Consider the following 50252-nt stretch of genomic DNA (forward strand, 5'->3'; position numbering starts at 1 on the left):
GGAGAAAGGGAAAAGAGGGTCCTTTGTTCTTTTTATTTCCAATCTGAGCAAATAAAAGCAGCCTTACACAAAACACTAATTTTATCAAAATAGATGATCAGGATCTTTGTTAAGGATAAGTTAAGGAATGGAAAAGATAATAGGCTCATCAAATAAAATATTCCTGTTGTTGTAGACCGTAATTACAACGGGGGAGCAGAGGAGTCGAGATAGTTGAAGAAGTGGATTTGGATCATAATAAGTGTTTTGGTTATCGGGTTTGTCGGGTTTCAATACTATAAATCGAAAACGGTGAGTACGGAAGCAGTGGCTCAAACTCGAACAGCTGTTGTTCAACAAGGGAAATTAGAAGTGAAAATTAGTGGTTCAGGTACGGTGGAACCTGTAACCAGTGAGGATATTAAATCGACGATTGATAATGACGAAATTGATGAAGTGTTGGTTTCGGCGGGTGACAAAGTTAGTGAGGGGGATGAATTAATTACCTTCACGGATGACACGGATCCAATTACAGCACCTGCTGATGGAACAATTACGACGGTTTCTGTTTTAGAAGGCGAACGGGTCAGCAATGGACAGGTTGTCGCTCATTTGACCGATTACAAGGATTTACAAACCGTGGTTCAGGTGGATGAGTTAGACATTACGAAAATCAAGAAGAAACAAACTGTCAGCATCACCGTAAGTGCCTATCCTAATACTACGTTTACAGGGAAAGTGACCGCAATTGCAGCAGAGGGAACATCTGCGAACGGAACATCGACTTTCGATGTCACGATCCATATAGACAAGCCAAAAAACTTAAAAGTTGGGATGAGCACGGAAGCGAGTATCTTAACCCAAAGCAAGGAAAATGCGCTCTATGTTCCAGTAGATGGGGTTTATACCAATAATAATGAGAAATACGTGATTGTGACATCTGCTTCAACTGACGCGAGTTCCAATGCCACCACCGGCACAAGCCAGCAAAAGACTGTGAAAACAGGCATTTCTACTGATGAATATGTGGAACTGACAGAAGGAGTTAAGGTCGGTGAAACGATCCAATTGCCTGAACTGGCAACAAGCAGCTCTTTTAACAGTCAAGGCGGTATGATGAGAGGCAGCATGGGCGGCATGAGCGGTATGGGAGCCATGACTGGCGGTGGTATGCCTCCGGGTGGAAATGGTCAAGGATTCCAAAGTGGAAAGGGTGGCAATTAATGAGTACCCCAATCATTCAAATTCAAAGTATGATGAAAACCTATAAACTGGGCGGTGAAACGGTCCATGCCCTCAATGATGTATCCTTAGAAATTCAAAAAGGTGAATTTTTGGCAATCATTGGTCCATCGGGGTCCGGGAAGTCTACCTTAATGAATATGCTGGGCTGCCTTGATCGTCCTAATAAAGGCACGTATCACCTTGATGGCAGGGATACTGGCCAAATGGATGACAACAGCTTAGCGACGATTCGTAATCGGAAAATTGGGTTTATTTTTCAAAATTTTAACTTATTAAATAAACTCTCGGCACTCGAAAATGTGGAATTGCCCTTGCTATACGCTGGAGTACCAACACGTGAAAGGCGTGAGCGGGCATTAGCCGGATTGGACCAGGTCGGTTTGATGGATCGAGCTGGGCACCTGCCGACCCAGCTTTCTGGGGGACAGCAGCAAAGGGTAGCAATTGCGAGAGCCCTGATTGGCCAGCCGGCCATTCTTCTAGCTGATGAACCAACAGGAGCGCTTGATAGTAAATCCAGCAAGGAGATTCTTTTATTAATGAAGGAATTAAATGAATTAGGCCATACGATTATTTTAATTACACATGATCTGGAAATCGCAAAACAAACCAAAAGAATGGTTAGTATTCAAGACGGCCGGCTCTTTGAGAATGGGGGTGTCCTGCTTGGGAATATTGCAGTCCATTAAAATGGCGCTTCGGAGTATTCGAAGCAATAAACTCCGCGCTGTCCTGACGATGCTCGGCATCATCATTGGGGTCTCGTCGGTAATCGTCCTCGTGTCAATTGCACAAGGTTCAGCCAAAAACGTTACGAGTCAAATTAATCAATTAGGAACCAACCTCTTAACCGTAAATACCTACAGTACTGATATTGAATTAACCGAGGATAAAATTAATGAATTAAGTGAGTTGGATGGGGTAAAAGCTGTCGCTCCGGTAGTTTCAGGGCGTGTTTATGTGAAAAAAGAGCGGACGTCCTCGCAGATTACCTTAACAGGTACGAATGCCGCTTATTCGAGTGTTCGCGATGCGAAGGTCAGCCAAGGCCGCTTCATTACTGATCTCGATGTCGAGTACCGCCAAAAGATCGCTGTACTTGGTTCTGAAACAGCATCGACGTTTTTCGGCACGGAGAACCCAGTCGGACAATATATTCAGGTGTCAGGTACATCGTTTAAAGTCGTCGGGGTCCTCGCTTCGAAAGGGAGTTCCCTTGGGCAAAGTGGCGATAATGTCGTTCTTGTCCCATTGAGTACGGGGCAGCGTTTGGTTGGCAGCACAACGATTAGTACCGTTTATATACAAGGTCAAAATGAGGATCAAATGGATTATGTAATGAATGAAGTGAAAATGTCGCTCGCCAGTATGTATCCAGGTAAAAGTGACTATTATGGCGTGACAAACCAGCAGGACGTGATGGACACAATGAGTTCCGTGTCAGACACGATGACGATGATGCTAGGTGGAATCGCGAGTATTTCCTTGCTGGTCGGCGGGATTGGGATAATGAATATCATGCTCGTTTCTGTGTCCGAACGGACGAAGGAAATCGGGATTAGGAAAGCGATTGGTGCGAAGCGGCGTGATGTGCTCCTCCAGTTTTTAATTGAAGCGGTGGTATTAAGCTCGATGGGTGGCGTGATAGGAATTCTATTTGGACTAGGGTTAGGAAAAATAGTTTCTTCATTGATGAGTTTAAGCATCAGTTACTCACCGTCAGTGATCGTATCATCATTCCTATTCTCACTCGTGGTCGGTGTCGTCTTCGGCGTCTTCCCAGCCAACAAGGCATCTAAATTGAACCCGATTCAAGCACTTCGCTATCAGTAGGTTTCATCTATTGATGACGCACATATGTAGTTTATGAATGAGGTCCGGACAGCAAATTGGGGTTTCGCAAACAAACTAGGTAGTTTCGCAAATAAAAGCCAGAGTTTCGCAAACAAACCAAGTAGTTTCGCAAACAAACCCAGAAGTTTCGCAAACAAATTAATTTATTTATAAAAAAACAGTTGGAATGCGGCAAATCTACTTGAAAAGAGGAGAATGTATATGAGAAAAACAAGAAAAGCACACTTATGGATTGGATTAATTTGCTCTATTTTTATCTTAATCGAGTCAATTACTGGTTTATTGATGAACGAACCGTGGTTAATCGGTCAAACACAAATGGAAGGAAATCGCGGGAATTTCCAGCCAGGTCAGTTTAATCCGGGCCAAATGCAACAAGGAGCAGGAACAACAACTGACCCAAGCCAAGCCCAAGGCCAAACTGGCGCGAACGCGAACACTAACGCAAATGCGAACGGACAAACAGGATTCAATGGAAACGGTCAATTCCAAGGCCGAACTGGAATGAGAGGTCCTGGCGGAGAAGGTGGTACCGGTTCGATTACAGGCATCATTAAAGGTCTTCATGCAGGGAGAATTGGCACAACCGATGTGAAATGGCTGGTTGACCTAGTCGCAATCGCGATGATTTTCTTAACTATTTCAGGCATTTATTTATCTTTGAAAGTTCTTAATGCGGATAAAAAAAGAAAAAATCGTAAAGCTGATGGGCAAGTCGCCTAAAGCTTATAATACAAATTAAGAGGTGTCATGCACTATTCCTTATATGGATCGTGCTTGATGCCTCTTTTTTACATAAAAATCCCCATTCATTATGATAGTGGGACTAACCCTATTTTAAAAAAAGTGTAGATATTGCCAAATCCTTAGGATAAGTAGCTATTTTACGATTATGCTATAATGGTACAGATAATTGAAATTCTAGCTAAGGGGAAATGAATATGATTCTCGTCGTTGGCGGAGCAGGGTACATAGGTAGCCATCTTGTAAAGGAATTAGTTGAAAAAGAAGAAGTCGTTGTCCTCGACAACTTATCGACTGGTCACCGTAAGGCTGTGGACAGCCGTGCTGTCTTTGTTGAGGGTGATCTTGGCAATGAAGAAGATTTACAAATGATTTTCAAAAGTTATCCGATTAAAGCTGTGATGCACTTTGCTGCCTTTAGTTTAGTAGGGGAGTCTGTTGTCGATCCATTGAAATATTATCAAAATAATGTGGCGGCCACGCTTACCTTGTTAAAGGTTATGATCAAAAACAATGTAAAAAACTTTATCTTCTCATCTACGGCAGCAACCTACGGAATTCCTGAGGTGGAATTGATTGATGAAACCACTCCAACCAGGCCGATTAATCCGTATGGGCATTCCAAACTAATGATCGAACAAATCCTGTCCGATTTCTCAAAATCCTATGGCTTGGACTATGTGATTCTTCGCTACTTTAATGCAGCTGGAGCACATGAATCAGCTGTGATTGGCGAAAGTCATAACCCAGAAACCCATTTAATCCCGATTGTCCTTCAACAGCTGTTAGGTCAGCGTGAAAAGGTAGCGGTTTTCGGAACCGATTATGATACGGCTGATGGTACGTGCATTCGTGATTATATCCATGTCACTGATCTAGCTAGCGCCCATATCCTTGCCCTTGATGCCTTATTAACCGGGAAGAAATCAACAGAAATATATAATCTTGGCAATGGGCTGGGCTATTCCGTGAAGGAAGTCATCGAGACCTGCGAAAAGGTAACCGGCAGAGAGGCAAATGTTGAAAATGCAGAACGTCGTGCAGGAGACCCGGCCATGCTTGTTGCTTCCTCCCAAAAAATCCTAACCGAATTAGGCTGGAAGGCCGAACGGAACCTAGAACGAATCATTGCCGATGCCTGGAAATGGCACCAGCAACAACAATATTAACATTGGTACCTGACACCATCATCATACTTTTAAAAGAGCTGGCCCCACAATAACTTAGGGCCAGTTTTGCTATTTATCGACCCGTCCATTCACAGTAAAAAGAGAACTTCCGACATTTCGTTTTGAAATGTAGAACAATTCTGAATCTAAAGCCATTCCCCATTGCTTGTACATATCCCCAACGGTTATAATCTAGTAAGATAGTAAAAAAAGTTAACAAGAGTGCGGGGTTCTTATTCTTGTTAATTTGTGCAGGAGGCAAAATTGTGAAGGTATCAGGTAAGTTATTTTTCGTGCTGATGCTATCTTTAGCATTAGTTGGATTAAGCGGTTGTGCTGAAAAGGAAAAAGCAACGAATGAAGTAGAGAAAAAGACTGTTGAGACAAAGGCACCAGCGAAAACGGAAGAACCAAAAGCACAAGCTGCAGCACCTAAGACTCAAGAAAAACAAGGGAAACAGGAAAATCAAGAAAAAGAGATTCATGACTTTGTATTAAAAAATACAAAAATTGTTCAGGTTTCAAACATTAGTCGACGCGTCCATGAAAAACACCCGGATTTAGGTCCGTTCTATGTCGTCAGAGGGATTGATGTCCGCGGACAAAAAAGCGAAGTCTGGATTAAAGATATGAAAATTTTTGAAATGAGCAACACCAAATAATTACCAACCAAAAAGGGAAACGACAGACCCAACAGGTCCAGTCGTTTCCCTTTTTTTAGATAAGAAATATAAGCACTTGTACTTAGCTTAGAATATGAAGATTCTTTAATGGTGAACTCAAGTAAGATATTAAGTACTCTAACGAAAAAAGAGGCAAATCCTGCAGATTTCTACTTCTCTTAATTTGCCTCTTTTATTGTATTCTTTGTAGCCTGGTTGATGATTATGGTACATAATCCTAGGTAGAACCAGAGGTATCTCCAATGAAGGGTATCTAAAAAGAAACTGTTGATAATCATGCCTATAAACACTGATAAAAATAAATAAACTGGCAAATTCCAAACTTCTTTTTTGCGATGATGAACAAGTAGAGTAAAAAAATAAAGAATTACCCCTAGAAAGGTTAAGAATGCAATCCAGCCATTTTCAGCTATGATTCGGACAAATAAGTTATGCGTAGCATAGCCAAAGTAATATTCAAATTGACCTGGTCCAATGCCAAATAAGTGAGTAGACCCGACGATAATCCCTTGGCGCTGATAATAAAACCGATCCAAATCATAAGTTTGTAATAATTCATTAGAACCTGAGAATCTGATCGACATATAGTGCGTGATCGAATCACCTGCTGCGATTATAAACACGACTACAACAATTATCGTTGTCAATAATAGTATTACATTATGTCCATACTTTTTTTTATAAAATATAGAACAAAAGAAGTAAATGAGTAAAACAATCGCTAAATTCAGGAGAGCGGCCCTTGACATCGATGCCATTAATATCAGAGTCACTGTTCCAGATAGGAAACAAAAAGCAAAATACTTGATTGAAAAATAATGATAAGAAAAAGCCTTGTCTATTAGAAAGGCGATTGCCAAGATTAGAAAGGGGGAGAAATCATTCGGATCTATAAAGAATCCTTGAGCCCGAACCCCTTGAAACCAAGTTCCAAGATCACCAACAAGGCCTGCTTTCTGGAAAATTACTGCTAAGGAAGAAATAAGGACAGTGGTTATATACCCCCATATGATTGAACTAAATTCCTTTTTCGTTTTTATCGTAAGTGTCAGAAAATAAAAGATCATCATCATAAAAAATGTATGAATAAAGTAACTGAACCCCAAGCTTAAATCTTTACTACTTAGGACAGAAATCAAGGAAATAACAATAAAGAGAAGTAATCCATAATTTACGAAACGTATTTCCATCGCTGCTTTTAGTTTTTGTTTTTTCCAAATAAAAAAAGTTCCTGCAACAATAACAAAAAGGAGATCAAATAGTTTTATGGATGTATTCATGAATCCAAAACTACAAAAGAGTAAAAATAAAGATAATGCCCCTCCGTGCACAAAACTATAATAGATGATAATAGGTAAAAGGATGAGACCAACAAGTAGTTGTCCTGCATGAATATTGAAAGGATACATGAAAAGGGAGAGCAAAACACCGATACAAGAACTAAAAAACGCAGTAAAGAATAAATACATCCTGCCTTTGCTCATTTATCTCACCCCCCTCCCTAATACTGTTTATGAAATCATTTGCTTCAATGTACTCTTCCAGAAGATCAACACCATTCCGAAATAAATAAGAAAAAAAGGTAAACCTATGATCATACTAATCAGCGGTGAAGTACCATTTAGCAGTTTCATTTTAATCATTAGAAACGGGATTGCTAGAATAATAGCCCCAAGAGAAACATTAATTAATGTACGCCAAGGAATTTTCCATTTAATAAACGGTATGGAAAAATAATAAAGTAATCCACAATAAATGACAAATCCAATCGATGTAGAGATTGCTGCCCCAATAAAGCCCCACTTAGGAATAAAATAGAGGTTTAGTAAGAAATTTGAAATTGCCGCCAGGACTACGAAATAAAACATTTCTTTCGTTCTTTTAGATATTTGATATGTAAGCTGTCCGTAAAGTCCCATATTCCAAGCAAAGAAACCAAAGATAAGGATTGGAATAATAATTGACCCTTTTGTAAACTGAACGCCTAGCAAAATTTGACTAACCTCATGGCTATAGATTGAAAAATATACACCAAAAGGTATGGAAATAATGATAAATAGACGAGTATAGCCAGATATTCTCCCTTCGATTTGTTCCTTATGGTAGTTTTCTTGAATTTCATTCATAATCATTGGTTGAATAGCAAAGAACAATGGATTACAAATTAAAGCAATCGCTTGAACAGCAATAGTAAAATTTGCAGAGTAAATTCCTACTTCATTGGCGGTGCGAAAGTACTCAATCATAAAACGATCTGTGAGGTTCATGATTGTAGTGCCTATATACCAGCCGATTAGTGGAAAGCCATATTTCAAAAATTTCAATGTAAACTCCTTAAATGATTGTTTAGAATTACTTAAAGGAATAAACATTTTTTGTGATTCCACATAACGGCCCATCGGTATTGTTACTAAGAACTGTGCAAAAAAAGCGCCCCAAATAAAGGAATTAGGGTCGGACGAGATAGAGAGGACAAGGATCAGAATTAAAACTAACTTTAAAATCGATTGAAGTACATTCAAGTTACGAAAAGGCTTTGCCCGTAAATCTGCTTGATATACCCCCCCTAAAACCATAAAGTAAATGGAACTTATGATTAGGAGGGAAGATGACCAATAGTAAGATTGATAGCGTACTAAAATTGAAGGTATGAAAAAATATAGAATACTTACCACCAGTAGAAAACCCATTGAAATATAGAACAAGAGGTGGTTAAGGTGGCGATTAAACTCTGGAATCGTCCTATTTTTACTATATTCCGGACGATATCGCTGTACTGATAATAAAATCCACTGCCCAAGTAGAGAGGAAAGGATTATGGTTGTATTTACAACGATAGTATAATCACCATATTCCTTGGGTGAAAAAAGACGAGTAAAAGCCATCAATAAGACAATATTTATCAGAGCAGGTGCCAGAAAAACAGGAATATAGATAATCGTATCCCGGCTAATCCGGCTATTTTTTATGATTGAAGACATACAGACTTCTTCCCCTTAATGATAGCTTTTATAAATCTCAATTGTTTCTGCACACATTTGTTCCACAGTTACCGTGGACGCGAGGTTTAAGAAGTATCTGCCTAATTCCACGCGGAGACTATCGTTTGATAGAATAGACTCTAACTGTTGATACATACCGTTATCATCATTAATTGCGACAAGGATGTCCTTGTTGCCCTTTGGGTCCACTACTTCTTTTACACCGCCAACATCGGTGCTAATCACAGGAAGGCCACGTCCACAAGCTTCGAGTAATACGTACGGGAGCCCTTCTTTATGGGATGTAATAATCATTGCATGCATGTGGTCCATCCAATTATAAATAGAGGTCTGCATCCCTTTTAACTGGATAATTGACTGTAAATTTCGTTTGTTTATTTCATATTGATAATAATTAAACAAGGGACCATCGCCAAGTAACCAGAACTCAACTTGGTCATTTTTATGTTCCTTAAAGAGTGATGCAACACGCAATAGCATATCAATATTTTTTTCAGGTGAAAAGCGACCAACAAATCCAACCACTTTTTTATCGGTCACACGAAGTCTTTTCTGCTTTTTCTCCCACTCAGCTATCGGGAGGATTGTGCTTTCAGGGATGCCATTATGGATGACAGCCATTTTTTCAGCGTGAATCCCGTGGGCCTTTCCTTGCTGAAAGTCATAATTAGAAACCGTAATAATATTGGTAGACATCCATCCAAAAATTTTCTCAAGCAGAAGGTAAAAGTACTTTTTTTTAGCTGATAGGGTGGGGTCAGTGAAAACAAAGCCGTGTGCGGTATAGATATTTTTATTGACCCGATTTAGATAGCCAGCAAATCTAGCTATAATTCCTGCCTTAGAACTGTGAGAATGGACCACATCATAATTTCCTTTTTTTATGAAATGAAAAACCTTCCATAACGCCTGAAAATCCTTAGATAATTGAATTGTCCTCGGAATCGGGATGATGGTTGTTCCAATTTTTAGCTTAGTTAGTTCTTCTTTAAGAGGACCATCCTCTCCCAAAACAACATGGACATCATGTCCATGTTTGGAAAACCAATCAGACAGATATAGTAAGTGATTTTGTGCTCCGCCAATATCTGCACCTGTAATAACATAGAGGATTTTCATTTATGAAACGGTGTGGACCACACCTACAACTCCTTTTATAAATGATTCTTTTGTAAAATGTTCTTCATAGCGCTTTCGGGCCTCCTGACCCATTCGTTGACAAATAAACGGATTGTCTAACAGAACCTTTAGTCTATTAACCAGTTCCTCCACACTATCTGGATTAATAATAAACCCTGTTTTTCCATCAACGATTAACTCTGGTATCCCACCGACGTTGGTGGCAATCGTTGGCAGTCCTAAGGCCATTGCTTCAATGATCGAAAGGGGCATTCCCTCAGTGTCTGAAGGTAAAATAAAAACATCGGAAGCAAGTAAAGGTTTCCACGGATTTTCCACCCATCCTAAAAAAGAAACCGCATTTGAAATCTGAGCGTGATTCACTAGTCCAAGTAAGCTATTTTTATATTCATCGGAATGCCAAGGGGGTTTCTCTCCTATGATATTTAACTGAATATTAAGTCCTTGTTTAATCAACTCTGCACAAGCTTTTATGGCGAGGTCCTGTCTTTTTCCTTCTATTAAAGTACCTACCATACTAACGGTAAAAACTGGATTTGTTTTTTTTCGGTTAGTTGCTGCCAGTTCAACCCCATTGTGCACGACATTGAACTTTATCTTCTGTTTAGGAAAAATTGCTCCATACTTATCTGATAAGGCATGGGAAACTACTATTATTTTATCTGCAACAGTTACTGCCACTTTTCCTAAAAGATTATTCACTTGTTCTTCCCCATGGATATGCCAAATGACCTTTCGTCCTAACAGTTTTGCTATCCATCCAATGAGTAACTGGGAGCGAAATTGGCTAGTATAAACGATATCAATTCGATTACGTAGAATAAAGAAAAAAACCTTAAAGAGATGAGGAAGTGTATTGAACAATTGAGATAGTAAAAAGAGGATTCCAGTATTCAAATTTCCTCTTCTTACCTTGTTTACGGTACTATTTATTGGAATCAGTGTAACATCTTTACCAATTGTCCTTATACGACTGTTCATAGGTCCGTCTGTTGAAGTTAAAAAATAAGTTTCCATTGAGTCATGATCATCAAGGGAGACTAGAAGCTCTAATTCACATTTTTGTGCACCGCCCCATTCGGGACGACTTTCGTAAAAAAGAATGCGTTTCATTTTATCGCCATCCTTTTGCGAACAATATTACAGGGATAGATTTAATAAGAATTTTAAAATCTAGCAATAATGAAATATTGCCAATATAGAATAAATCTAGAGCTAATTTCTCTTTTGGACCCAAGTCGTAGCCTCCGTTAATTTGGGCCCAGCCTGTTATTCCAGGTTTCACTTGAAGACGCTGACGAAATTCAGGGAGATCCTTCTCAAAAGCATGAATGAAAACTTTGCGTTCTGGCCGGGGACCAATTAACGACATTTCTCCTCGTAAAATATTAATAAATTGTGGGATTTCATCAATTCGGTATTTTCGTAAATAGTAGCCGATTGGAGTGACTCGTGCATCATTTTCATAGGCCCATTGGGGACCATCCTTTTCGGCATCTTCTCTCATCGTCCTAAATTTTAAGATGTAAAAAGGTTTTCCATAGAGGCCAATCCGTTCCTGTTTGTAAAAAATAGAACCACGGGAATCAGCTTTAATGAGCCCCGCGGCTATCAACAGGAGAGGGGAGAGAATGATAAGAGCGCAAAGACTAAAGACTATATCTATCACTTGTTTTGCATAGTAATAAAGTGACTTATTCTTTACTTCGATGAGGATTAAGTGTTTTTCGTCTATCAATTTCATCCATTCACCCCCTGTTATTCATTGATATAGCCTTATTTCAATATGTAAAATATTTGGTATTCTATCAATATATGGGACTAAAAGCTATTATTCGTCAAAATTCGGAATTATTTATTATTATTCCAAATTATATTACAAATGGACTATTGTTTCTATAATATCTTTCCAAATAGGTTAAATAGAAATGGTTTAGAGTTAGTAGAAAAATCGAGTGCTTTACATAATGGCTGTGAGGTACTTGTCGGTTGATATCTGCTCCATTTGTTTTTATATTATTAATTGAAATTTCACTATTTCGACTTATTTGCAATTAAGATAGTCATTTACCTGGCCGGTGAACTTGGGTATGCTTTTCATAATTACATATGAAAGGCTGTGGACGGATTGAAAGTATTCTTTAAAAACTATCGTTTTACACTAGTCCTGCTTACTGCCATTTTGATAGGCGGGGCTGCAGGCTTGATTTTTGAAACGAAAGCGGCAGTTGTTAAGCCTTTTGGAGATTTGTTTCTGAACTTAATGTTCATGATTATCGTCCCATTGGTGTTTTTCAGCATCGCGTCGGCGATTGCGAATATGAATGGGATGAAACGGCTCGGAAAAATCATGGGCAGTATCCTGGTAGTGTTCTTGGCAACAGCCTCCGTGGCTGCAATTCTTGGCTTAACCGGGGCCTCAATCATTCACCCCATCGAGAATGCAGATATTGCCTCAATTAAAGAAGTGATGAATAACTCAAGCGTGGAGACAGATGCTGACAAATTGTCGTTTCTTGACCATCTCGTTGCTACCTTCACGGTACCTGACTTTAATTTACTGCTGTCAAGAAGTAACATGCTGCAATTGATTGTATTCGCGTTGCTGTTTGGAATTTCAACCGCGATGGTCGGGGAAAAGGCGAAACCAGTCGCAGACTTTTTATCCGCTGCCACGGCGGTGATGATGAAAATGGTTAACGTCATCATGTACTATGCTCCGATTGGACTTGGCTGTTATTTTGCCGCCGTGATTGGCGAGCTAGGTCCGCAGATTTTAGAGGGGTATGCCCGCTCGTTTGCGTTATATCTGATTCTAGCAGTAATTTATTATTTCGGATTCTTCACTCTCTATGCTTTTCTTGCAGGAGGCAAGGGAGGAGTGAAGATTTTTTGGAGAAATGCCATCACCCCATCGGTTACAGCCCTTGCTACCTGTTCAAGTGCTGCTTGTATACCGGTCAACTTAGCTACTGTTCGAAAAATGGGTGTGCCAAAGGATATCGCCGAAACGATTATTCCGCTCGGGGCCAATACCCATAAAGATGGATCCGTGTTTGGCGGTGTGCTGAAAATCGTCTTCTTATTTGCATTATTCGGCAAGGATTTAACGAGTATCTCCAATATTTTAAGCATTTTGGCAGTCGCCTTTTTAGTCGGAGCCGTGATGGGAGCTATTCCAGGCGGAGGAATGATCGGTGAGATGTTAATCATCAGCGTGTACGGATTCCCACCAGAAACCCTGCCAATTATTGCTGTAATCAGCACAATCATTGATGCACCCGCAACCTTGCTCAACTCCACCGGAAACACCGTATGCGCCATGCTCGTCACACGCCTCGTTGAAGGAAAAAACTGGCTGAACAAAGCCATGAGTGCCTGACACCATTCGTGGACAAATTCAATGGTTTGTCCATGTGGAGTGGACGATGGATGATACTGGTACCTGACACCCTATAATATTAAAACAAAAGCTGTAAGAACCTGTAAGTTCTGACGGCTTTTTGTTTCTTTTAAAGGCGAAATTTGTAATTTGAAGGATAGGATGTTGTGGGGTAAGATTAGGATATTAAAAGTTTGATTCGGTAAGGGGTTCTTTTTCATGGATGATATAAGCACGGAATGGGAAGATCAATCTGCTAAGGTTTCGAGTGGCCAACTACTCAATGAGCGCCTCCACTTAACTTTGGCTTTTAGTAAACGATATCAAATGTCAACAGCGGTTTGCTACCTGCGGTTATTTTTGCCTCCAGAACTTTCCCTACATAAGGACCATGAAATAGAGTCCGTCCTCCTTCATAAAATCTCCACTAGATTACAAGGAACGCTTAGGGATATTGACACAGTCATCAGAATCAATAAAACAGATTTTATTCTGTTAATTGCTGATATTACCGAGTTTGAATGCCAAGTAATTTGTGAGCGGATTATCGGTTCGATTTCCGATACGTATACGGTAGATTTTCATTACTTTTCGATAACAAGCAGGATAGGGATATGTATGTACCCATACGGATCCAAGGACCCGAAGGCGCTTAAAGCTCTGGCGAAGGCGCAAATGTATCAGGCGGAAGAGGCCGGAGAAAAGGGTTTTTCTTTTTATAAGGGTGAGTTAAATACTGCAGCCTACCGCAAAATGCTAATTGAAAATGACCTTCCCTATGCAATTAAGAAAGAGCAGTTGTATGTTGAATTCCAGCCGCAGTATTGTTTGAAACAGCAGGCTATCAAAGGTGCAGAAGCGTTAATCCGTTGGAACCATCCTAGTTTGGGGGCCATTCCCCCAGGGGAATTTATCACCTATGCCGAGGAAGCAGGCATGCTCAACGGGCTGTTTTTCTGGGTGTTTGAAGAGGTTTGTAAAAAGATAGCCATCAAGAAGGAGCAAAGGCTGAAATATTCAGTGAACTTGTCTGTTAATCAACTGTTGCTTGACTCTCTTATTGTAGATCTCTCTAATATACTAGAGCATTACTCGGTCACCGCTGCACAAATTACCTTAGAGATTACCGAGAATATTGAAATTTATACGGTAAAAAAGGTGAATGAGAAGCTCCATTTACTAAAAAAAATGGGATTTACTATTGCTTTAGATGATTTCGGTAATGGATATTTCTCCATCTCAGATTTTATCAAGCTGCCGATAGACTTTATTAAGCTGGACCGGGATTTTGTGTTTAGTCTGTTGAAAAATAAAAAGCACAAGGGCGTGATTACGCCGATTTTGAATATCGCCCATAACCTCGACCTTCAGGTGATTGTCGAAGGGGTTGAGGATCCCCTTCAGTTTTCTGAATGGGTGAATCTCGAGTGTGATATTATTCAGGGCTTTTTTATCAGTAAACCGATTTCGTTTGAAGAACTAAGCGCTTCAATGGATGAAATCGAGAAGCGAGTAGTGGGAAGTTTGAACGGGGACTCGGAGCATTAAAGGGTGGATGATGATGAAGAAAACGTTGCAGGATATTTTTTATATTTTATTAGGAGCATTGATTTTTGCATTGGGGGTCAATTATTTCACAATCCCCAACCATCTTTCCGAAGGCGGTATTCTAGGGATTACCATCATTGCTCACTATTTGTTTGACTGGTCGCCAGGTGTCGTTAATTTCGTCTTGAATGTCGTGTTGCTTACGGTTGGGTATAAGTTTTTTGAAAAAAGAACCTTTGTTTATACACTCATTTCGATAGGGGCATGCTCGGGGTTTTTATTTTTGACAGAGGATGTCGGCCGCCGGATTACCGAGGATACCTTTTTGGCCTCGATATTTGCCGGTTTGTTGGTCGGTGTCGGGTTAGGATTAATTTTTCGGACAGGCGGAACCTCAGGCGGGTCCACAATCTTAGCCAGATTGACTCACCAATGGTTAGGCTGGAGCATGGGGAAAGGGATGCTCGTTTTTGATTTGGTAGTCGTAGTCGGGTCGATGTTCATCATTGGTTTAGAAAAAACGATGTACACCTTGTTGATTATTTTTATTGGTGCGAAGGCGATTGATTTCATTGTCGAGGGATTGGATGAAAAGGTAGCCGTAATGATTATTTCGAATGCTCCTGAGCAGGTCTTGGCGAGCATCACCAAGCGGATGTCACGCGGGTTAACAGTTCTCGATGGACGCGGCGGCTATACCGGACAGAACAGAGAAGTCCTGTACATCGTCATTAATAAGCAAGAACTCGTCCAGCTAAAAGATATCATCAAAGAAACAGATGAACACGCATACGTCACCGTCCATAACGTCCATGAAATGCTTGGGCATGGCTATAAAGCTAGTAAAAAGAGTGCCTGACTGGGCGACATCCTTTTGGCGTCACTTTGGTGTCACTTTGGTGTCAGGTACTCTTCGTGGACATTTCCTTATTTTTGTCTACGTGCAGTGGACAGTTATTGTTGGTTCAGTCTCTAGTTATATTTTTTCCACACTCACTCTTCCTGAGAAGAAGGTGGCACCTCCGCCCATGTCGGCGATGCGGGCAGGGGTGAGTGCATTAACTAGTTGTTTTGTGGCGGCTTGTGGTTGAGGAGGGGCAGAGTCTGCTTCAGCGGAATCCGCCCACAGCCCTTGCGTGACAACTACTCCAGGGAGAACTTGCTCCCCTACGGAAACCTTCAGCTCGCATTCCCCGCGCTCATTCCATATTCGAACCATATCTCCATCTTCAATTCCCACCGAAAATGCATCCTGATGATTCATAAACACTCTTGGTTCTTTCTCTAACGTGATGTGTTTACGATTGTTGGAAAAAGTAGAGTTTAAGAAATTATGAGTTGGGGCTGGCACAAATTGAAAAGGGTGATCCCCGTCATCTTTTAAGGGAATATAGGTTGGCAATGGGGCATACCCATCCTCTTTCATTTTTTCAGAATACAATTCGATTTTTCCACTCGGAGTTGGCAGGGCTCCAGGGAACATTGGCTTTACATTGGCTTTCATATATGGCTGCACAGTTAGGGATGGATAACTAATTCCATCTAAAAAGGGATTGTGTGGATTATTCAAGGCATCCGTAATCATTTCCGCCTCTGTTTCTAAGAAAGCAGGATCGTCATAGTCCATCCCTTGGGCAAGCAACTTGAACACATCTACATTGGATTTCGACTCACCAACTGGTGCAATTACTGGTTGCTGCAGTTGAATGTAATGATGCCAGTACGATGTGTACATGTCCGTGTTTTCGAAGGAAGATGTCGCTGGTAACACAATATCCGCGTATTTTGCGGTTTCGGTTAAAAATAAGTCATGTACCACCGTAAATAAATCCTCGCGGGCGAGTCCCGTTCTAACCTTATTCGACTCCGGTGCGACGACGGCGGGGTTCGTGCCGTACACATAGAGCGATTTCACGGGCGGGTCTAGGTCCGGAGCAAGCAGGGTATCGCCGAGTAGGTTCATGTTAATCACACGAGTTTGTTTATTTTTTAATAGATTCGGTTGTTGCAGGCTGGCAGTATTCAGTGCAAGATAGGCGGAATTTCCCTTGATTGCGCCGCCGCCTTTAACTAGCCATTGACCGGTGAGAGCAGGGAGGCAGGCGACGGTCCGGACGAACATCCCACCATTGTCATGATGCTGAGGTCCATTGCCAATGCGAATAAAGGAAGGCGATGTTTGACCATACATCCGAGCAAGCTTATAAATATCTTCTACCGGCACACCCGTAATTGCCGACACTGTATTCGGGTCGTATTGGATAACATGCTCACGCAGCTCCTCGTGTCCAACGGTAAACTCTTGTAAAAATTCATCATTAACCAGGTTTTCAGCAAATAGGATGTGCATCATTCCCAATGCGAGAGCGCTGTCGGTGCCTGGTAAAATAGGAATAAACCAATCTGCTAATCTACCCGTTTGATTTTTGTGAACATCAATAACGACGATTTTGGACCCATTTTCTTTGCGGGCTTTTTGGGCGAGCGCGACTTGGTGCATATTGGTGCTCACCGCATTTATTCCCCAAAAAACAAATAGCTTGGAATGAACCGTTTCCTCAGGATCGGTCCCGATGCTGCCGCCCATTGTATATTTATAGCCCACAGAACCAGCCGCGGAACAGATGGTTTGGTCGAGTAGGGAAGCGCCAAGGCGATGGAAGAACCGGCGGTCCATGCCTTCAGCACTAAGCCTGCCCATATTCCCGTAAAAACTGTAAGGAAGAATGCTTTCTGGGCCGTCCGTTTCGATTAGTCCTTTCCAGTTAGAGGTAATCGTCTGAATTGCTTCATCCCAGCTAATTCGTTCAAATCTCCCTTCGCCTTTGGGACCAATTCGCTTTAACGGGAATTTCAAGCGGTTTTCATCATAGATCCGATCCGTTATATGCCGCACTTTGTTACAAATATGTCCCTTTGTGACCGGATGCTCGGGGTCGCCATCCACCTTGATAATTTTTCCATCTTTCTTGTGCAACAGTAATCCACATTGATCCGGGCAATCAAGCGGGCAAACCGCATGAAAAACACCATCTCGTATATCTATATAAGAAACCATAGCCTCGTAAACTCCCTTCGCATTTGGTGTTATTTTCTAGGTGTCTTTTTGGGTGTCAGGTACCTTCTGTGGACACCTATCCTCCTTGGGTGGACAGCACCTAACTCAAGGTTTTTAACCAAAAGTTCGTAATATTGCTACTATCATAACATCATATTCTTTGTTCCTGAACAAATATGATATATGCTATTTTTATAGGTGTTTGAGAGGCAGGGACTTTTTTATGAAGAAATGGAGTATGTTAGGATGGTGGATTTTGGTCGTTTTGTTCTTGAATGCTTGTGCTAGAGAAATTCCTAACACCAATACGGAAAAATACAATGTGGTCGTTTTAAATAAAGAAACAGTTAAAGGCTTGGAAAAAGGAATTTTGAAAGGAACTCCGCTGCGATTGGATCAAAAAATCCACTTAGCAGATGTTGAAAAAGTTTGGGGAAAGTATGAAGAAATGCAGGATCATGAGGATATCCACACCTATATCTATACGAAAAAAAACCGGAGAGTTGTGATTGATGAAGAGGAATTAAAAACTCTTTATTTGTTTCAAGTCGAGGTCGGAATTACCCGAGAAGAAATATTACAAAAGATGGGGAACCCAACGGAGGGAAAGCAGACCGGAGAAAAGCTTGTCTATCAAAAAAGGGATTACCGAATTACCTTTCGAAACATCGATGAAAAAACTTGGAATTTGATAATGTATAAGGTCCCACAAGATCACTAGTATTTTAAAAAGGCGCTCATGTAGAGAATTCTGTATGAACGCCTTTACGTTTATTTAAATGTGAGAATCCGAACAATTACTTACTAAGTTGTTTTATTTGATCAAGGATGTTGGTGATTTCTTGGACACTTTCAAAAATTTGTGTATTTTTAAGGACTGCTGCGTCTAGTAATCCATTTTTAATATTTTTTAAATATAGGTCAATTCCATCCAATAGTTTGTTGTTTTGGTCGACGATTTGCTGGTGCAAGTCTGCTGCAATGTCTGGGGCTTGAAGTTTATTGAATGCATTAATTTCTTGTTTCATTTCTTGGAGCATCGATCTAAGCTCAGCTGTAGCGTGCTTGTCACGAACCGCTTGTTGTGCGATAGAGGGAGCTTCGTTAGCAAAAACAGTCGCCTTATCGATGTAGTCCTTTGCATTATTCACATACGTGAGCGTATCTTTCGCATCATATAACAAGGAACAACCGCTCAGGACCAATGCGATCATCAACACAGATAAAACTACTAATTTTCTTTTCATGTGAGAACCTCCGATATTATTTATTTCAGCTCTTAACCATTCTTTCTGATAGTGGCAAATCATAAACTGGGTGTCAGTTACCATTGTTGATATTTTCATATCGTGATTAGGAAAAAGTAGAAAAAGTAAGCACCCAGATATCTCATCATACGTAGGATATTCATGAGAAAAGCTGGGAGGTTTTATGATGTATCCGTACACTAATTACTATGATGCCTTCTATAGACAGAATAATAAATTGATAAAAGAAGTTGAAAAAGCAATCCATTGTGAGTATAATGCTATCCATTGTTATGCTAAATTAGCCAATTTGGCCTCCGATGAAAAAGAGAAAAACCGGATTCTTGAAATTCGTAAAGATGAAATTAAGCACCATCACCAATTTGAACAAATCTATACCAAGTTAACGGGCAGAAAACCGCTGCAGCCAAAGCTTAGTGAGGAATGCCCAGACGGTTATTTAGAGGGATAGAGATTGCCTTACAGGATGAGCAAATAACAGTGGATTTTTATCATGAAGTCGCTGATGGTTCATCTGATTCATTGATAAAAGAGGCATTTCGAAGAGCGGCAGCAGATGAGCAGAATCACGCGGTATGGTTTTTGTACTTTTTTGCCAAGCATAAGTAAGGATTGTAGGTTACCATAAAAAGTGACACCCTTGTCTCTAAGAGGCAAGGGTGTTTTCAACGTGTCTTTTTCTGTGTTCATTAATCCCCGCCGCTATCTCCGCCCCCGGAGTCGCCGCCCGAGTCTCCACCACCATCGGAATTCCCACTGTCATTAGAACTGTCTGAATCAACCTGGTAATCATCAATATATTCATTACTATAAGAACTTTTTGGTCCTTTCCCAAGACTAGGAAAGATAAAAAAGGCAGCGATTATTGCTAAGGTTCCAAAGAACTCCTGCACTCCAAAAATAAGGTAAATACCATAGACAAGAAGCAGTACACCCAATAGCCATTGAATTACTCTTACCACGTTCAGAGATCCCCCCCAAATAGAAAGTAAGAAAATTAAAGCCATACAAAATAAATATTAGCACCTAGGACTTTTTATACATATTTTTCACGTGTGGTGTCAGGTACCGTCCGTGGACATTTGTCCTCTTCAAAAGGACAAATAGAGAGATGTAGAGAATTTGAGAGAGGTGAGTAGAATTTTGACCTTTTGTGCAGGATTTTGAGAGTGGATGTCGAATGGTTTTAGTGGTTACTATTTTTCCCTGTTCTTTTGGGTCAACAGTCTTCAAGATAACTCCCATTTCTCTCCGCGTACCGTACCTGAAAAATCCCCAACTATCCTTTAAGGAGTGATAACATTGGTTCGAAAAGTTCTCCCTGTGTATAAGGGGGCCAAATATCATATCACAAGCAGAGGTGTTAGACGTTCTACACTTTTCTTCAACGATGATGATTTTGAAAAATACCTTGCTATTCTAAAAGAAACAAAAGAGCGATACCCCTTTATCCTTCACACCTACTGCTTGATGACCAATCATACCCACCTACAGCTAGAAATGCTTGAAATTCCACCTAGTATAATCATGAAAAATCTCAATACTAAATTTGCCAAGTATATAAATAGAAAGTACGAATTCTCTGGTCATGTCTTTGAAAAGCGCTACGGTGCTGAGCACCTTAGTTCACCAGAATATGAGATTGATGTTAGTAAGTATATTCATTTGAATCCGGTATCAGCAGGGATGGTAGCAATGCCTGAGGATTACCGATGGAGCAGTTGCCGTTCCTATATTTTTGGTGAAAGTATCCCCTTGATTGACCCCAACCTAATTCTCTCCTATTTTCCTGACCCGCCAATCTCAAACTACGAAAGATATCTACATACACCATACACAGACAAGTTTTTTTGGGAAAATGGAAAAATTCATATACTAGATGAGGAGGGATATTCATGTGGGCAAAGGTAACAAGTATTGGATTAAAAGGTATGGCAGGATATCGGATGCATGTCGAGGCAGGCTCATATGTAGGGAACGATTCCTTCAAAATTGTCGGTCTGCCAGATGCGACTGTGAAGGAATCCAAGGAACGAATTATTGCCGCGCTTAGAACTCTGGGTTATCACCTTTCAGGACAAAAAATCACTATCAATCTATCACCATCGGATCAAAAAAAGTTTGGTTCCTTGTTTGATTTACCAATGGCGGTTGCAATCCTGAAAAGTCTGCATGAACTAGAGGTAACCGTCCCTGAAGATACTGGTTTTCTGGGCTCTTTATCGTTGGACGGTTCGATTCAGCCGGTTAAAGGGATGCTGCCTGCGGTTCTTGCAGCCAAAAGACTTGGGATTCAAAAGCTTTATATGCCTTATGATCAAGACCTGCCCGATTTAAAACTTGAACCGATGAAAATCATTTATGTTACCAGCCTACAGGAGACAATCTTGCATCTCTCTGGTCAATGGGTTCCTCCTTTTACAAAAAAGCAAGATGGTGAAAAATTTCACAGAAGTATTGATTACTTAGATATGGAGCAGATCATCGGCCATAAAAGTGCCAAACACGCACTTGAGGTTGCGGCAGCTGGGGAACATCATGTCTTGCTAACCGGACCGCCGGGTTGTGGGAAAAGCATGCTAGCTGAAAGCTTTCCGTCAATATTACCGGCACTGTCGAAAGAATCGCTTCTTGAGGTAATTAGCCTATATCAACTCAGTCAAAATTCCTATCCACGTTCCCAAATGCCTCCTTTCCGAAATCCGCACCATTCAGCTTCTGGAGTATCCATTATTGGTGGCGGTCAATACCCAAAGCCAGGTGAAATATCATTAGCCCATCGGGGCGTTTTGTTTCTCGATGAAATTGGGGAGTTTTCAAAAAAGACATTAGATATGCTGCGCCAGCCTCTAGAGAATGGATTAATCATGATTAGTCGAACAAATGCCACGATTACCTATCCTGCCTCGTTTCTATTGATAGCGGCTATGAATCCGTGCCCATGTGGATACGCAGGATCAAATACACATTACTGCACATGTACGAATAAGCAGATCCTCGCCTACCAAAATAAACTTTCTGGTCCGCTCAGGGACCGATTTGATATAAATCTCTGCTTAAAACCCATTCATTTTAATACCTTTACGATTGAAAAAGGAGGCGAGTCCTCAAAAATAATACGGGAGAGGGTGGAGAATGCAAGAAAGCGGCAATTTGACCGTTATGGAGGAGAGGTCTGTAACGGCAGGATTCCCTATGAAGTACTGATAAGAAAGAGTCCTCTTACAAATGCGCAACAATCGACATTGCAGCGCCTAGCAATAAAAAGGAATTGGAGCAACCGCACACAAGTCAAAATCATCCGGCTCGCGCGCACCATCTCAGACCTCCAAGCAAGCGACACCATAACCGATCAAAGCATTTTGGACGCTATAAAGCTGAATGAAGTGTGACCAAGAGAAGGTGACAGGTACCGTCCGTGGACAAAACCACCATAGTGTCCTTGAGCTGTAGACACTATGGTGTATTTTAAGTAAAAATATTATTTATGTTTTATTATTAAAAGTATCTTGTCATCATTCCTAAGCAGTGATATTATCAAATTATATAAATCTAAACGTTTACATTTTTAAAATCGATAGTAAAACTCTCCTTTTTCTTAAAAGTTGAGATTTTGGAATCGAAAAATCTAAACGTTTACATTTAGGATTTCATATTTTAGGAGTTTACATATTATGGAGTACAAACCGACGATTGAGGATGTAGCAAAGCTTGCAAATGTTTCGATAGCAACGGTATCAAGGGTAATAAACAACCAAGGCGGCGTTCGGAAGGTAACTGAGGATCGGATTGTAAACGCTATCAATGAGCTTGGTTATATTCGTAGTGCTGTGGCGAGGAGCATGAAGCGAAAGGAAACAAACACTATTGGTATTATTGTACCGGACATTACGAACCCATTTTTTCCACATGTTGTCGCTGGAATCGAACAAAAGGCAAGAGAAAAAGGCTATTATACAATCCTTAGCAGTACAAATGAATCCCCAATTATTGAAGAAGAGATTGTGAAAATCTTTATTGAAAGAGGGGTAGATGGCGTCATTATAACAACTGCAAATGAATCAGGGGACCATATCAAGTTGTTACAGGATCAAGGAATCCCTATTGTTGCCGTCGACCGGGCAATTAAAAATTTTGAAGTAGATACGGTGTTGGTTGATAACGTCAATGGCGCCTATCAGGCTGTCCGCCAATTAATTTTGCAAGGACATGAAAAAATTGCCATTATTTGCGGACCTCAAAGCACAACACCAGGACGAGAACGTTACTTAGGTTATAAGAAGGCGCTCGAGGAATATAACATTCCCTTGGACGAAAGCTTGGTGTACCAAGGTGATTTTATGGAAAACAGTGGTTATAGGGGTGCGTTGCACTTGTTTTATTCAAAAGTTAGGCCCACTGCGATATTTTCATCGAATAACCAGATGACGATTGGCTGCGTTAAGGCACTGACCGAACTTGATTGGAAGTTGGGTGAAGAGGTTTCTTTTATAGGCTTTGATGATGTCGAAATTGCGACCTTCATTAAACCAAAGCTATCTGTTGTTTCACGACCGATGACGACGATAGGAGAAATTGCCTTTCAATTAGTCTATGATCGCATTCATTTTAAAGAAAACCTTCCAAAACGGGAGTATTTATTAACACCTGAATTAAAAATTCGCGAGTCATGTCATAAAATCTAAACGTTTACATTTTTATTTTAGGAGGAAAAAACAATGAAAAAAGGCGGAATTTTAAATCCGAAAATTAACCAATTAATCTCCGAAACTGGTCACACTGACTACATCGTCGTAACAGATGCTGGCCTACCGATTCCTGAAAATGTGACCCATCGCATTGATTTAGCGTTGAAAGAAGGTGTACCAGGCTTTTTAGAAACACTTGACACTGTGTTAACTGAGCTTGAAGTGGAGAAAGTGATCCTAGCAGAAGAAGTAAAAACGGTTAGTCCGGAGATGCATGACCAAATCGTTAGCAGATTCCCAAATCTTCCAATTGAATATGTTCCACATGTGGAATTTAAGCAGCAAACAAAACAAGCAAGAGGATTAATTCGGACAGGTGAATTTACCGGTTATGCGAATGTTATCTTAGTTGCGGGTGTCGTTTATTAATCATTGGGCCTCATACAAAGGGGGGAATGGCAATTGAGTACAGCTTTGCTTGAAATGAAAGAAATATCGAAGGAATTTCCTGGAGTGAAGGCACTTGATCATGTATCCATTCGCGTCAACCAGTCCGAGATTCTTGCCTTGCTTGGTGAGAATGGTGCTGGAAAATCTACCTTAATGAAAGTGCTAGCAGGTGTTCATCAGCCAAACAACGGGGAAATCTACATAAATGGAAATCAAGTAACAATCCAAGGTCCCAAGCATTCACAAAACCTTGGTATTAGTATCATCTATCAAGAATTTAACCTAATCCCGCATATGAGCGTTGCTGAAAATATCTTTATCGGGCGGGAGCCGCGGAAAACAAAAGGAATCTTAGACCGTAAACAAATTAAGCAGGAAACAAGGAAATGGCTGAATCGAGTTGGGTTGAATAAGGTTTCTCCTGACACATTAATCGCTAATCTATCCGTTGCTGAGCAGCAGCTGGTTGAAATTGCAAAAACGCTGTCATTTAATTCGAAAATTATTATTATGGATGAGCCGACGGCTGCTTTAAATGATGAAGAAACAAATAAGCTGTTAACCATTATGAAAGAGTTAAAACAACAGGGAATGGGAGTTATTTTTATTACCCATCGCTTGGAAGAAGTACTCGTCGTTGCAGATTCAATCGCAGTTTTAAGGGATGGAAAGTATATTGGAAGTGCTTTGGTGAAGGATGTTACAAAGGATGATATGGTAACCATGATGGTCGGCCGTGAGCTGACGGAACTCTTCCCTGAAAAAGGTAAGCCATCTGCGCAGGTTTGCCTAGAAGTAAAAGATGTATCGGTACCAGGTATCCTTAAAAACATTAACCTGACAACAAAAAAGGGTGAAATCCTTGGCATTGCAGGTTTAATGGGATCCGGACGAACGGAGCTTTCGAAGGCGATTTTCGGAATGTATAGTAATATGACTGGAACTGTGAAGGTTGATTCGAAACTAGTCAAAAGTCCTAGAGGGGCGATTGATGCAGGAATTGCCTTAGTTACTGATGATCGAAAGCAAGAAGGTCTTGTTCTTGGTTTGTCAGTCTATGAGAATTTGTTGTTACCCACTTATCGAAAAATCTTCAGGTTTGGTATTCAGCAAAAGCGCAAGAAGGATGAGATTGTCAACCGTTGGGTGAATGATTTAAAAATAAAGGTCCATGACCCAAAGGTAGAGGTAAGAACCCTGAGCGGCGGTAACCAGCAGAAAGTAGTGCTCGGGAAATGGCTGCAAATGAATCCAAAGGTACTCATTTTGAATGAACCAACACGGGGGATTGATGTGGGGGCAAAGGCGGAAATCTATCAAATTATGAAAAGGCTTACGGAAGATGGGATTTCAATTATTATGATGTCATCCGAAATGCCAGAATTGCTTGGATTAAGTAACCGCATTATCGTTATGAATGAAGGGCAGATTACTGCTGAACTTAGCCAAAATGAAGCTACTCAGGAAAAAATCTTTTATTACGCATCCGGGGGTGTAATGAATGCCTAGTACAACACCAGTTCAAAAGCATGTAGAGAATAAAGCGGGGTTCAATTGGCTCTCCCTCATTGAAAAATACCGCGTATTACTTATTTTTATCGTATTATGTGTGGTTGCAGGATTTCTGTCTGATGTATTCTTCACGATGAGTAACGTCATGAATGTGCTCAGGCAGGTTTCTATTATTGCAATTATCGCGAGTGGAATGACACTTGTTATTTTACTTGCTGGAATTGACCTCTCCGTCGGTGCCGTTATGGCATTTTCCGGTGCCATTTTAGCTGGTGCCTTAACCGCTGGCTGGCCGCTCCCGCTTGCATTATTAGCTGCTCTCGGAGTTGGTCTATTATTTGGTCTTTGTAATGGTTTTTTTGTCGCAAGATTTGGCATCCCATCATTCATTGTCACACTGGCGATTATGGTAATCGCACGCGGAATGACGCTCGTTTATACAAAGGGTTATCCGCTGGTTGTAAGTAATGAGGCTTACCGTTTTATCGGAAGCGGAAGAATTTTTGGTATTCCAGTTCCAATTATCCTCATGTTTGTCATCTTTGGATTCATGTATTGGATGTTAAAATACACCAGCTTTGGCCGTTATATTTATGCCATCGGTGGGAATGAAGAAACGGCGATTCTAGCAGGGATCAACGTTAAGGCTATTAAAATAGTTGTCTTCGGAATTGCAGGGTTGCTATCAGCCCTATCCGCAATTATTTACACCTCAAGATTAATGTCAGCACAGCCAACTGCGGGAAATGGTATTGAGCTCGATGCTATTGCAGCCGTTATTATTGGTGGGACGAGTTTAGCAGGAGGAAAAGGAGCCGTTACCGGAACGCTGATTGGTGCTTTGATTATGGGCGTTCTTGATAATGTATTGAATTTAATGAACGTGTCTCCTTTTTACCAAAGTATTGCGAAGGGTCTCGTTATATTAGTTGCTGTTTTAGTAGATAGTAAGTTTTCAAAAATTAAAAAATAAGAAAATGGGGGTTTTGGAATGAAAAAGATTATTTCGTTGTTGGCAATGTTTGTGGTTATTATCGGTCTTGTAGGTTGTAGCATGGATAAAGAGACTAGCACAAAAACAGATTCAAAGGCAAAGGATAACGGTAAGTTAAAAGTTGGTTTATCCATGAATACGTTAAACAATCCTTTCTTCGTTGCTGTGAAAGAAGGGGCAGAAGCGCAAGCCAAGGAAGATAAGGTTGACCTCGTAATTACAGATGCACAAAACGATCCTGGTAAACAATTATCTGACGTGGAAAATCTTTTACAACAAAATATTGATGTGTTAATCATCGACCCAACTGATAGTGATGCGATTGTTCAAGCAGTTAAAAAGGCAAACGATTCAGATATCCCAGTTTTTACAATCGACCGTTCATCTAATGGTGGAGAAGTAATTACTCATATCGGTTTTGATGCACTTAAGTCTGGTAATATTGCAGGTACCTATTTAAAGGATGCACTTGGTGGTAAAGGAAATATTGTTGAAATTCAAGGGATTTTGGGTACAAACGTAGGACAATTAAGAAGCAAAGGCTTTAATGAAATTATCGATGCCAACCCAGGCTTTAAAGTAGTAGCTAGACAAGCAGCAAACTTTGACCGCGGTGAGGCAATGAAGGTAATGGAAGATATTTTACAAGCAAATCCTAAAATTGATGGAGTATACGCAGCTAACGATGAGATGGCACTTGGTGCATTAGCAGCCATTGAGGCGGCAGGTCGTTTAGATGAAATCACATTAATTGGTTGTGATGCCATTGATCCATCGATCGAAGCGATTAAGGCAGGGAAACTAGAGGCAACAATTGCAGAACCACCGTTTTTCCTTGGAAAAGAAGCAGTCACTACGGCTTTAAAAATTTCTAAAAAAGAAACTGTTGAAAAAGAGGTAATTCTTGATTCTACACTTGTTACTAAAGAAAATGTAAATGAAGTAAAAACGAAATAGTCATAGGTTGATAAGGTAAAAACGCAATCGCATTGCGTTTTTACTTTTATCCCGCTTTAACTGGCTGTAAGACCCCCACCTCAAGATTCTAAGTTTACAAAGTCGAAGAAGATAGTGAGGGATCAACTGCCAGTAAAAGCCCGATAGGTTCAACTAACCTTCAGTGGGGGATGGAAGTTTCACTTTATCATCTTGAAAATTATGTAGAGGCGGGGAAGGATTATGTCGAAAGTTGTTGTCGTCGGAAGTTATGTTGTGGATTTAATGAGTCGTACACCACATCTTCCAAAGCCAGGAGAAACCGTGCTTGGAGGGCCATTTCAAATGGGTCCTGGTGGGAAAGGTGGAAACCAGGCAACTGCTGCTGCTCGGAGCGGTTCTGATGTAACGTTTTTAACCAAATTGGGTGATGATGTTTTTGGCAGAGAAGCATTAAAGCACTTTACGAATGAGAATGTAAATATCGACTATATTAAAGTCGACCCCGATCAAGCTACAGGTGCGGCTTTAATTGAAGTAGATGATAAGGGTGAAAATAGTATCGTCGTAGCTTTGGGGGCATGTGGAACCATAACAGAGGCAGAGGTCATTGAGGCTGAAGACAAAATTAAGGAAGCAGATATTGTACTAATTCAATTAGAAACTAGCATTGAAGCAATTGTGACCACAGTGAAAGTAGCCAAGAATCATGGTGTACCTGTTATTTTGAATCCGGCCCCATATCAGGAGTTCCCGAGGGAAATTCTGCTGGATGTTGCTTATATCACCCCAAATGAAACTGAGGCCTTCGAGTTGACGGGGATTGAAGTAACCGATGAAAGGACAGCCCTAACTGCGGCAAAGGTCATTTATGAACAAGGTGTCCATACAGTTATCATCACGTTGGGAAGTAAAGGAGCATACCTATACACCGGTGGAGACAGCGGTGAATTGATTCCAAGCTTTACGGTTGAAGCGGTCGATACCACTGGAGCAGGAGATGCCTTTAACGGAGGATTTGCCCATGCGATTAGCAATGGATCTTCGGTGAAGGATGCGATGAAGTTTGCTAACGCTGTAGCTGCCCTGTCTGTCACAAAAATAGGCACCGCACCAGCCATGCCATATAAGCATGAAGTAGAAGCCTTGCTGGCAAAAGCGGTAAAATAACGAAGGTTAAGGTCCAATCATTTAATCAAAGAAAAATGGGACGTAGCATAATCTACATCCCATTTTTCTTTATATTTTTTCATGGTGTCATTTTCATGGTGTCAGGTACCACAAAAAGACAACCTTTCTATTCATCGTCTTTTTTCTGCTTTTTCTGGGCCTCTTGGAGGGCGAGGAGGATATCTTGAACGTCGATTTTTCCATCATTATTTAAGTCAGTAAGTGTGTTTTCAGGCGCCGTTGGTGTTGGTGTTACTGGTGTTGGGTTTGGAGCAGCCGTTGCCGCGGCTACTGTTTGTTGTTTCGGTCTAAACGCAAACGTGAACAGTAGGAGAATAATAATCAGTACTCCGGAAACGCCATCGACAATATAGAAGGTCGTAGCATAATCGGACCAGAGCGTTTTACTGCTGCCTATCCTTTTCTCGGAGTTTGCGATATATTGTTTGATTTCCGAATGATTTGGATAGATTCGCTGAACAGCCTCGAATTTTTCTAATGCATGTTTATAGTAACCGCCCCAATAAAGGTTCAATCCTTCTTGATAAAGCTTATCTGTATCGCTCTTCGCATTTTTTGCGCCCGCTTGGTTGACAAATTCCTTCACCGTGTTGACTGGCACAGCAAAGTTAAAGCCTTGGACTTCTTGGCCGTTGACTGTGTCGCCTCTAAACGTGAGTAAGCCAATGATTTCACCTTTTGAGTTGATGACCGGTCCACCGCTATTTCCATGAGTGGCAGCCGCGTTAATTTGAATAACAGGGCTACCTTGTTCTGTCTTTTTAGAGGTAGCAGAGATTTGCCCTGCATTCATCGAGGAAACTAATGATGAATCGGGAGATAATAGGTCCGAATCGGCAGCAGCTGGATATCCGCTGACCCAGATATTATCTTGGTTCTGAATATTATCAGAATCTCCAAGTGGTAAAGTTGGCAGGTTTTTGCCCTCAATTTTTAGAACAGCTACATCTTTTCCTTCATTTATAGGGGCACCATAGCTTTTCACTTCACCATCAAGTACATCCCCGCCTGGTAAAATTACTTTCAAAACCTTTTCGATTCCCGTGTATTGCGTATATTGGACCATATACTTGTAGGCTGTTTGATAGTCTACTTTAAAATAGTCCGCAATGATCGTTACTAGTTGTTTAAACGCCTCATTGGCGATATCCTCGTCTTTCTTTTGAGTCGCTTCAACTACATGAGCATTGGTGACGATATAGCCGTTCGCACTAATGATCGCACCTGAACCTGAACCGCCCACGATGGATTGGTTCTTTAGCTGCTCCAATATGGCGATGACTTCAGGATCATTGGGATTATTAAACTGCCATTGCACAACAGCATAATCAACGATTCGGACAACGGCTGGTTTCGAGTATTCTGCAAGTTTTTGAGCTTGTGCTATTTTCCCAGCGGCTGGTTTGAGATTAATGAGGAAAATGGAAGCTACCATGACTGCAATGAGAAGCAAGCAGATAGGTATGGTAATGAGGGCTCTTTTTTTCAAAATGTAATTCACTCCTAGGTCGGATATTTTAAAAATTTTCTCTGCAATATATTCGCCCCACCTAGAAATGTAATATTGTACAAATAAATTTTTAGAAAATTACAAGGTGTCAGTGGATATTGAGGAATTTTCATGACAAATGAGGTGGATAGCTTTTTCATAAATGAGGATTATTTGGTATCATGTGAGGTGAATGGAATTAGATAGTTAGTGGGAGGCCCCTATGAAGAATCAATTGAAGGTAATGACTGTGTTTGGAACGAGACCAGAAGCAATTAAAATGGCTCCCCTGGTAAAAGAATTAGGGAAGTACCCTGATAAAATTATACCGATTGTTACAGTAACGGCCCAGCACCGCCAGATGCTTGACCAAGTGCTGGAGATATTTGAGATTACGCCCGATTACGACTTAAATATAATGAAGGAACGGCAAACCTTACTGGAAGTGACAACGCGGAGTTTAGAGGGACTAAATCAAGTTCTGGCGGATGTTAAGCCAGATATTGTCCTTGTCCATGGTGATACAACGACCACGTTTGTTGCAAGCTTGGCTGCGTTCTATCACTCGACCCCGATTGGACATGTGGAGGCTGGACTTCGGACGCATAACAAATATTCCCCGTATCCGGAGGAAATGAACCGTCAATTGACTGGGGTGTTGGCTGACCTTCACTTTTCGCCAACGGTCCAGGCAAAGCGAAACCTTTTGGTAGAAAATAAGCGAGAAGAGGCTATTTATATCACGGGAAATACAGCGATTGATGCCTTGAAAACAACGGTGCGAGCCAATTATTCTCATCCTGTATTGGAACGGATCGGAAACGACAGGTTACTTCTTATGACGGCGCATCGCCGGGAAAACACCGGCGAACCGATGGAAAATATGTTCCGCGCCATTTGCCGTTTGGTCGAAAAGCATGAGGATGTGCAGGTGGTTTACCCAGTTCACATGAATCCTGTCGTTCGCGAAATTGCCAATCGTGTCCTTGGAAACAACGATAGAATTCATCTAATCGAGCCTTTGGATGTGATCGATTTCCATAATTTCGCCTCAAGGGCCTATTTGATTTTGACAGATTCAGGCGGTGTTCAAGAGGAAGCACCATCCTTGGGTGTTCCAGTCCTTGTGTTACGTGATACCACGGAACGTCCAGAGGGAATTGAGGCAGGCACCCTTAAACTGGCGGGAACAGATGAGGAAACCATCTTTAGACTTGCAGATGAACTATTATCAAACCTTGCTGCCCATGACAAAATGGCACATGCCTCCAACCCATACGGAGATGGACATGCCTCCGAGCGCATAGTCAAAGCCATCCTCCACCACTTCGAAAACGAAGAACGGCCAGAGGACTTTGGTGAATAGATGGGTGTTAAATTGGTGTCATTAAATTGGTGTCAGGTACCATCTGTGGACACTTTGATGATTTTGTCCATATGGTGTGGACATTTGGAGCGAGTTTGAACCTCTTGTCTAGGCGGACAAGGGGTGTTTTCTTGCTATGGATTAATAAAAGGAGTTGTTGGTAGATGAAGTTGAACAAAATTCATCATGTTGCGGTAATTTGTTCGGATTTTGAAGTATCAAAGGATTTTTATGTTCGCATCCTTGGTCTTAGCCCTGTTAATGAAGTGTATCGGGAGGAGCGGGATTCCTATAAGCTTGATTTAGAGGTGAACGGTCAATATCAAATTGAGCTGTTTTCATTTCCCGCCCCACCTGTAAGGCCAAGCTATCCTGAGGCAGCAGGATTAAGACACCTTGCTTTCGAAGTAGATGATATCGAAGAAGCAGTACACTATCTGAAAACCCATCAAGTGAAAGTTGAAGACATCCGTGTGGACCCTCTTACAAATAAGAAATTCACCTTCTTTACAGATCCTGATGGGTTGCCAATTGAACTTTATGCGAGTTAGGTAAAAATAGTTTTCTTATCGTAAAAAAGGGAGCTCAGCTCCCTTTTAATATATCCCCATTCTCTGCATAGGACTAGGTAACCCATATTCGCTTGGATTCCAAGAGCCATAGCTGCTGCTAAGACCTGGGGCAGGTTGGAGTTGCTGTCCGAACATGTTCATATTTGGATTAAATCCTTGGTAACCAGTAATTCCAGCAGGAGGATAGCCTAATCCGCCCCCAATTCCAGGGCCATAAGGGTTGTAGCCTTGAATAGGTCCACCTGGGTATCCGCCAAGTCCTCCAAATCCAGGTGCAGCGCCATAACCACCGCTAAATCCATATCCACCTGGATATGGTCCTTTTACCTGTCCAGCACCACCTAAAAAGCCTAAGCCAAACCCAAGTAAAGAACCTAATGACCCAAGATTAAAACCTGAACCCGAATGTCCACCATGACCGCCATGCTGCTGTCCGCCATAATGCGGTTGCCCGCCATGATGTGGTTGTCCGCCATAATGCGGTTGCCCGCCATGATGTGGTTGCCCGCCATGATGTGGTTGCCCGTTATGATGATACTGTCCACCATTATATTGTCTATTAAGATGTTGATATTCAATAGGCATCTGATAAGGATTATACATAATATTCTTCTCTCTCCTCACGATTGTATCTATCCTATGCTCCTTTTTATATAACTCTTGGGCAGTAGCCCACATAATGAGATTCAACGCCATCCCAACAGCTGAAAAATACGTCTCAAGACCTAGAATTCTTTCCGTTTGAGGTCTATGGCAGGCAGGAGTTTTTTCGTGTATTGTTGAAGTAGTAATTTGGAAATAATTTTCTTTTGGTATATATTTTTGAGGAAAATGAAACATTCCATTCCATTCATTCGTAGGAATATAAAGAGTCTTAAGTCAGGAGTCGATTTATTATGAACCCGATTTTGTCGTTTCTTATCCGCTCATTTGTGGCTGTCCCGATAACTCTGTTAACGTGGCTCATCAGCTTTTTTCCTTTTGATCAAACTTTTTGGGTATCAACAGGAATTGCGATAACGGGAGGGATCCTTACCCATTTCATCCTAGCGATTGTGATGAACGCCCGCTTTTTAAATAAGCAACAGATATCGAGAAAAGAGTATCGATACATTAGGAAAAATCTTATAGAAGCCAAACAGAAAATTAATCGCTTGAATAAAAATCTGTTCAACGTACGTGACATATCTTCTGTAAAACAAAGAATTGACCTTCTAAGAATTACAAAAAAAATACACAAAATGACTACCAAGGAACCAAAACGATTTTACCAGGCAGAACAGTTTTATTTCTCTCATTTAGATTCAATTGTTGAATTAACTGAGAAATATAGTTTCCTATCCTCTCAGCCAAAAAAGAACACGGAAATGGGCCAATCACTTATTGAAACCCGCCATACACTTAATGAACTAACAAAGGTATTGGAAGAGGATTTATACAAAGTCATTTCCGATGACATCGATCACTTAAATTTTGAAATTGACGTCGCAAAGCATACCCTTAATAAGCAAAAGGACGCTAAATTCCCAGAAGAAAATAGGTGGCTAAAGTGAACGAAAACAACCCAATTCAACCCAACAAAACCAGTAATTTATTAGATGATATTCTGGCTGACCCGTTTGGGGATAAGCTGGAATTAACAAAAAAACCAGTACCACAAACAAGTGAGGCAAAACCAGTTAAATTAATTGATGTCATCCCTGAAGAACATCGCGCAAAAGCTTATCAGATTGCGGAGCAAATCGACCCGACCAACCATCAGTCGATGATTCAATATGGTACCCAAGCCCAAGGAAAATTGCTTTCCTTCTCCCACACGATGCTTGAGCATGTGCAGAAACAAGATGTGGGTGAAATCGGGCAGATTATTAGTGATTTAATGAAGCGATTAGATGAAGTGAATCCCGATGATTTGAAGGATGGGAAGCCATCCTTATTTGCTCGTATGTTTGGAAAAATTTCAAGCTCGGTTCAAGAAGTACTCTCCAAATATCAAAAAACAGGCGCACAAATTGACCGAATCAGTGTAAAACTTGACCGCAGCAAAAATATTCTGATGTCCGATATTAAATTACTCGAACAGTTGTATGAGACCAATAAAGAATATTTCCATGCCCTGAATGTCTATATTGCCGCTGGGGAGATTAAACTGGAAGAAATGCAGGAAAAGACGATTCCACAGCTGAAAAAAGCAGCGGAGCAGACCAATGATCAAATGAAATTTCAAGAAGTTAACGATATGATCCAATTTGCGGACCGGTTAGACAAGCGTCTCCATGATTTGAAATTAAGCCGGGAAATTACCATTCAAAGTGCTCCGCAGATTCGGTTAATTCAAAATACGAACCAAGCGCTTGTGGAAAAAATCCAATCCTCGATTATGACAGCCATTCCATTATGGAAAAATCAAGTTGCGATTGCGTTAACGTTAATTCGCCAGCGTCATGCGGTCGAGGCGCAAAAGCAGGTGTCGAAAACAACCAATGAACTTCTTTTGAAAAATGCCGAAATGCTAAAAACCAATACGATCGAGACAGCGAAAGAAAATGAACGTGGTATCGTTGATATTGAAACCTTAAAGAAAACTCAGGAAAGCCTAATCACTACACTCGAAGAGACGATGCGAATCCAAGAAGAAGGCCGGCACAAGCGCCGTCAGGCCGAACAAGAACTTGCTTCGATGGAAAATGACCTTCGGTTAAAGCTATTAGAAATCAAAGGTAAATAACTAAAAAAGGCCCTCGTTGCAACTTAGTTGCAATGAGGGCCTTTTTTTGCAGAATGGTGAACTCTCCATGGGTGCCAGGTACCAAGTTTAGTTATTCACAACGGTTGCATCTACGTATTCTTCAAGGGTGATGCCGCGATCCATAATTTCTTTGGCGATTGTTTTCCCAACGTAACGAAGATGCCAGGGTTCGTATTGGTAGCCAGTGATTGCGTCCTTGCCTTTAGGATAGCGGATAATAAAGCCATACTCGGCGGCATGATTTTGAAGCCAGACCGCCTCTTTGGTTCCCTCAAAACAGTCCTCGGCCGCACATTTGCCATCCCCACCCGTCACATCAATGGCAAGACCGGTTTCATGTTCGCTTGTTCCAGGCACCGCACTATAGGTTATCGCCTCCTCATATCCATCTTGTTTAACGTAGTAATTAAACAAAGCCGTTTGAGAAGCATGGGACCGGTAGGCAGACACTCCTAACAAATTCACTCCTTGTTGTTTCGCACCAGCAAATAATCTCTCGATCGCTGCTCCTGCTTCAGAGCGCATTTGCCGCTTTTCCATTTTCTGTTGAAACGTAAATGGGATATCAGGATAAATTAAATCTCTTGGCTGATAATTGTTTGGCAGTCTATTGCTCTTATTAACAAGAACAGGAATCACTTCCTGGCTGGAAGCTTGAACGCTAGCATCTTGCTGCCGTTTCTCCTCACTAGATGATGGACTCCGGAATGAACTCTCTTCGTCCTGAAAGAAATGAAATTTCCCTGCGCAGCCTGTTATGGAGAGCGCCAGCACAATCAGAAACAAAAAGGCGAGACGTATTTTTAACATAAGTAACTTCCTTTTCTTAAAATTCACTTCATTATCATCATGGACAGCAATCAACACTTTAAAACGCCTTTTTATGCTTCTGTCCATTCTGATGAATCAGCGCTGGTGAATCTTAAGATGTATCAGCTACTCTATCTATTTTGTAAAAATTACTAGATTGGGTCCAATGACCCTTTTATTTTATAAATCAGTTGCTTATATTTTTTATAAACACATAAATCGTACGAAACGGCAAAGCCATTGAAAAGTGGTGACGCAAAACTACAGGGGCTAAGGTTTTAAGAACGATGCTTGCCAGTTACCGAACACGATAACTCCTGCGATTTATGTAGATGAATATGAGGAGGTTTTTTTGTGTTAAAAATGTTGATGAAGGTTAAATATTACTATCACTTAATTCAGCACCGCCACAATGAACTACTGAAGCGTGATTGTCTGGATAAAGAATTAAGAGCAAAGCTAATAGTAAAAGCAAGTTATCATAATAGTAAAGCACTTGAATTTGCGTTAAAAATGTAAGTAAACCATTTATGTAACAAAAGCCAGTATTGGTGATCAATACTGGCTTTTTTTACATTTAGAATCTTATAAGTAATAGGTATAAAAAAATTCAATTAGCCAACCATTACATATAGTAATCCTATGGAAAGAAAGAGGATGATGGAGAATGTTTAATCAAACGGTATTTAAAATCTTGAAGCCCGCTAATGAAGTGTTTGAAGCCTTCGTTGCCCCTGAGAAAATCAAGAATTTCTGGTTCACATCTAGTGCCCGATGGGAGCAGGGCCAGACGGTTGGACTGAGATATGAGGAATACAATGCCGATGTCAGCATTGAAGTGCTCGAAATCGAGCCAAATAAGAAAATTATTTTTAGGTGGGGGACGGATGGAGAAGGAAATCGGGTCACTATCTCACTTAAAGAATTGGACCAGGCGAGTACTATTATTGAAATTACTGAAGAAGGATTTAAAGAAGATGATGATGAATTAATTAGGAATCTCATCGATAATAAAGAAGGCTGGGTATATATGTTGACCTGTTTAAAGGGATATTTGGAGTTTGATGTCAATCAGCTTAAGGGAGCGATTGTTAAATAACAAAGAAATTGAGCTTGGACAAAACCAAGCTCAATTCTGATTAGATTATTCAAACCGTTGGACAAAATTGCAGTGTGAACAGGCTCGTCCTATTAGTTTCCTGGCAACTGGACTTTCATAATAAATTTCCTCAAACCCACAGATGGAGCAATCGATAACATGGAAAATTTGTCGTTCCCCCAATACGGCATCTAACAAGCATTCGAAATACATGCAATTGCCCTCCCATCGATCGTTTCTTTTAAGATAGCAAATAATAGAGTGGATAAAAGCAGAATACTGTCAGGTGACAGTGAAATGTTTTCGACAGAATTCTCATCGAAATATTTTTCTGTTCGGGAGGGTACCCTAGTATAAAAAGGGGGGATAAACATGAAACAGGAAGATGAAAAAATTAGTGATGGGTTAAATGAACTTTTTGAGATTATTAATGCTAAAGGCGATACGGGTGAGCTAAAGGAAATTCTTGAACGGTATGATCAAGCGAATCCAGAGGATGGTTCCAATAAGTAATATGAAAGGCCTAGAGATCCTGCTAGGTCTTTTGTATTGTAAAATGTGGATAAATCTAATGGTTAATGTGGATATATTAACTTGAATTGTGGGTAAGCTTGTTGATTTTGTGGATAAAATTGTGGGTTTTGTGGATAAACCCATATAGTAGTCATTATTTTAGAAAGAGTCAAAATATTATCCACATTATTTGTGTACAAATAGTAGAAATCTGTTGATATCCTTCGCTTTCATGTGGATATAAACGTAGTATATGTTGATAACTCTGTTAATATCCTCGAAAATGTCCCATCAGTACGTGCCTCTCGATTTCCAAAATAAATAACATCCTCTGGTGAACGAACCAAACCACTATTTATCTAATGACATCACCTTAAACCGATTTCGAAAAAAATCCTCTCAAACTCCAAAACTCCTCCTTCGAATCAAGCACATCCATCCCCTTTAGCGCCCATTTCTGTTGAACACCCTTCCCCTTCGTCCCTTTTCGAATATTCTATTACTAATTCGCAAGGAGGGAAGAGACATGGTAAGAAAAGCAATCATTCCTGCAGCGGGGTATGGAACAAGAACCTTGCCAATCACGAAAGTTTTGCCAAAAGAGATGCTGCCAATCTGCGGAAGGCCAGCCCTTGATTTTATCGTCGAAGAAGCCATCAATTCAGGAATTGAACAAATATTAATTATCGTTTCAAGATCAAAAAATATGATCCTTGATTATTACGATCGCTCGGTGGAGTTGGAGACATACTTAGAGGAAAAAGATAAGACCCACCTTTTAAAAGAAATTTCTCTTCCTAATGTGCATTTTCAGTATGTTCGCCAATCCTATGCACGTGGATTAGGGGATGCGATCCTCCTCGGTAAGCATTTTGTTGGCAATGAGCCGTTTGCAGTCCTGCTCCCAGATGAAATTATTCTTCCCAACGAAAAAGAACCGTTACAGCAGTTAATCGATATGTACACTGAATATCAAGGAAATATTATTGGAGTAAAAAAACTAGATCCAGCGGAGTTAAGAAATTATGGAGTCATCCAGCCAGAATCATTAAAAAACAAGGAATATAAGATCGTTGACATCGTTGAAAAACCGCAAGAATCACCACCATCTGACTTAGCCGTGATTGGCAGATATATTTTTGATCCAGCCATTTTCACATATCTAGAAAACGTAAAACCAGATGTAGGTGGAGAAATTCAATTAACCGACGCCATCCGAGCAATGGCAAAAGATTATACAAGCTATGGGTTGGAGATAGAAGGCAAGTGCTTTGATATTGCTAAAACGTCTGAATATGTGGAGCTCATTAATTATATTTGTGGACCAAGGGGGAAAAAATAGTCGTGAACATCTTGATTGTCGGTACAGGTTATGTGGGAACCACTACAGGGCTTATTTTTTGCGAACTGGGTCACAAGGTAACCGGCCTTGATCTTGATTTGCAAAAGATCCAAGCGTTGCAAGCTGGAAAACTACATTTCTATGAACCTGGCCTTGAAGACCTTTTAAAGAAGCATACCGATGCCAAAAATATAAATTTTACCAATCAAACGGAAAACGCCATAAAAGCGAATGATGTAATATTCATTTGCGTCGGGACCCCGCAGGGAACCGACGGCAATGCAGACCTTTCCTTTGTAAAAAATGTCGCCCAATCAATCGGTCAACATATGAATCAATACAAGGTCATCGTAACAAAAAGTACGGTGCCAGTCGGGACGGCCGCATTAGTGACAAGCGTCATCGCAGAAAATCAATCCACCCCGATTCCATTTGATGTAGTTTCCAATCCCGAATTCCTGCGCGAGGGTTCCGCCCTTCAAGATGCGCTCCATCCTGACCGGATCGTCATCGGCACTACGAGTGAAACCGCCAAAGCAATCATGAGAGAATTATATAAAGACTTCTCCTGTCCAGTCGTCGAAACTCATCCCACCGCCTCGGAAATGATTAAGTACGCCGCCAATTCCTTCCTCGCCTTAAAAATTTCCTATATAAATGAATTAGCACGGGTATGTGACAAACTTTCTATCAATGTCAACGACGTTTCGAACGGAATCGGGCTCGACCACCGTATCAATCCTCATTTTTTAAAAGCGGGTATGGGCTACGGCGGATCCTGCTTTCCGAAGGACGTCAATGCGCTAATCTACACAGCCCAACAACAAGGAACCCCGTTATCGATTCTCGAAGCGGTCGTAAACGTGAATGCGGAGCAGCCTATTTATTTTATTGAAAAAATAAAGCAGGCACTCGGTGGGGAGCTGAAGAATAAAACGATTGCCGTGCTCGGCTTGTCCTTTAAAGCAAATACGGATGATACGAGGGAGTCGCCTAGTTTTACTTTGATTGAGCGCTTATTAGCAGAGAAAGCAATTGTTAAAACCCACGACCCAATGGTAAAAAGTGGTGTTCCTCACCAAATGTTGACGATTGAAGAAACGGTAACAGGTGCCGATGCGCTCGTTCTTGCCACAGACTGGAAGGAGTATAAGAAGCTCCATTGGGAGAGTGTAAAGCCGCTCATGAAGCAGCCGGTTATTTTTGACGGAAGAAATATGCTTGATAAGGACCAAGTTCAGAAACTAGGATTCTACTACTTTGGAATTTCAAATCACTAAAAAGAGCATTGCCGCATGCTCTTTTTGCTGTGACTTAAAACGAAAGGAAGTGATTCGCCGTGATATTAGTAACAGGCGGGGCAGGGTATATCGGCAGCCATGTTGTCAGGGACCTTGCAGACCGTGGTTATTCTGTTGTGGTATTAGATAATCTATCGACTGGGCATATAGAAGCTGTCGATAAAAGGGCGATATTTATCAAGGGAGACGCAGGAGACCCGCGTGTACTTGACCGTCTATTTACGATGTATTCCGTAAAGGCGGTCATGCACTTCGCCGCCAGCTGTCTGGTGGGTGAATCGGTCACCCAGCCGCTCAAATACTATCAAAATAATGTGGCGGCCACCGTCTGCTTACTGCAAAAAATGGTTGATCACCATATTAAAAATTTCATCTTCTCTTCAACCTGTGCCACCTATGGGGTACCGGATCAACCAATCATCCATGAAAACCTGCCGACCAATCCGATTAACCCATATGGTAATTCAAAACTAATGGTAGAAACGATCGTAAAAAATGTCTCACAGACGCACGATTTTAATTATATTGCCCTCCGTTACTTTAATGTGGCGGGAGCTCATCCATCTGCTGAAATCGGCGAGGATCACAATCCGGAGACGCACTTAATTCCCAACATTTTAAGGCATTTGCAAGGGAAGACGCCTTATATAGAAATTTTCGGAGATGATTATGAGACCCCAGACGGCACGTGCATCCGCGATTATATTCATGTTACCGATTTGTCCCACGGTCATATTCTCGCATTAGAATTTTTATTGCAGCAGCAAGATCCAAAGACGGCGGAAATCTTTAATTTAGGAAATGAACAAGGCGTTTCCGTCTTAGAAATGATTTATCTTTGTGAGCAGGTAACCGGTGCAAAAGCCAATGTGAAAATTCAACCGCGGCGGAAGGGCGACCCGCCGAAGTTAGTAGCTTCCTCGCAAAAAATTCAAAACGCCTTAGGCTGGTCGCCAAGATATGATATCAAAGCAATGATAGAATCGGCTTGGAAATGGCATCAGCAGCATCCTAATGGTTATAGATAAATAACGATCCACTGTGAATTAGTGAATCGTTATGAAAGTCTCATATTTCTTATGAAAGCAGCAAACTTGCGGGGGTGAATGGTGATGTTATCTAATCCTGTCCAGCCCTGATTTCCTTGTGCTCGATTGCTTCCAGCAAAATCGCCAATAAAATAATGATGTTTCAAGTTTCCAAAAGAACTAATAGCCCAATAAAGGGGAGTAATATAGGTTGGAGAGAAAATTTCAATCACTATTGTTCCTGGCTGGCAAAAAGTTAAATTAGCAAAGCCTGCACCATGTGCACCAACGATGATTTCAGCAGACGAGAATAGCCGCGCTTGTTCGTTAACGGAAAGGGTCTCAAGCTCAACCATAATAAAACCCAAGGGTCGTAAAATCTCCCATAACTCAGACTCATTGGTAATGATTCGCGACCATTTTCTTCGAATATAAATCCGCTTTCTTTCAGTTGAATCTTCCGTTAAGAACGTCCTTCTCAAAAAATTATACCCCCACTTGGTCGCAAACGAAGGCTGGGAAGCTACCACTAATTGGTCAGCCTGAAGATGGAATCCTTCGAAAGTGTGAATTAATTGATGCTCCGCGATCCCAAGTTGGTTTAGTGTCTCCGCTTGAAAAGGTAAACTTACGGGTTCAGGTTTGACGATATAGTGTTCGACATCGATGCCGCTCTCCTGCAGTAAATGTATACGGGGTAATACCTCATACATCCAGTGATAATAATTTCTTCCCTCCGCATGTGTGAGGTCAGCTACTTGATGATACTTTTGTGAAATGGGTGCTAAGGTGTTTTCTTTAAAAATCGAATGATTGGAGCGTGGATGAACATATTCTAAGGAAGCATCCCAGATCAAGTAATTATCGGGGGTTATGACCGCACCGTTTTGCCCCCATACACGTCCGCCTGGAATCACTCCGACGGTGCCGCCGACCAATATAGAGGGGTAACGAGTGGGAGGTCGATGTCTTTGCCGTGAAAAAGAAGAAGCTGGATAGATTTCCTTTAGGACTGCTCCTTTAGAAACCGCTTGGTCGTTTGCCTCGAACCATTCCTTTACGGTGTCATAGATCCCTTGAGGTGGCTGTAAGTTCCTCAAAAAAATCGCCTCCTAATTTTTCGCGAAGTTTATGTAGATACATTCTATACTACTATTCTTGATGAAAGGTTTATGTTACCTAAGTTTGTTATGTTCTTTGAAAGGAGTGTTAATTTGGAACATTTTCTTCCGCCGATAGAAATCTTTCAATCTATAAAAGAATGGGGTGCGGCACAGGATCCATCCACGTTAACCATGAAAGAAATTTACCCTAAAACCCCTGTCTCAACCAGTCTGCCACGTCCCCCCTGTCCTCCTTCCTGGTATCCAAATGAATTTGCAGGAGGAGAGGTCGCGGTTGTTCCTAACGGACGCGTCTGGGGGATGAATGGTGCAATCATTACCCCTGATAACCATCTCTTATGGGATGTATCATTTGAGGGGGTACATATCACCCCTGAAACTCATTCGATTTTTCAAGAGAAGGCATTGCCTGAAGTGACTCAGGTCAAACATGCTGCGGATCTAACACATGTTTATAGCCGGAATTACTACCATTGGATGTATGAGGTTATACCGAGGATTGATTTGTTCTTGAAGAGTGGTCTGCCAATCGAACGGTTTATTGTAAATGCCGGAGATGAACAGCCATTCCAACAGGAAACCTTTCGGCATTTTGGACTGACAGATGATCGAATAATTAAGACGCACAGCGAGTTCCATCTTCAAGCTGAGCAGTTGGCTGTTGCTACTCAACCGGCATTCCCAACAAAATGGGGACATAATGTTCTCCGTTCGGTATTTTTAAAAAATACACCTTCAGCCCCTAAAAAAAGAATCTTCATTACCAGAAGATGGTCGAGGAGAATCGCGAATGAAAAGCAAGTGATGAAGTTGCTCAATACCTATGGATTTATTCTAGTTGATTTGGAATTCCTGTCGGTCGCTGAGCAGGTACAGCTATTTTCTTCGGCAGAGGTCGTTATTGCGGCCCATGGGGCGGGCTTAACCAATTTAACCTTTTGTGAGCCTGGGACGAAGGTTTTTGAGATTTTTAGCCCAACCTATATTATCCCCCATTATTGGGCAATCAGTGCCATAGGCGATTTGGATTATGATTACATTATCGGTCAAGTAGGCAGCCATGGGTCTCAAAATCCAAATCGATGGAAAGGGGAAGATCCGATTTATCTCAACATTTCAAGATTTAAGGCTTTTTTAAAAAAGTTGCGCATCCAAGGTCGAAGTGAAACATAGAAAAATCCCGTCTACGATTATTGACGGGATTTTCTATTTACCATTCAAGTCGATTCCGATAGTAATCATATTCTTCTTTCAGAAGGGTCTCGCCGTTCCAGGGCTTTATATCAGTATTGAAATGTATAATGACTGGGTTAATGTCCAAATGTCCCATTCGAAATACTTGATAATTCCACTTATAATCGAGGGGAAACCATTTATTATAAAGAACGGCATTAAGGGCGTCCTGGTCCCACCACATGATTTTTCCGGGGTACTTATTAATAAATAGCAGAACCTTGCTCGAAATGTTATATTTCCTCCACTTTTTAAGATTCATTAACAGGACGCCAGAATTAAAGTATTTATAGCCGCGCGGCAGTTTGATGCCAGCAAACTCAACCGGGTCCTCGACAGCCCCCAAGAAATGCTTATCCAATTGTTCACTCTCCCATAAAGCACGGAGGTCTCCTTTAATAATTAAGTCACTATCAAGATAGATGACCTTTTTAATACTTCTGTCTAAGAGATCGGGTATAGAGATACGATAAAAGGCTTCGCGGCTGACATGCCCCCAAACCTTAGCGTGTTTATAGATACTTGGGTCAACCGTTAGATAGGTAGGAGAGGTGTTGTATGTTTGGAGAAGGCAGTTAATTTTTGATTTATTTTCGAGCGATAAATTTCCATCGATGATATAGATTTGATAATTTGTTTCAGGGAGTTTATTTTCGAATAAAGAAAATAGCATTGTGGCTAAATGAACAGCGTAATGATCATTACTTAGTGCCACTATCGATATCGGTTCCATTTATAATTCACCACGCCTTCGTTTATCCAACTCACGATAGTTGTTTGCTAGAGATTCACAATAGTTTAATAGGTTCCTTAAGGCATTGACTTCATGGGCGGTGGTGTATTTTAGTTCTAATGAATGGCAAAAGGTTGTGTCCATTGGAATATACGTTTCATTATGCTCTAGAATCGCATCTACACTAATAGAAAAGTTATTATTTTTAAGTTCATCAAAAAGGGTGCGCCAGTGGTAATTGTGGCCTTCACTATAATTATGAGAAGCGAGAGTATTCATCCAGCCTACTGTTATTTTTGATTTGAGGTGTTCGATTGACCGATAGGGATAGTGCTTTAATTTTAAGTGCGGGGAAATTTGCACTCGGACATTCCTTTTATCGAATAATAAATCATGGTTCCCACCAGAAATCGAGGGGGAGTATGTTTTCCAAATTTTTTTGGAAACGACTACCTTCGGCCAATAATCCTTTATCGGACTTGCATAAGTGATTCTTTTTGGAATAAACAATTCATTCTCATTTAGGTGGATGGGGAAATAAGTAAGGTCTCTTTCGAGGTAATATACCTTGCTTGTAGATAATTTGTTCACTAATTTTCGTGGATTTCCAGGATAATTTGGAGCGGTTAAAAACTCATCCACGTCTAATGGAAAAATAAAATCAGGGTCGAACCGTTCAAAGGTATAGTTAATTAACTCAGTAGTTTTTTCTCCCTGAACGTACTCCAGGGTATTGTCATGTTTCAAAAAAATAGGCAGTCCTTCTGATTGTATATGAGTGAGAATTTCAAGCGTACGATCAGTGCTCCCATTATCTAAGAGGACAATCCCGTCAAATATATTGAGATGGTATCGTACATAGGACTCAATAATATCCGCTTCATTTTTTATCATGCCGACACAAAAGACCTTTCTCATATTAATCTCCTTTATCCAACATTCATAGCATCGTCCCTTTAGTTTATTCATGCTATTTTCTTTTTGTGTAGACGATTCCATCTCTTTTTACTGTGCATATGATAAATCAAATTGTTTATCAGGAGTGTTGTATTTAGCTATGGAAATATCTGTGGTTACGGCGGTCTACAACGGAGAAGCGTATCTTGTGGAAGCGATAGAAAGTATTTTACATCAGAGCTTACCCGATTTTGAATATATTATCGTGAATGATGGTTCTGCTGATCTAACAAAGGAGATACTTGATCGGATATCGGATTCACGGGTGAAGGTGATTCACCTAGGCAAGAATGTCGGGGCAGCCACTGCCTTAAACATGGGGATTAATCAAGCAAAGGGCAATTGGATTGCCATCCAAGATGCTGATGATCTTAGCCATAGGCAGCGATTAGAAAAACAATTAGCTTATGTGAAAGCAGACACCAGGCTTGCAGCAACAGGGTCACTCATTCGCTGTATTCCTGGAAAGGATTTAGTTGATCAAAGTTTGCTTGAATGGGAAGAACTCTTTTTTAATAATAAAGGATCCTTCAGAACGGAGCAATTTTACAGTACACCACTTTGCCATGGGACCGGCTTTTTCTCCAAACAGGCTTATGAAAAAATTGGCGGATATGACCCCACCTTTAAAATTGCCTATGATTACGATCTTTGGACGAGAATGTTTGAAGAAGGAGAAATTGCTAGGGTTCCTGAAGTCCTATACAGCTATCGCATCCATGGAAATTCACTTGCCCATAGTAATAAAGTCGAGACAACCAATGAAATTTTGCTCAGTACCTTTAAACAGATCGCAACGTTGAGATTTTTCCATTTAAAGAGGAAACCAAAGCTATTACTCCTAGGAACGAACAACCACGTTGACTTTTACCAGGAGAATTTAGCAGCAAAGAATCATTATGTATCGATGGAATTTCTTGGCCCTAAAGAGGTTAGAAAGGCGGTTTCTCTTTTCTTGTCTAATGAAATTGATGGTGTAATCCTAGTTTCCACTCCACAGCTTGGCGAGCAGTTACGTTTTTTTAGAAAAAGAGGATTGGAATTTGGGAAGAATTTATTTAAGATTTGGATGCCGTAAACAATAAGGAATAAAGATTGCAAGCCATACTTGCACTCTCTTTTGGAAGGAGAGTTCGAGTATGGCTTGGCCTACTGTACTATTGAGTTTCACTTGAGCCATCGATCCTTAACTTGTTTCGATATTGATTGATTGTTTTCTCCAGTCCTTCATTCAGGGTTACAAATGGTTCCCATCCTAATAATTCCTTCGCTTTATCGATTAGAGGCCGACGCACTTTCGGGTCATCTTTAGGCAGGGGATGAAACGTGATGTTACTTTCTGATTTGGCTAATCCCTTTACCAAATGTGCTAAATCAATAATTGGATATTCGACGGGGTTGCCAATATTGATAATCTCACCATTGGCCTCCTCTTTTTCCATTAATAGCTTTAGTCCGTTGATTGTATCGGTCACATAGCAAAACGACCGTGTTTGCGTGCCATCTCCATAAACTGTAATGTCTTCGCCATTTAATGCTTGAGTGACAAAGTTAGAAATGACTCGACCATCATCGTTCGCCAGTCCAGCTGAGTAGGTGTTGAAAATCCGAGCTACCTTTACTTTTGTTTGATATTCGGTGAAATATAAGTAGCAAAGGACCTCGCCTAAACGCTTGGCTTCATCGTAACAGGCACGAGGACCCCATGTATTGACATTACCTCGGTAGGTTTCTGGTTGCGGATGTACTTCAGGGTCACCATAGGCTTCACTTGTGCTGGTATACACCATTTTCGCTTGATTCCTTTTTGCAAGCTCCAGCATATTTTTTGTGCCGATGGTATTGACATTAATCGTCTCAAAGGGGTTGGCTTGATAGTATTTTGGAGAGGCGGCCGAGGCGAGATGGTAAATTTCCTGAACATATCTTAGGTCTGGGTCGGTTAGTAACTTTTTCGAGCAAGCATCCATTTCTTTAAAAATGAACTGGTCTTCGGGGAGGTTCTTTATGTTAGTAATCTTTCCTGATAATAAATTATCTACCCCAACGACCACGCATCCAGCGGCCAATAAATCTTTTGCCAGGTGGGACCCAAGGAAACCTGCCACTCCTGTAATTAACACTTTCTTATCCATGATTCACCTCTATTTTTTCAGTTTCTTACATACTATGAAATACACAGAGTTTGGTCTGGGTAGGAAGGGGGCAGTCCAAATGATTTCCGTTGTTGCCTGTACGAATCGCCTAGCATTTGTACCCAAGATGATTGAGAACTTTCAGCGACAAACGTTAAAAGAAAAAGAGTTGATTATTATCATTAATTCTTCAGTGCTGGAGGTGGATTTGGCGGGATACCTGGTTCTTCAGTTTCCTGAAGAGGTAAGTTTGGGTGCATGCTTAAACAAAGGGGTGCAGCTGGCGAAATATGAATTTGTTACAAAAATGGATGATGATGACTATTACGGTCCCGATTATCTGAACGAGGTATATCAGGCCTTTGTGGAAAAAAAGGCAGACGTGGTAGGAAAGAGCAGTTTTTATATGTACTTCCAAAAAGGAAATGAATTACGTTTGTATAATCCGAATCATGAAAATCGATGGATTATCAATCATGGTCCGTACAAAAGTTCAGATTTTTTAAGTGGGGCTACGCTCGCCTTCAAGAAAAGCATCCTTGATAAAATTAGTTTTCCGGATGTGAACGTTGGGGAGGATAGTGGTTTTCAGCGCCTTTGTTATGAAAATAGGCTAAAAATGTTTTCTTTAACGAAGGATCATTATGCCTATATACGGTATCAAGATCCACAGCACCATCATTCAGATGCGGAGGACTCGCTGTTAAGAAGGCGAAGTCGTTTCATCGTCCATACTTCTTCCCTTCAAAGATACGTCCATTCCAAAAAATAAGGCAGTGATGTTATCCGCTGCCTTACTTCGGTTAAGGATTATTACTCCCTCATCCGCTGAGTAAATCGACGGAAAAGCTCTCGATATCTTTACAGCGAATCACAGTCAAGCGCTCGCTTAACAAAGGTGACATTGTAACTGGCTCGATGATTTTCACACAGCAATCACTTGTTACTTTAATTAACTCCCCAGTAAAGAAATCACCAGATTTCGTCCGAATCGTTACCTCGCTATGCTTGAACTTCTTTAATATCCGGCATAAACAATCTTTCTTGCAGGAACATTTTTTGTTGCAATCGCTTTTGTCCTTACGGCACCCCATTTATACCCCTCCTTTTAAAGGATTCTCAAGTTAATATATTCAATTGAAAAATAAAGGTTAGGGCTTATCCCGTTATTTTCTCGCCTATTTATGAAGGAATAGAAAACGTGCCAGTGACATCTATCCATACATATTGACAGGCTGTGAATAGGATAGGGTATAAACAGCAGGTCTCTGGACGAAAGGGTGGGCTTGGCATGAGTTATTCATACGGAAAATGGACAAAGTATCAGATTATGAAGGACAATCCTATACTTGTCGGGTACTTGCCAAAAACGGTTATTTTATCTCGCGGAAATTTTTGGGAGCTTATAGAGGAAAATGAAGCAGTTGTGATAAAACCTAGCGGAGGATCGCAGGGCTATGGTGTAGTACAGATTACAAAGATTGGTGAAGACAGCTATGAAATACATAGCGATAGAAATAAGATGATTTGCGGAAAAAATGGTATCGAGGAATTTCTGGATAAAGAGAAATATGGCCGAAAACTGTATCTCGTCCAACAGAAGATTCCATTAGCTACAATAGAGCAATGCCCATTTGATATACGGGTAATGGTGGAAAAAGAAGTAGATTCCATTGAATGGAAGGTAACGGGGAAACTTGCAAAAGTAGCGAAAAATGGCTATTTTATCACCAATATTGCCAAAGCAATTCTTACCCTAGAGCAAGCACTTGAAGACTCCAGCATCAAGGATATCGATATCCAATTATTAAACACAGAAATCGATAATATTGCTCTCTTAACAGCATACGAACTAGGTGAATACTACCAAAGTTCCCGCATAATCGGCCTAGACATTGGTCTAACAAACAATGGCGACTTCTACATCATCGAAGCAAACCTTAAACCAAGCCGAGGGATGTTCAAAAAACTTAAGCAATAAAGAAAAGCGATACATCGATGGTATCGCTTTTAATATGCATTTTATTTTTGATTTTGAAGTACGAGCTGCAGGCCAAGGCCAATATAGATTGAGCCGACAACCTTCCCTTGCCAGCGGGCAAGCTTGCTATTTTTGTTTGAGAAAAGTCTTTCGCCAATGGAGCTGGTTAGGAATGCAAGCAGGGTGGTATACAAGATGCTCATTAACACAAACGTGAGCCCAAGAGTAAGTAACTGAATAACGACGGGAGTCCCATTGTTGTGAACAAACTGCGGTAAGAAAGCTAAGAAGAAAAGAGCTGTTTTGGGATTAAGTAATTCAATTAATAAGGCTTGACGAAACGAAGTGACAGAAGAGCTCTTTCTCACGACGGGCTGCTCTTGTTTTTTGGACTTTTGAAGGATTGTCTTAATCCCTAAAAAGATCAAATATGCTGCACCTAAATATTTTACGATTTCAAAGGCGAGTGCTGATGTCATGAGAATGGCAGAAAGACCAAGCACAGCAGCGATTGTATGAATCAAGTCACCTACAGCGATCCCGATGCCAGTGATGATGCCAGTTTTCCTCCCGCCTTGAGCGGTTTGAGAAATGGTGAGTAAAACAGCTGGACCTGGAATTAGAAATAATACGATCACTACTAATATAAAAGAAAGCAATTTTCTGCACCCCTTTAAATGGTTAAAGTTTATCTCATTCTAGCATTATATAATAATTAATATCCATAAAAAGTAAGTTTTATTATATAAAGATTTTTGTTGCCTTATTCTATGTCAGGTGTTAAGATATAAAAGTTGTCAGCGAGACACACAATATTAAAAAGTAATTGTTGACTTCGTTAGTTAGAAATGTTAAACTTTGAAAGTTGTCGTTAAAACTATTAATCTTTTGAAATAAAAAATTAAATAGTTGTTGACTCCGCTTTTGGAAAGTGATATGATATAAAAGTTGTCTTATCAAATTGTTCTTTGAAAACT

Annotated in this window: 50 protein-coding genes, 1 pseudogene and 1 riboswitch; of the genes and pseudogenes, 33 read left to right on the forward strand and 18 right to left on the reverse strand. The window is 40.8% G+C overall.

Annotated features, from left to right (window positions below):
* Positions 1 to 213 precede the first annotated feature (213 nt).
* The 6 genes from V7121_RS09545 (at position 214) to V7121_RS09570 (ending at position 5653) form a co-directional block, all read left to right on the forward strand.
* Positions 214 to 1203, forward strand: a complete 990-nt coding sequence (locus V7121_RS09545; protein ID WP_335546451.1) for an efflux RND transporter periplasmic adaptor subunit — start codon at positions 214 to 216, stop codon at positions 1201 to 1203.
* Positions 1203 to 1913, forward strand: a complete 711-nt coding sequence (locus V7121_RS09550; protein ID WP_335546452.1) for an ABC transporter ATP-binding protein — start codon at positions 1203 to 1205, stop codon at positions 1911 to 1913. Before V7121_RS09545 ends, V7121_RS09550 begins: the two co-directional genes overlap by 1 nt.
* Complete coding sequence (locus V7121_RS09555; protein WP_335546482.1) at positions 1882 to 3057, forward strand: ABC transporter permease; 1176 nt, start codon at positions 1882 to 1884, stop codon at positions 3055 to 3057. Before V7121_RS09550 ends, V7121_RS09555 begins: the two co-directional genes overlap by 32 nt.
* A gap of 216 nt (positions 3058 to 3273) precedes the next feature.
* Positions 3274 to 3801: a PepSY-associated TM helix domain-containing protein gene (locus V7121_RS09560; protein WP_335546454.1), complete on the forward strand. Its 528-nt coding sequence runs from the start codon at positions 3274 to 3276 to the stop codon at positions 3799 to 3801.
* A gap of 218 nt (positions 3802 to 4019) precedes the next feature.
* Positions 4020 to 4991, forward strand: coding sequence for a UDP-glucose 4-epimerase GalE (gene galE, locus V7121_RS09565; protein ID WP_335546456.1), 972 nt, complete (start codon positions 4020 to 4022; stop codon positions 4989 to 4991).
* 266 nt (positions 4992 to 5257) lie between these two features.
* Entirely contained in the window at positions 5258 to 5653 is a 396-nt protein-coding gene (locus V7121_RS09570; RefSeq protein WP_335502654.1) for a hypothetical protein, read from the forward strand.
* Positions 5654 to 5832: 179 nt separating this feature from the next.
* Here V7121_RS09570 and V7121_RS09575 read toward each other — a convergent pair whose 3' ends face one another.
* From V7121_RS09575 to V7121_RS09595, 5 genes are read right to left on the reverse strand one after another with little or no spacing between them, the layout of a single operon-like run.
* Positions 5833 to 7158 carry an O-antigen ligase family protein gene (locus tag V7121_RS09575; RefSeq protein WP_335502652.1) on the reverse strand — a complete coding sequence of 442 codons (1326 nt, stop codon included), beginning with the start codon at positions 7156 to 7158 and terminating at the stop codon, positions 5833 to 5835.
* A gap of 27 nt (positions 7159 to 7185) precedes the next feature.
* Positions 7186 to 8655 (reverse strand): lipopolysaccharide biosynthesis protein, encoded by a 1470-nt coding sequence (locus V7121_RS09580; protein ID WP_335502649.1) that lies wholly within the window; start codon positions 8653 to 8655, stop codon positions 7186 to 7188.
* A gap of 15 nt (positions 8656 to 8670) precedes the next feature.
* Complete coding sequence (locus V7121_RS09585) at positions 8671 to 9795, reverse strand: glycosyltransferase family 4 protein (protein WP_335502646.1); 1125 nt, start codon at positions 9793 to 9795, stop codon at positions 8671 to 8673.
* Entirely contained in the window at positions 9796 to 10929 is a 1134-nt protein-coding gene (locus tag V7121_RS09590; RefSeq protein ID WP_335546458.1) for a glycosyltransferase family 4 protein, read from the reverse strand.
* 1 nt (position 10930) lies between these two features.
* Positions 10931 to 11560 (reverse strand): exopolysaccharide biosynthesis polyprenyl glycosylphosphotransferase, encoded by a 630-nt coding sequence (locus tag V7121_RS09595; protein ID WP_335502639.1) that lies wholly within the window; start codon positions 11558 to 11560, stop codon positions 10931 to 10933.
* 384 nt (positions 11561 to 11944) lie between these two features.
* Here V7121_RS09595 and V7121_RS09600 point away from each other — a divergent pair, with 384 nt between their 5' ends.
* The 3 genes from V7121_RS09600 to V7121_RS09610 all read left to right on the forward strand — a co-directional run bounded on the left by V7121_RS09600 (position 11945) and on the right by V7121_RS09610 (position 15605).
* Positions 11945 to 13198, forward strand: a complete 1254-nt coding sequence (locus tag V7121_RS09600; protein WP_335502636.1) for a dicarboxylate/amino acid:cation symporter — start codon at positions 11945 to 11947, stop codon at positions 13196 to 13198.
* Positions 13199 to 13417: 219 nt separating this feature from the next.
* Positions 13418 to 14746 (forward strand): putative bifunctional diguanylate cyclase/phosphodiesterase, encoded by a 1329-nt coding sequence (locus V7121_RS09605; RefSeq protein WP_335502634.1) that lies wholly within the window; start codon positions 13418 to 13420, stop codon positions 14744 to 14746.
* Between the two features lie 10 nt (positions 14747 to 14756).
* On the forward strand, positions 14757 to 15605 hold the full coding sequence (locus V7121_RS09610; protein WP_335502632.1) for a YitT family protein: 849 nt from the start codon (positions 14757 to 14759) through the stop codon (positions 15603 to 15605).
* 117 nt (positions 15606 to 15722) lie between these two features.
* Here V7121_RS09610 and V7121_RS09615 read toward each other — a convergent pair whose 3' ends face one another.
* Positions 15723 to 17804 (reverse strand): molybdopterin-containing oxidoreductase family protein, encoded by a 2082-nt coding sequence (locus V7121_RS09615; RefSeq protein WP_335546460.1) that lies wholly within the window; start codon positions 17802 to 17804, stop codon positions 15723 to 15725.
* A gap of 223 nt (positions 17805 to 18027) precedes the next feature.
* Between V7121_RS09615 and V7121_RS09620 the strand changes: the two genes are divergently transcribed.
* Positions 18028 to 18525, forward strand: coding sequence for a hypothetical protein (locus V7121_RS09620; RefSeq protein ID WP_335546462.1), 498 nt, complete (start codon positions 18028 to 18030; stop codon positions 18523 to 18525).
* A gap of 76 nt (positions 18526 to 18601) precedes the next feature.
* On the opposite strand, the gene V7121_RS09625 is transcribed toward V7121_RS09620, so the two are convergent.
* Positions 18602 to 19051 carry a DUF6376 family protein gene (locus tag V7121_RS09625; RefSeq protein WP_335502623.1) on the reverse strand — a complete coding sequence of 150 codons (450 nt, stop codon included), beginning with the start codon at positions 19049 to 19051 and terminating at the stop codon, positions 18602 to 18604.
* Positions 19052 to 19238: 187 nt separating this feature from the next.
* Here V7121_RS09625 and V7121_RS09630 point away from each other — a divergent pair.
* Positions 19239 to 19681: pseudogene (locus tag V7121_RS09630) on the forward strand (ferritin-like domain-containing protein).
* 80 nt (positions 19682 to 19761) lie between these two features.
* On the opposite strand, the gene V7121_RS09635 reads toward V7121_RS09630, so the two are convergent.
* Complete coding sequence (locus V7121_RS09635; protein WP_335546463.1) at positions 19762 to 20034, reverse strand: hypothetical protein; 273 nt, start codon at positions 20032 to 20034, stop codon at positions 19762 to 19764.
* Positions 20035 to 20374: 340 nt separating this feature from the next.
* On the opposite strand from V7121_RS09635, the gene V7121_RS09640 reads away from it, so the two are divergent.
* The 8 genes from V7121_RS09640 (at position 20375) to rbsK (ending at position 28822) form a co-directional block, all read left to right on the forward strand.
* Positions 20375 to 20983 carry a transposase gene (locus V7121_RS09640; protein WP_335546465.1) on the forward strand — a complete coding sequence of 203 codons (609 nt, stop codon included), beginning with the start codon at positions 20375 to 20377 and terminating at the stop codon, positions 20981 to 20983.
* Complete coding sequence (locus V7121_RS09645; protein WP_335546467.1) at positions 20968 to 22464, forward strand: YifB family Mg chelatase-like AAA ATPase; 1497 nt, start codon at positions 20968 to 20970, stop codon at positions 22462 to 22464. Before V7121_RS09640 ends, V7121_RS09645 begins: the two co-directional genes overlap by 16 nt.
* Positions 22465 to 22746: 282 nt before the next feature.
* A complete protein-coding gene (locus V7121_RS09650) occupies positions 22747 to 23757 on the forward strand; it encodes a LacI family DNA-binding transcriptional regulator (RefSeq protein WP_335502608.1) in 1011 nt (336 codons plus the stop codon).
* Positions 23758 to 23790: 33 nt separating this feature from the next.
* On the forward strand, positions 23791 to 24189 hold the full coding sequence (gene rbsD, locus V7121_RS09655) for a D-ribose pyranase (protein ID WP_335502605.1): 399 nt from the start codon (positions 23791 to 23793) through the stop codon (positions 24187 to 24189).
* A gap of 33 nt (positions 24190 to 24222) precedes the next feature.
* Positions 24223 to 25719 (forward strand): sugar ABC transporter ATP-binding protein, encoded by a 1497-nt coding sequence (locus tag V7121_RS09660; protein ID WP_335546469.1) that lies wholly within the window; start codon positions 24223 to 24225, stop codon positions 25717 to 25719.
* On the forward strand, positions 25712 to 26695 hold the full coding sequence (locus V7121_RS09665) for an ABC transporter permease (protein ID WP_335502599.1): 984 nt from the start codon (positions 25712 to 25714) through the stop codon (positions 26693 to 26695). The genes V7121_RS09660 and V7121_RS09665 overlap by 8 nt, the downstream gene beginning before the upstream one ends.
* Positions 26696 to 26713: 18 nt before the next feature.
* Positions 26714 to 27673 carry a substrate-binding domain-containing protein gene (locus tag V7121_RS09670; protein ID WP_335502597.1) on the forward strand — a complete coding sequence of 320 codons (960 nt, stop codon included), beginning with the start codon at positions 26714 to 26716 and terminating at the stop codon, positions 27671 to 27673.
* 222 nt (positions 27674 to 27895) lie between these two features.
* Complete coding sequence (gene rbsK, locus V7121_RS09675) at positions 27896 to 28822, forward strand: ribokinase (RefSeq protein WP_335502594.1); 927 nt, start codon at positions 27896 to 27898, stop codon at positions 28820 to 28822.
* A 127-nt stretch (positions 28823 to 28949) separates the two neighbouring features.
* On the opposite strand, the gene V7121_RS09680 is transcribed toward rbsK, so the two are convergent.
* Complete coding sequence (locus V7121_RS09680; protein WP_335502591.1) at positions 28950 to 30332, reverse strand: S1C family serine protease; 1383 nt, start codon at positions 30330 to 30332, stop codon at positions 28950 to 28952.
* A gap of 223 nt (positions 30333 to 30555) precedes the next feature.
* Here V7121_RS09680 and wecB point away from each other — a divergent pair, with 223 nt between their 5' ends.
* On the forward strand, positions 30556 to 31698 hold the full coding sequence (wecB, locus tag V7121_RS09685; protein WP_335546471.1) for a non-hydrolyzing UDP-N-acetylglucosamine 2-epimerase: 1143 nt from the start codon (positions 30556 to 30558) through the stop codon (positions 31696 to 31698).
* Between the two features lie 164 nt (positions 31699 to 31862).
* Positions 31863 to 32249: an SMU1112c/YaeR family gloxylase I-like metalloprotein gene (gloA2, locus tag V7121_RS09690; RefSeq protein WP_335502585.1), complete on the forward strand. Its 387-nt coding sequence runs from the start codon at positions 31863 to 31865 to the stop codon at positions 32247 to 32249.
* A 45-nt stretch (positions 32250 to 32294) separates the two neighbouring features.
* Here gloA2 and V7121_RS09695 read toward each other — a convergent pair whose 3' ends face one another.
* A complete protein-coding gene (locus tag V7121_RS09695) occupies positions 32295 to 33110 on the reverse strand; it encodes a hypothetical protein (protein WP_335546473.1) in 816 nt (271 codons plus the stop codon).
* A gap of 56 nt (positions 33111 to 33166) precedes the next feature.
* Between V7121_RS09695 and V7121_RS09700 the strand changes: the two genes are divergently transcribed.
* Together V7121_RS09700 and V7121_RS09705 are read left to right on the forward strand one after the other, a co-directional pair.
* Complete coding sequence (locus V7121_RS09700) at positions 33167 to 33823, forward strand: 5-bromo-4-chloroindolyl phosphate hydrolysis family protein (RefSeq protein WP_335502579.1); 657 nt, start codon at positions 33167 to 33169, stop codon at positions 33821 to 33823.
* Positions 33820 to 34998, forward strand: a complete 1179-nt coding sequence (locus V7121_RS09705) for a toxic anion resistance protein (protein ID WP_335502575.1) — start codon at positions 33820 to 33822, stop codon at positions 34996 to 34998. Before V7121_RS09700 ends, V7121_RS09705 begins: the two co-directional genes overlap by 4 nt.
* An 87-nt stretch (positions 34999 to 35085) precedes the next feature.
* On the opposite strand, the gene V7121_RS09710 is transcribed toward V7121_RS09705, so the two are convergent.
* Positions 35086 to 35829, reverse strand: coding sequence for a M15 family metallopeptidase (locus V7121_RS09710; RefSeq protein WP_335502572.1), 744 nt, complete (start codon positions 35827 to 35829; stop codon positions 35086 to 35088).
* 220 nt (positions 35830 to 36049) lie between these two features.
* Positions 36050 to 36135: riboswitch (cyclic di-GMP riboswitch) on the forward strand.
* Between the two features lie 48 nt (positions 36136 to 36183).
* On the opposite strand from V7121_RS09710, the gene V7121_RS09715 reads away from it, so the two are divergent.
* A complete protein-coding gene (locus V7121_RS09715) occupies positions 36184 to 36348 on the forward strand; it encodes a hypothetical protein (RefSeq protein ID WP_335502570.1) in 165 nt (54 codons plus the stop codon).
* A gap of 148 nt (positions 36349 to 36496) precedes the next feature.
* On the forward strand, positions 36497 to 36928 hold the full coding sequence (locus tag V7121_RS09720) for an SRPBCC family protein (protein ID WP_335502567.1): 432 nt from the start codon (positions 36497 to 36499) through the stop codon (positions 36926 to 36928).
* Positions 36929 to 36973: 45 nt separating this feature from the next.
* On the opposite strand, the gene V7121_RS09725 is transcribed toward V7121_RS09720, so the two are convergent.
* The gene (locus tag V7121_RS09725; protein ID WP_335502564.1) at positions 36974 to 37141 is read right to left on the reverse strand and encodes an acyltransferase; all 168 of its coding nucleotides are present in this window, start codon (positions 37139 to 37141) and stop codon (positions 36974 to 36976) included.
* Positions 37142 to 37300: 159 nt separating this feature from the next.
* Between V7121_RS09725 and V7121_RS09730 the strand changes: the two genes are divergently transcribed.
* The 4 genes from V7121_RS09730 to galE (V7121_RS09745) all read left to right on the forward strand — a co-directional run bounded on the left by V7121_RS09730 (position 37301) and on the right by galE (V7121_RS09745) (position 41112).
* A complete protein-coding gene (locus V7121_RS09730) occupies positions 37301 to 37441 on the forward strand; it encodes a hypothetical protein (protein WP_335502562.1) in 141 nt (46 codons plus the stop codon).
* Positions 37442 to 37967: 526 nt separating this feature from the next.
* Positions 37968 to 38783 carry a UTP--glucose-1-phosphate uridylyltransferase gene (locus tag V7121_RS09735; protein ID WP_335502560.1) on the forward strand — a complete coding sequence of 272 codons (816 nt, stop codon included), beginning with the start codon at positions 37968 to 37970 and terminating at the stop codon, positions 38781 to 38783.
* Between the two features lie 2 nt (positions 38784 to 38785).
* Positions 38786 to 40063, forward strand: coding sequence for a UDP-glucose dehydrogenase family protein (locus tag V7121_RS09740; RefSeq protein ID WP_335546475.1), 1278 nt, complete (start codon positions 38786 to 38788; stop codon positions 40061 to 40063).
* Between the two features lie 59 nt (positions 40064 to 40122).
* A complete protein-coding gene (gene galE / locus V7121_RS09745; RefSeq protein WP_335502554.1) occupies positions 40123 to 41112 on the forward strand; it encodes a UDP-glucose 4-epimerase GalE in 990 nt (329 codons plus the stop codon).
* Positions 41113 to 41141: 29 nt separating this feature from the next.
* On the opposite strand, the gene V7121_RS09750 is transcribed toward galE (V7121_RS09745), so the two are convergent.
* The gene (locus V7121_RS09750) at positions 41142 to 42212 is read right to left on the reverse strand and encodes a glycosyltransferase family 61 protein (protein WP_335502551.1); all 1071 of its coding nucleotides are present in this window, start codon (positions 42210 to 42212) and stop codon (positions 41142 to 41144) included.
* 114 nt (positions 42213 to 42326) lie between these two features.
* On the opposite strand from V7121_RS09750, the gene V7121_RS09755 reads away from it, so the two are divergent.
* The gene (locus V7121_RS09755; RefSeq protein ID WP_335502547.1) at positions 42327 to 43409 is read left to right on the forward strand and encodes a glycosyltransferase family 61 protein; all 1083 of its coding nucleotides are present in this window, start codon (positions 42327 to 42329) and stop codon (positions 43407 to 43409) included.
* 37 nt (positions 43410 to 43446) lie between these two features.
* Here V7121_RS09755 and V7121_RS09760 read toward each other — a convergent pair whose 3' ends face one another.
* Complete coding sequence (locus V7121_RS09760) at positions 43447 to 44202, reverse strand: glycosyltransferase family 8 protein (protein WP_335502545.1); 756 nt, start codon at positions 44200 to 44202, stop codon at positions 43447 to 43449.
* Entirely contained in the window at positions 44203 to 45120 is a 918-nt protein-coding gene (locus V7121_RS09765) for a glycosyltransferase family 2 protein (protein WP_335546478.1), read from the reverse strand.
* A 139-nt stretch (positions 45121 to 45259) separates the two neighbouring features.
* Here V7121_RS09765 and V7121_RS09770 point away from each other — a divergent pair, with 139 nt between their 5' ends.
* On the forward strand, positions 45260 to 46237 hold the full coding sequence (locus V7121_RS09770) for a glycosyltransferase family 2 protein (protein ID WP_335502539.1): 978 nt from the start codon (positions 45260 to 45262) through the stop codon (positions 46235 to 46237).
* Between the two features lie 79 nt (positions 46238 to 46316).
* Here V7121_RS09770 and V7121_RS09775 read toward each other — a convergent pair whose 3' ends face one another.
* Entirely contained in the window at positions 46317 to 47294 is a 978-nt protein-coding gene (locus tag V7121_RS09775; RefSeq protein WP_335546480.1) for a GDP-mannose 4,6-dehydratase, read from the reverse strand.
* Between the two features lie 79 nt (positions 47295 to 47373).
* On the opposite strand from V7121_RS09775, the gene V7121_RS09780 reads away from it, so the two are divergent.
* Positions 47374 to 48066, forward strand: coding sequence for a glycosyltransferase (locus tag V7121_RS09780; RefSeq protein WP_335502535.1), 693 nt, complete (start codon positions 47374 to 47376; stop codon positions 48064 to 48066).
* A 49-nt stretch (positions 48067 to 48115) separates the two neighbouring features.
* On the opposite strand, the gene V7121_RS09785 is transcribed toward V7121_RS09780, so the two are convergent.
* Positions 48116 to 48388 carry a hypothetical protein gene (locus V7121_RS09785; protein ID WP_335502533.1) on the reverse strand — a complete coding sequence of 91 codons (273 nt, stop codon included), beginning with the start codon at positions 48386 to 48388 and terminating at the stop codon, positions 48116 to 48118.
* Positions 48389 to 48585: 197 nt separating this feature from the next.
* Here V7121_RS09785 and V7121_RS09790 point away from each other — a divergent pair, with 197 nt between their 5' ends.
* Positions 48586 to 49275, forward strand: a complete 690-nt coding sequence (locus V7121_RS09790; RefSeq protein WP_335502529.1) for a YheC/YheD family protein — start codon at positions 48586 to 48588, stop codon at positions 49273 to 49275.
* A gap of 41 nt (positions 49276 to 49316) precedes the next feature.
* On the opposite strand, the gene V7121_RS09795 is transcribed toward V7121_RS09790, so the two are convergent.
* Complete coding sequence (locus V7121_RS09795) at positions 49317 to 49934, reverse strand: LysE family translocator (RefSeq protein ID WP_335502526.1); 618 nt, start codon at positions 49932 to 49934, stop codon at positions 49317 to 49319.
* Positions 49935 to 50252: the final 318 nt, after the last annotated feature.

The sequence above is a fragment of the Neobacillus drentensis genome, from assembly GCF_036962125.1.
Taxonomy (GTDB): Bacteria; Bacillota; Bacilli; order Bacillales; family Cytobacillaceae; genus Neobacillus; species Neobacillus drentensis_B.

Excerpts from the sequence above, each read along its gene's own strand:
- V7121_RS09550 (WP_335546452.1), top strand. The coding sequence starts at position 1,203 with ATGAGTACCCCAATCATTCAAATTCAAAGTATGATGAAAACCTATAAA.
- V7121_RS09560 (WP_335546454.1), top strand. The coding sequence starts at position 3,274 with ATGTATATGAGAAAAACAAGAAAAGCACACTTATGGATTGGATTAATT.
- galE (WP_335546456.1), top strand. The coding sequence starts at position 4,020 with ATGATTCTCGTCGTTGGCGGAGCAGGGTACATAGGTAGCCATCTTGTA.
- V7121_RS09575 (WP_335502652.1), bottom strand. The coding sequence starts at position 7,158 with ATGAGCAAAGGCAGGATGTATTTATTCTTTACTGCGTTTTTTAGTTCT.
- V7121_RS09580 (WP_335502649.1), bottom strand. The coding sequence starts at position 8,655 with ATGTCTTCAATCATAAAAAATAGCCGGATTAGCCGGGATACGATTATC.
- V7121_RS09585 (WP_335502646.1), bottom strand. The coding sequence starts at position 9,795 with ATGAAAATCCTCTATGTTATTACAGGTGCAGATATTGGCGGAGCACAA.
- V7121_RS09590 (WP_335546458.1), bottom strand. The coding sequence starts at position 10,929 with ATGAAACGCATTCTTTTTTACGAAAGTCGTCCCGAATGGGGCGGTGCA.
- V7121_RS09595 (WP_335502639.1), bottom strand. The coding sequence starts at position 11,560 with ATGAAATTGATAGACGAAAAACACTTAATCCTCATCGAAGTAAAGAAT.
- V7121_RS09605 (WP_335502634.1), top strand. The coding sequence starts at position 13,418 with ATGGATGATATAAGCACGGAATGGGAAGATCAATCTGCTAAGGTTTCG.
- V7121_RS09610 (WP_335502632.1), top strand. The coding sequence starts at position 14,757 with ATGATGAAGAAAACGTTGCAGGATATTTTTTATATTTTATTAGGAGCA.
- V7121_RS09615 (WP_335546460.1), bottom strand. The coding sequence starts at position 17,804 with ATGGTTTCTTATATAGATATACGAGATGGTGTTTTTCATGCGGTTTGC.
- V7121_RS09620 (WP_335546462.1), top strand. The coding sequence starts at position 18,028 with ATGAAGAAATGGAGTATGTTAGGATGGTGGATTTTGGTCGTTTTGTTC.
- V7121_RS09625 (WP_335502623.1), bottom strand. The coding sequence starts at position 19,051 with ATGAAAAGAAAATTAGTAGTTTTATCTGTGTTGATGATCGCATTGGTC.
- V7121_RS09645 (WP_335546467.1), top strand. The coding sequence starts at position 20,968 with ATGTGGGCAAAGGTAACAAGTATTGGATTAAAAGGTATGGCAGGATAT.
- V7121_RS09650 (WP_335502608.1), top strand. The coding sequence starts at position 22,747 with ATGGAGTACAAACCGACGATTGAGGATGTAGCAAAGCTTGCAAATGTT.
- rbsD (WP_335502605.1), top strand. The coding sequence starts at position 23,791 with ATGAAAAAAGGCGGAATTTTAAATCCGAAAATTAACCAATTAATCTCC.
- V7121_RS09665 (WP_335502599.1), top strand. The coding sequence starts at position 25,712 with ATGCCTAGTACAACACCAGTTCAAAAGCATGTAGAGAATAAAGCGGGG.
- V7121_RS09670 (WP_335502597.1), top strand. The coding sequence starts at position 26,714 with ATGAAAAAGATTATTTCGTTGTTGGCAATGTTTGTGGTTATTATCGGT.
- rbsK (WP_335502594.1), top strand. The coding sequence starts at position 27,896 with ATGTCGAAAGTTGTTGTCGTCGGAAGTTATGTTGTGGATTTAATGAGT.
- wecB (WP_335546471.1), top strand. The coding sequence starts at position 30,556 with ATGAAGAATCAATTGAAGGTAATGACTGTGTTTGGAACGAGACCAGAA.
- gloA2 (WP_335502585.1), top strand. The coding sequence starts at position 31,863 with ATGAAGTTGAACAAAATTCATCATGTTGCGGTAATTTGTTCGGATTTT.
- V7121_RS09695 (WP_335546473.1), bottom strand. The coding sequence starts at position 33,110 with ATGTTTCATTTTCCTCAAAAATATATACCAAAAGAAAATTATTTCCAA.
- V7121_RS09700 (WP_335502579.1), top strand. The coding sequence starts at position 33,167 with ATGAACCCGATTTTGTCGTTTCTTATCCGCTCATTTGTGGCTGTCCCG.
- V7121_RS09710 (WP_335502572.1), bottom strand. The coding sequence starts at position 35,829 with ATGTTAAAAATACGTCTCGCCTTTTTGTTTCTGATTGTGCTGGCGCTC.
- V7121_RS09720 (WP_335502567.1), top strand. The coding sequence starts at position 36,497 with ATGTTTAATCAAACGGTATTTAAAATCTTGAAGCCCGCTAATGAAGTG.
- V7121_RS09725 (WP_335502564.1), bottom strand. The coding sequence starts at position 37,141 with ATGTATTTCGAATGCTTGTTAGATGCCGTATTGGGGGAACGACAAATT.
- V7121_RS09730 (WP_335502562.1), top strand. The coding sequence starts at position 37,301 with ATGAAACAGGAAGATGAAAAAATTAGTGATGGGTTAAATGAACTTTTT.
- V7121_RS09735 (WP_335502560.1), top strand. The coding sequence starts at position 37,968 with ATGGTAAGAAAAGCAATCATTCCTGCAGCGGGGTATGGAACAAGAACC.
- V7121_RS09760 (WP_335502545.1), bottom strand. The coding sequence starts at position 44,202 with ATGGAACCGATATCGATAGTGGCACTAAGTAATGATCATTACGCTGTT.
- V7121_RS09765 (WP_335546478.1), bottom strand. The coding sequence starts at position 45,120 with ATGAGAAAGGTCTTTTGTGTCGGCATGATAAAAAATGAAGCGGATATT.
- V7121_RS09770 (WP_335502539.1), top strand. The coding sequence starts at position 45,260 with ATGGAAATATCTGTGGTTACGGCGGTCTACAACGGAGAAGCGTATCTT.
- V7121_RS09775 (WP_335546480.1), bottom strand. The coding sequence starts at position 47,294 with ATGGATAAGAAAGTGTTAATTACAGGAGTGGCAGGTTTCCTTGGGTCC.
- V7121_RS09780 (WP_335502535.1), top strand. The coding sequence starts at position 47,374 with ATGATTTCCGTTGTTGCCTGTACGAATCGCCTAGCATTTGTACCCAAG.
- V7121_RS09785 (WP_335502533.1), bottom strand. The coding sequence starts at position 48,388 with ATGGGGTGCCGTAAGGACAAAAGCGATTGCAACAAAAAATGTTCCTGC.
- V7121_RS09790 (WP_335502529.1), top strand. The coding sequence starts at position 48,586 with ATGAGTTATTCATACGGAAAATGGACAAAGTATCAGATTATGAAGGAC.